This window comes from Microbacterium sp. JZ101 (assembly GCF_053903175.1).
Map to the genome: position 1 here is coordinate 3,297,943 of NZ_CP096400.1, position 55,856 is coordinate 3,353,798.

53 protein-coding genes and 1 tRNA gene (1 of these 54 running past the window's edge) are annotated in these 55,856 nt (G+C 70.5%); 14 read left to right on the top strand and 40 right to left on the bottom strand.

Annotated features, from left to right (window positions below; translation table 11 throughout):
* Positions 1–159 precede the first annotated feature (159 nt).
* From M1D56_RS15190 to M1D56_RS15205, 4 genes are all read left to right on the top strand, one after another.
* A complete protein-coding gene (locus tag M1D56_RS15190) occupies positions 160–1,389 on the top strand; it encodes an Nramp family divalent metal transporter (RefSeq protein ID WP_456284087.1) in 1,230 nt (409 codons plus the stop codon).
* 54 nt (positions 1,390–1,443) lie between these two features.
* A complete protein-coding gene (locus M1D56_RS15195) occupies positions 1,444–2,328 on the top strand; it encodes a DnaJ domain-containing protein (protein WP_456284088.1) in 885 nt (294 codons plus the stop codon).
* Between the two features lie 73 nt (positions 2,329–2,401).
* The gene (locus tag M1D56_RS15200; RefSeq protein WP_271174087.1) at positions 2,402–2,605 is read left to right on the top strand and encodes a hypothetical protein; all 204 of its coding nucleotides are present in this window, start codon (positions 2,402–2,404) and stop codon (positions 2,603–2,605) included.
* A gap of 73 nt (positions 2,606–2,678) precedes the next feature.
* Complete coding sequence (locus tag M1D56_RS15205; protein ID WP_456284089.1) at positions 2,679–2,972, top strand: hypothetical protein; 294 nt, start codon at positions 2,679–2,681, stop codon at positions 2,970–2,972.
* Positions 2,973–2,993: 21 nt separating this feature from the next.
* On the opposite strand, the gene dnaB is transcribed toward M1D56_RS15205, so the two are convergent.
* The 5 genes from dnaB to rpsF form a co-directional block, all read right to left on the bottom strand.
* The gene (gene dnaB, locus M1D56_RS15210) at positions 2,994–4,376 is read right to left on the bottom strand and encodes a replicative DNA helicase (RefSeq protein WP_271174088.1); all 1,383 of its coding nucleotides are present in this window, start codon (positions 4,374–4,376) and stop codon (positions 2,994–2,996) included.
* 414 nt (positions 4,377–4,790) lie between these two features.
* Positions 4,791–5,246 (bottom strand): 50S ribosomal protein L9, encoded by a 456-nt coding sequence (gene rplI / locus M1D56_RS15215; RefSeq protein ID WP_271174089.1) that lies wholly within the window; start codon positions 5,244–5,246, stop codon positions 4,791–4,793.
* 9 nt (positions 5,247–5,255) lie between these two features.
* On the bottom strand, positions 5,256–5,510 hold the full coding sequence (rpsR, locus tag M1D56_RS15220; RefSeq protein WP_029146075.1) for a 30S ribosomal protein S18: 255 nt from the start codon (positions 5,508–5,510) through the stop codon (positions 5,256–5,258).
* Between the two features lie 30 nt (positions 5,511–5,540).
* Positions 5,541–6,101 carry a single-stranded DNA-binding protein gene (locus M1D56_RS15225; protein ID WP_456284090.1) on the bottom strand — a complete coding sequence of 187 codons (561 nt, stop codon included), beginning with the start codon at positions 6,099–6,101 and terminating at the stop codon, positions 5,541–5,543.
* 6 nt (positions 6,102–6,107) lie between these two features.
* A complete protein-coding gene (gene rpsF / locus M1D56_RS15230; RefSeq protein ID WP_271174091.1) occupies positions 6,108–6,470 on the bottom strand; it encodes a 30S ribosomal protein S6 in 363 nt (120 codons plus the stop codon).
* Between the two features lie 341 nt (positions 6,471–6,811).
* Here rpsF and M1D56_RS15235 point away from each other — a divergent pair, with 341 nt between their 5' ends.
* A complete protein-coding gene (locus M1D56_RS15235) occupies positions 6,812–7,606 on the top strand; it encodes a membrane protein (RefSeq protein WP_456284091.1) in 795 nt (264 codons plus the stop codon).
* 181 nt (positions 7,607–7,787) lie between these two features.
* Here the strand turns inward: M1D56_RS15235 and M1D56_RS15240 are convergent, their stop codons facing one another.
* The 10 genes from M1D56_RS15240 to M1D56_RS15285 form a co-directional block, all read right to left on the bottom strand.
* Positions 7,788–8,513, bottom strand: coding sequence for a tyrosine-protein phosphatase (locus M1D56_RS15240; protein ID WP_456284092.1), 726 nt, complete (start codon positions 8,511–8,513; stop codon positions 7,788–7,790).
* Positions 8,510–9,217: a TetR/AcrR family transcriptional regulator gene (locus M1D56_RS15245; protein ID WP_456284093.1), complete on the bottom strand. Its 708-nt coding sequence runs from the start codon at positions 9,215–9,217 to the stop codon at positions 8,510–8,512. Before M1D56_RS15245 ends, M1D56_RS15240 begins: the two co-directional genes overlap by 4 nt.
* Entirely contained in the window at positions 9,214–9,978 is a 765-nt protein-coding gene (locus M1D56_RS15250; protein WP_456284094.1) for a tyrosine-protein phosphatase, read from the bottom strand. The genes M1D56_RS15245 and M1D56_RS15250 overlap by 4 nt, the downstream gene beginning before the upstream one ends.
* Positions 9,975–10,853: a phosphonate ABC transporter, permease protein PhnE gene (gene phnE / locus M1D56_RS15255; RefSeq protein WP_456284095.1), complete on the bottom strand. Its 879-nt coding sequence runs from the start codon at positions 10,851–10,853 to the stop codon at positions 9,975–9,977. The genes M1D56_RS15250 and phnE overlap by 4 nt, the downstream gene beginning before the upstream one ends.
* Positions 10,834–11,658 (bottom strand): phosphonate ABC transporter ATP-binding protein, encoded by an 825-nt coding sequence (phnC, locus tag M1D56_RS15260; RefSeq protein WP_456284096.1) that lies wholly within the window; start codon positions 11,656–11,658, stop codon positions 10,834–10,836. Before phnC ends, phnE begins: the two co-directional genes overlap by 20 nt.
* Complete coding sequence (gene phnD / locus M1D56_RS15265) at positions 11,655–12,569, bottom strand: phosphate/phosphite/phosphonate ABC transporter substrate-binding protein (RefSeq protein WP_456284097.1); 915 nt, start codon at positions 12,567–12,569, stop codon at positions 11,655–11,657. Before phnD ends, phnC begins: the two co-directional genes overlap by 4 nt.
* 138 nt (positions 12,570–12,707) lie before the next feature.
* Positions 12,708–13,517, bottom strand: a complete 810-nt coding sequence (locus tag M1D56_RS15270) for an ABC transporter permease (RefSeq protein WP_456284098.1) — start codon at positions 13,515–13,517, stop codon at positions 12,708–12,710.
* Positions 13,518–13,524: 7 nt separating this feature from the next.
* Entirely contained in the window at positions 13,525–14,352 is an 828-nt protein-coding gene (locus tag M1D56_RS15275; RefSeq protein ID WP_271174100.1) for an ABC transporter permease, read from the bottom strand.
* Between the two features lie 59 nt (positions 14,353–14,411).
* On the bottom strand, positions 14,412–15,602 hold the full coding sequence (locus M1D56_RS15280) for an extracellular solute-binding protein (protein WP_456284099.1): 1,191 nt from the start codon (positions 15,600–15,602) through the stop codon (positions 14,412–14,414).
* Positions 15,603–15,656: 54 nt separating this feature from the next.
* Positions 15,657–16,730 carry an ABC transporter ATP-binding protein gene (locus tag M1D56_RS15285; RefSeq protein ID WP_456284100.1) on the bottom strand — a complete coding sequence of 358 codons (1,074 nt, stop codon included), beginning with the start codon at positions 16,728–16,730 and terminating at the stop codon, positions 15,657–15,659.
* Between the two features lie 120 nt (positions 16,731–16,850).
* Between M1D56_RS15285 and M1D56_RS15290 the strand changes: the two genes are divergently transcribed.
* Genes M1D56_RS15290 through M1D56_RS15300 form a run of 3 tightly spaced genes read left to right on the top strand, consistent with a single transcriptional unit; the run spans position 16,851 to position 19,519 of the window.
* Positions 16,851–17,633, top strand: a complete 783-nt coding sequence (locus M1D56_RS15290; protein WP_324013550.1) for a FadR/GntR family transcriptional regulator — start codon at positions 16,851–16,853, stop codon at positions 17,631–17,633.
* Positions 17,634–17,653: 20 nt separating this feature from the next.
* Positions 17,654–18,355 (top strand): cache domain-containing protein, encoded by a 702-nt coding sequence (locus M1D56_RS15295; RefSeq protein ID WP_421075906.1) that lies wholly within the window; start codon positions 17,654–17,656, stop codon positions 18,353–18,355.
* A gap of 27 nt (positions 18,356–18,382) precedes the next feature.
* Positions 18,383–19,519: a hypothetical protein gene (locus tag M1D56_RS15300; protein WP_456284101.1), complete on the top strand. Its 1,137-nt coding sequence runs from the start codon at positions 18,383–18,385 to the stop codon at positions 19,517–19,519.
* On the opposite strand, the gene M1D56_RS15305 is transcribed toward M1D56_RS15300, so the two are convergent.
* Both M1D56_RS15305 and M1D56_RS15310 read right to left on the bottom strand, forming a co-directional pair.
* Positions 19,464–20,321 carry a cytochrome c oxidase assembly protein gene (locus M1D56_RS15305; protein ID WP_456284102.1) on the bottom strand — a complete coding sequence of 286 codons (858 nt, stop codon included), beginning with the start codon at positions 20,319–20,321 and terminating at the stop codon, positions 19,464–19,466. The two genes, M1D56_RS15300 and M1D56_RS15305, sit on opposite strands and share 56 nt — an antisense overlap.
* Positions 20,318–20,815: a DUF2243 domain-containing protein gene (locus M1D56_RS15310; RefSeq protein WP_282979878.1), complete on the bottom strand. Its 498-nt coding sequence runs from the start codon at positions 20,813–20,815 to the stop codon at positions 20,318–20,320. The genes M1D56_RS15305 and M1D56_RS15310 overlap by 4 nt, the downstream gene beginning before the upstream one ends.
* 153 nt (positions 20,816–20,968) lie before the next feature.
* Between M1D56_RS15310 and M1D56_RS15315 the strand changes: the two genes are divergently transcribed.
* Both M1D56_RS15315 and M1D56_RS15320 read left to right on the top strand, forming a co-directional pair.
* Positions 20,969–22,117 carry a zinc-dependent alcohol dehydrogenase gene (locus M1D56_RS15315; protein ID WP_456284103.1) on the top strand — a complete coding sequence of 383 codons (1,149 nt, stop codon included), beginning with the start codon at positions 20,969–20,971 and terminating at the stop codon, positions 22,115–22,117.
* An 11-nt stretch (positions 22,118–22,128) separates the two neighbouring features.
* Positions 22,129–22,659: a hypothetical protein gene (locus M1D56_RS15320; protein ID WP_456284104.1), complete on the top strand. Its 531-nt coding sequence runs from the start codon at positions 22,129–22,131 to the stop codon at positions 22,657–22,659.
* 144 nt (positions 22,660–22,803) lie between these two features.
* Here M1D56_RS15320 and M1D56_RS15325 read toward each other — a convergent pair whose 3' ends face one another.
* The 4 genes from M1D56_RS15325 to M1D56_RS15340 all read right to left on the bottom strand — a co-directional run bounded on the left by M1D56_RS15325 (position 22,804) and on the right by M1D56_RS15340 (position 27,044).
* Complete coding sequence (locus tag M1D56_RS15325) at positions 22,804–23,196, bottom strand: DUF779 domain-containing protein (RefSeq protein WP_271174110.1); 393 nt, start codon at positions 23,194–23,196, stop codon at positions 22,804–22,806.
* 97 nt (positions 23,197–23,293) lie between these two features.
* Positions 23,294–24,841, bottom strand: a complete 1,548-nt coding sequence (gene exaC / locus M1D56_RS15330) for an acetaldehyde dehydrogenase ExaC (protein WP_456284105.1) — start codon at positions 24,839–24,841, stop codon at positions 23,294–23,296.
* Between the two features lie 100 nt (positions 24,842–24,941).
* Positions 24,942–26,249: a GAF domain-containing protein gene (locus M1D56_RS15335; protein WP_456284106.1), complete on the bottom strand. Its 1,308-nt coding sequence runs from the start codon at positions 26,247–26,249 to the stop codon at positions 24,942–24,944.
* Between the two features lie 72 nt (positions 26,250–26,321).
* Positions 26,322–27,044, bottom strand: a complete 723-nt coding sequence (locus M1D56_RS15340; RefSeq protein WP_456284107.1) for a GNAT family N-acetyltransferase — start codon at positions 27,042–27,044, stop codon at positions 26,322–26,324.
* Between the two features lie 399 nt (positions 27,045–27,443).
* On the opposite strand from M1D56_RS15340, the gene M1D56_RS15345 reads away from it, so the two are divergent.
* Positions 27,444–32,474 (top strand): CshA/CshB family fibrillar adhesin-related protein, encoded by a 5,031-nt coding sequence (locus M1D56_RS15345; protein ID WP_456284108.1) that lies wholly within the window; start codon positions 27,444–27,446, stop codon positions 32,472–32,474.
* 70 nt (positions 32,475–32,544) lie between these two features.
* Here M1D56_RS15345 and M1D56_RS15350 read toward each other — a convergent pair whose 3' ends face one another.
* The 4 genes from M1D56_RS15350 to M1D56_RS15365 form a co-directional block, all read right to left on the bottom strand.
* Entirely contained in the window at positions 32,545–33,843 is a 1,299-nt protein-coding gene (locus M1D56_RS15350) for a glycoside hydrolase family 32 protein (protein ID WP_456284109.1), read from the bottom strand.
* Between the two features lie 66 nt (positions 33,844–33,909).
* Positions 33,910–34,743, bottom strand: coding sequence for a carbohydrate ABC transporter permease (locus M1D56_RS15355; protein WP_282979889.1), 834 nt, complete (start codon positions 34,741–34,743; stop codon positions 33,910–33,912).
* 9 nt (positions 34,744–34,752) lie between these two features.
* Positions 34,753–35,712, bottom strand: coding sequence for a carbohydrate ABC transporter permease (locus M1D56_RS15360; RefSeq protein ID WP_271174117.1), 960 nt, complete (start codon positions 35,710–35,712; stop codon positions 34,753–34,755).
* Positions 35,712–37,094 (bottom strand): ABC transporter substrate-binding protein, encoded by a 1,383-nt coding sequence (locus M1D56_RS15365; RefSeq protein WP_282979890.1) that lies wholly within the window; start codon positions 37,092–37,094, stop codon positions 35,712–35,714. Before M1D56_RS15365 ends, M1D56_RS15360 begins: the two co-directional genes overlap by 1 nt.
* Positions 37,095–37,269: 175 nt before the next feature.
* Between M1D56_RS15365 and M1D56_RS15370 the strand changes: the two genes are divergently transcribed.
* Positions 37,270–38,307 carry a LacI family DNA-binding transcriptional regulator gene (locus M1D56_RS15370; protein WP_324013530.1) on the top strand — a complete coding sequence of 346 codons (1,038 nt, stop codon included), beginning with the start codon at positions 37,270–37,272 and terminating at the stop codon, positions 38,305–38,307.
* A gap of 84 nt (positions 38,308–38,391) precedes the next feature.
* Here the strand turns inward: M1D56_RS15370 and M1D56_RS15375 are convergent, their stop codons facing one another.
* From M1D56_RS15375 to M1D56_RS15400, 6 genes are all read right to left on the bottom strand, one after another.
* The gene (locus tag M1D56_RS15375) at positions 38,392–42,201 is read right to left on the bottom strand and encodes a LamG-like jellyroll fold domain-containing protein (RefSeq protein ID WP_456284110.1); all 3,810 of its coding nucleotides are present in this window, start codon (positions 42,199–42,201) and stop codon (positions 38,392–38,394) included.
* 70 nt (positions 42,202–42,271) lie between these two features.
* The gene (locus M1D56_RS15380) at positions 42,272–44,209 is read right to left on the bottom strand and encodes a glycoside hydrolase family 127 protein (protein WP_456284111.1); all 1,938 of its coding nucleotides are present in this window, start codon (positions 44,207–44,209) and stop codon (positions 42,272–42,274) included.
* 3 nt (positions 44,210–44,212) lie between these two features.
* Positions 44,213–45,031: a carbohydrate ABC transporter permease gene (locus tag M1D56_RS15385; protein WP_324013524.1), complete on the bottom strand. Its 819-nt coding sequence runs from the start codon at positions 45,029–45,031 to the stop codon at positions 44,213–44,215.
* A complete protein-coding gene (locus M1D56_RS15390; protein ID WP_324013522.1) occupies positions 45,028–46,002 on the bottom strand; it encodes a carbohydrate ABC transporter permease in 975 nt (324 codons plus the stop codon). The genes M1D56_RS15385 and M1D56_RS15390 overlap by 4 nt, the downstream gene beginning before the upstream one ends.
* A gap of 57 nt (positions 46,003–46,059) precedes the next feature.
* The gene (locus M1D56_RS15395) at positions 46,060–47,319 is read right to left on the bottom strand and encodes a sugar ABC transporter substrate-binding protein (protein WP_456284112.1); all 1,260 of its coding nucleotides are present in this window, start codon (positions 47,317–47,319) and stop codon (positions 46,060–46,062) included.
* A 47-nt stretch (positions 47,320–47,366) separates the two neighbouring features.
* Positions 47,367–48,383 (bottom strand): LacI family DNA-binding transcriptional regulator, encoded by a 1,017-nt coding sequence (locus M1D56_RS15400; RefSeq protein WP_324013520.1) that lies wholly within the window; start codon positions 48,381–48,383, stop codon positions 47,367–47,369.
* A gap of 138 nt (positions 48,384–48,521) precedes the next feature.
* Between M1D56_RS15400 and M1D56_RS15405 the strand changes: the two genes are divergently transcribed.
* Positions 48,522–49,040 carry an ATP-dependent endonuclease gene (locus M1D56_RS15405; RefSeq protein WP_456284113.1) on the top strand — a complete coding sequence of 173 codons (519 nt, stop codon included), beginning with the start codon at positions 48,522–48,524 and terminating at the stop codon, positions 49,038–49,040.
* Between the two features lies 1 nt (position 49,041).
* Here the strand turns inward: M1D56_RS15405 and M1D56_RS15410 are convergent, their stop codons facing one another.
* Entirely contained in the window at positions 49,042–49,932 is an 891-nt protein-coding gene (locus tag M1D56_RS15410; RefSeq protein WP_456284114.1) for an aldo/keto reductase, read from the bottom strand.
* Positions 49,933–49,982: 50 nt separating this feature from the next.
* On the opposite strand from M1D56_RS15410, the gene M1D56_RS15415 reads away from it, so the two are divergent.
* Positions 49,983–50,345: a MerR family transcriptional regulator gene (locus tag M1D56_RS15415; protein WP_324013517.1), complete on the top strand. Its 363-nt coding sequence runs from the start codon at positions 49,983–49,985 to the stop codon at positions 50,343–50,345.
* Between the two features lie 30 nt (positions 50,346–50,375).
* On the opposite strand, the gene M1D56_RS15420 is transcribed toward M1D56_RS15415, so the two are convergent.
* The 8 genes from M1D56_RS15420 to M1D56_RS15455 form a co-directional block, all read right to left on the bottom strand.
* Positions 50,376–50,963: a 2'-5' RNA ligase family protein gene (locus M1D56_RS15420; RefSeq protein WP_456284115.1), complete on the bottom strand. Its 588-nt coding sequence runs from the start codon at positions 50,961–50,963 to the stop codon at positions 50,376–50,378.
* A gap of 23 nt (positions 50,964–50,986) precedes the next feature.
* Positions 50,987–51,057, bottom strand: a tRNA-Cys gene (locus tag M1D56_RS15425).
* Positions 51,058–51,158: 101 nt separating this feature from the next.
* Positions 51,159–51,608, bottom strand: a complete 450-nt coding sequence (locus tag M1D56_RS15430; RefSeq protein WP_456284116.1) for a hypothetical protein — start codon at positions 51,606–51,608, stop codon at positions 51,159–51,161.
* A 44-nt stretch (positions 51,609–51,652) separates the two neighbouring features.
* Positions 51,653–52,420: an SDR family NAD(P)-dependent oxidoreductase gene (locus tag M1D56_RS15435; protein ID WP_456284117.1), complete on the bottom strand. Its 768-nt coding sequence runs from the start codon at positions 52,418–52,420 to the stop codon at positions 51,653–51,655.
* Positions 52,421–52,422: 2 nt separating this feature from the next.
* Positions 52,423–53,187, bottom strand: coding sequence for an SDR family NAD(P)-dependent oxidoreductase (locus M1D56_RS15440; RefSeq protein WP_456284118.1), 765 nt, complete (start codon positions 53,185–53,187; stop codon positions 52,423–52,425).
* A complete protein-coding gene (locus tag M1D56_RS15445; protein WP_456284119.1) occupies positions 53,184–54,524 on the bottom strand; it encodes an MFS transporter in 1,341 nt (446 codons plus the stop codon). Before M1D56_RS15445 ends, M1D56_RS15440 begins: the two co-directional genes overlap by 4 nt.
* A gap of 21 nt (positions 54,525–54,545) precedes the next feature.
* Entirely contained in the window at positions 54,546–55,427 is an 882-nt protein-coding gene (locus M1D56_RS15450) for a polysaccharide deacetylase family protein (protein ID WP_456284120.1), read from the bottom strand.
* 48 nt (positions 55,428–55,475) lie between these two features.
* Positions 55,476–55,856, bottom strand: partial view of an asparaginase gene (locus tag M1D56_RS15455; RefSeq protein WP_456284121.1) — the final stretch only. Its footprint extends 657 nt past the window's final position; only the last 381 of its 1,038 coding nucleotides appear in the window; its start codon lies beyond the right edge, outside the window; the stop codon is at positions 55,476–55,478.

The window sequence follows — 55,856 nt, forward strand, 5'->3', positions numbered from 1 at the left end:
CGTGCACCCGCGCCGCTCGACGGCGCACCAGTCAACGAAGACTCCGCGGCACGAACCGCACCCTCCGATGAAGGAGAACGACTCATGGCCGATCGCACCAGAGCCCGACACAGCGCACCGACCCCCGGAACCGGGTACGGTCGCATCTCGACAGAGACCATGAAGAGCATCGTCGACGCCCACCGCACCCGCCGCACGTTCTGGCAGCAGCTCGCGCTGATCGGTCCGGCGTTCGTCGCGGGCGCGTGGCAGTTCGGCCCGGGCAATCTGACCACCGCGGTCCAGGCAGGCAGCGGCTATCAGTACGGGCTGATCTGGGTGATCGTCGTCTCGACGATCCTCATGATCTTCCTGACCGACATGAGCGTGCGGCTCGGCATCCGCTCTCCCCTCTCGCTCATCTCCTCGATCAAGGAGCACCTGGGCGCCTGGGTCGGCGTGCTCGCGGGCATCGGGGTCTTCCTCATCACGCTGTGCTTCTCGGTCGGCAACGCCGTCGGCTCAGGGCTCGGGCTGTCGATGCTGTTCGGCGGGAGCCCGGTGATGTGGACGGTCATCTGCACCGTCGCCGTCGCGGCCCTTCTTCTCCTGCGGAACGTCTACCGCGTCATCGAGAAGGTGCTCGTCGCCATCGTCGCACTGATGGCGATCGCCTTCGTCGCGTCCGCCTTCATCTCGAACCCGGACTGGGCAGCGGCGGGCGCCGGACTCCTGCCGGTCGTGCCGGACGGCTCGTGGCTGCTCATCATCGCGCTGGTCGGCACGAACTTCTCGATCAACGCGGCCTTCTACACGTCCTACGGCACGAAGGAGCGCGGCCGCACGGAAGGCGACTACCGCGACGTCACCGTCGTCGACACCATCCCCGGCATCATCGCACCGGGCGTCATGACGGCTCTGGTGATCGTCGTCGCCGCGGCTGTGCTCGGGAGGACGGGCGAGACGGCGCCGACGATCGTCGCACTCGCCGGAGTCTTCGAGCCGCTCGCCGGGCCCGTGGGGTCGACGGTCTTCGCTCTCGGATTCTTCGGAGCGGCGTTCTCCTCGATGATCGCCAACGCGACCGCCGGCGGAACGATGCTCTCTGACGCGATCGGGCGCGGCGCATCCTCGAGCTCACGGGCCGCGAAGATCATCAGTGGGAGCATCCTCGCCTTCGGAGTGCTCGTCGCCGTGATCTTCCCGTCCTCGCCGATCCAGCTCATCGTCATCGCGCAGGCGCTCACGATGTTCGTCGCTCCCGTGCTGGCCGCGCTGATCGTGATCATGGCCAACCGCACGGCCCTCATGGGCGCCCTGCGCAACACGTGGTGGCAGAACGTCTTCGGCGTCCTGGGACTCGTCGCGGTCGCCGCGCTCTCGGTGCGGCTGTTCCTCACCCTGACCTGACGCTCAGACGCGGACGGGCGGGCTGACCGCCGCCCCGGGATAGCCTGGGCGGCGATGTTCAACAGCCCGCTCTCCGCGTCGCCGTACGAGGTGCTCGGCGTTCTCCGCTCGGCGGATGACGAGGAGCTCCGCCGGGCGTATCGCCTGCAGCTGCGGCGCACCCATCCCGATACGGGCGGCGACGCCGCCGCGTTCATCCAGGTGCAGCGCGCGTGGGAGCTCGTCGGCACACCCGAGGCCCGCGCAGCGTACGACCGCGATGACGGCGCGCAGCTGCAGTGGGCGGGGCGACGCACAACGGGCCGACGGGACACGCGACCCCGGACACGCTCGCACGGGGCTGCGGGCGCGTGGCGGCGGAGGCGCTACCTCGCGATGGTGGCCGAGTGGGCCGGAGAGGTCGCCGACCCGTACGCGCCCGCCTTCGTCCGCTCGGCGCCGTGGGAGCTGCGGCGGATGCTCGCCGACGCCCTCGCCGAGGAGGACACCGCGGCGATGATCGATGAGCTCGGCATGGGCTTCACGGCCTGGCACGACGTCGCGACGACGGCGGACGCGGACGACAAGCTCGACCATGTCGTCCTCAGCCCGACCGGCCTCTACGGCCTGACGAGCGAGGACTTCGGCCGCCCGGTCGCGTTCCGCGGCGGCGAGGTCATCGGCGAGGCGACCCCCGTCGCCGACCTGCTCGCGCGCATCCGCTCGGTCTCGCGCGCCGCGCGCGTCCGCTTCGGCGGCGCCGTGTTCGTCCTCCCCGACGACGACCTCGCCGACCCGGTCGTCGTGCTCGGCTCCGTGAAGGGACTGCCTGTCGCCGCCGTCCGCCGCAGCGCGCTGCGTGCGGTGCTCCGCGCCGGCATCCCCGGCGCGCAGATCGTCGGGGGCAACGTGCTGTTCGACGTCCGCACGCGCCTCGAGAGCGCCATCCGGTTCGTCTGACCTCGGACCGCGGCGCCTCGCACGCGCATGCTCGAGCACGGATGGGCCGTCGCGCGCTCAGTAGGATGGCGCTGTGTCCGGCGGATCGCGTTCGCGAAGGCTCCTCATCGAGCTCGACGTCGACCGCGCGCGGGCGCTGGACGCGCTCGCGGAGCTGTACCACGCGACGCCGGAGCGGATGATCGTCTCGTGGGCCGAGTACCACATCGACCGTCTGAGCGCGGGCCAGACGCCCGACAGCATCCCCTCCGGATGGCGGCCGGACGCCGGCACCTGACATGGCCGGCGAGGAGCGGCCGGCCGCTGATTCGCGGGAGGTGCGGCGACGGATCCGGGCGGCGAAGCGGTGGATGGGGATCGACATCACGGTGGATGACGCCGGCCGCGTCCGCATCGCGGACACGGCCGCCGAGCGCGAGGGCGCATTCGAGGACTATGACCGCATGATCGCCATGGAGGCGCGCGGACACGTCCTGTCCGACGGGCGGACGTGGAACCAGCGGTGGCTCAACACGTTCCGCAACATCCGCTCCCGCAGCGAGAACCCCGAGCCGCGCGTGGCGTACATCATCCGCCGCCGCAGAGAGGCGGGCTTGCCCGACCTGACCGAGGACGACGTCAGACCCTCGGCCGAGCCGGGCTGACCTCGGGCCGGGCGCCTCGCCTCAGTCGCCTCCGCCGAACTCGCTCACCGGCGCCATGTCGGCGAAGCGCGAGTAGTGGCCCTGGAACGCGACCTCGATGTTGGCGGTCGGGCCGTTGCGGTGCTTCGCGACGATGATCTCGGCGCCGCCCGGGTTGTCGTTCTTGTCGTACACCGACGGGCGGTGCAGCAGCATGACCATGTCGGCGTCCTGCTCGATCGAACCCGACTCGCGCAGGTCGCTCACCTGAGGCCGCTTGTCCTGGCGCTGCTCGGGCCCTCGGTTCAGCTGCGACAGCGCGATGACCGGCACCTGGATCTCCTTCGCGAGCAGCTTGAGCGCACGCGAGAACTCCGACACCTCCTGCTGACGCGACTCGACCTTCTTGCCGCTCGTCATGAGCTGGAGGTAGTCGATGATGACCATCTTGAGCCCGGCACGCTGCTTGAGCCGCCGGCACTTCGCGCGGATCTCGACGAGCGTCATGTTCGGGCTGTCGTCGATGTACAGAGGCGCGTCGTTGATGCGTCCGCGCGTCGCGGCGACAGTCGTCCAGTCGCGCGAGTCGAGCGTGCCCTTTCGCATCGACTGCAGAGGGATGGCGCCTTCCGCGCTGAGCAGGCGCATCGCGATCTCGCTGCGCCCCATCTCGAGCGAGAAGAAGATCGTCGGCATGTCGTTCTTGATCGCCGCCGCGCGCGCGAAGTCGAGCGCGAGCGTCGACTTTCCCATCGCGGGTCGCGCCGCGATGATGATCATCTGCCCGCCGTGGAGGCCGTTCGTGAGCTGATCGAGCTCGCTGAACCCGGTCGGGATGCCGGTCATCTGGCCGTCGCGACCTCGTGCGGCCTCGATCTCGTCGACGGCCGCGTCGACCGCGACCGTGAGCGGCACGTAGTCCTCGGTCTGCTCGGTGCCCGTGACGTTGTAGATCTCGGCCTGGGCCGCGTTGACGAGCTCGACGGCCTCGCCCTGGCCCTGATAGCCCATCTGCGCGATCTTCGTGCCCGCGTCGACGAGTCGGCGCAGCAGGGCGCGCTCCGACACGATGCCCGCGTAGTAGCCCGCGTTCGCCGCCGTCGGCACGATCGACGTCAGCGAGTGCAGGTAGTCGGCCCCGCCCGCGCGCTGGAGGTCGCCCGTCTTGATGAGCTCGTCGGTCACGGCGACGACATCGGTCGGCTCGCCGTGCGAGTAGAGCGAGAGGATGGCCTCGAAGATCACCTCGTGCTTCGGCACGTAGAAGTCGGGGCCGCGCAGCGTCTCGATGACATCGGCCACCGCGTCCTTCGACAGGAGCATGCCGCCCAGCGTGCTCTGCTCCGCGATGACGTCGTGCGGCGGGGTCCTGTCGCGTTCCCGAGGTCCCCCGAGACGGTCCTCCCCGATTTCAGCGATCGACACGCGCCCTCCTCTTCCGTTCCCCCGCGGGGGTGATCTGCTTCATGACACCAGCGACCACCGACACCGCCCCGACGAGGCTATGGGCAGCCATCGGCACCTTCAACGCGGCCTGTGGATAACTCTGTGGAGGGCCTGCGCAAAACGCCGTGGAGAGTGTGGAATCGTCCTGTGGAGAGAAGAGACTCGCCCGGGAGATCTCTCCACCGAAACGCCGTCTGACCTGGGTATCCCGTTTCACACACCCTGTGGATGGATGTGTGATTAAAGGAGCACTTGAAGGTTTGTGGTAGGTCGTTCGAACTGTGTACAACGACGCCTCCGAGAGTCCGATATGACGGCCAGGAGACCCGCCGCGAACACGACGAAGCGGCGCGGAGCCGATGGCTCCGCGCCGCTTCCGGCGTTCGCGAGAACTTACTTCTTGAGCGCGACGACCTGCAGCGAGATGACCGCGGTCACCTCGTCGTGCAGACGCACGAGCGCCTCGTGGTCGCCGACGGCCTTGATGGGCGACGGGACCGTGATGGTGCGCTTGTCCAGCTGGCCGAGACCGGCCTCCGCCACCGCGTTCGCGATGTCGGCCGGCTTGACCGAGCCGAACAGACGACCCTCGGCGCCGGCCTTGACCGACAGGCGCACGCGGGCGTTCTCGAGGGTGTTCTTCAGGGCGACGGCGTCGTCGTGCGTCGCGATGGCACGAGCCTCGCGGGCCGCGCGGATGTCCGCGACCTGCTTCTCGCCACCGCGGCTCCACGCCACCGCGAAGCCCTGGGGGATGAGGTAGTTACGGGCGTAGCCGTCCTTGACCTCGACCACGTCTCCGGCGCTGCCCAGGCCGTCGACCTCGTTCGTGAGAATCAGCTTCGACATGGGTGCTCCTTAGCGGCCAGCGCCTGCGTAGGGCAGGAGCGCCATCTCGCGCGCGTTCTTGATCGCGCGGGCGATCAGGCGCTGCTCCTGCACCGAGACACCGGTGATACGACGGGCGCGGATCTTGCCGCGCTCCGAGATGAACTTGCGAAGGGTCGCGACGTCCTTGTAGTCAATGACGCCGACCCGGATCGACTTCGCGGGAGCGGCGTTCTTCGCGCCCTTCCGCGGCTTGCGGCGGTCGCCGCTCGACTTTCCAGCCATGTTGGGTCCTTTGAAAGTGTGAGTTCTGAATCAGAACGGGGTGTCGTCCGAGAACGACCCCGGGGTGCTCCATGCATCGGCGCCGGACTGGCCGGGTGTCGCCCAGGGCTCCTCCGAGACCTGCTGCTGCGGGCGCTGCTGCTGGCCGTAGCCGCCGCCAGCGCTGCCGCCGCCGTAGTTCCCGCCGACGGCGTTGTTCCCGCCGCCGTGGTTGCCGCCGCCGCTCGATGCGGCGCGGGTCACCTGTGCCGTCGCGTAGCGCAGCGAGGGGCCGATCTCGTCGACCTCGAGCTCGATGGAGGTGCGGCGTTCGCCCTCCTTCGTCTCGTAGGAGCGCTGACGCAGACGGCCCTGCGCGATGACGCGCATGCCCTTCGTCAGCGATCCGGCGACGTGCTCGGCGAACTCGCGCCACACGCTGGCACGGAGGAACAGGGCTTCGCCGTCCTTCCACTCGCCGGACGCGCGATCGAAGTTGCGCGGCGTCGAGGCGATCGTGAAGTTCGCCACGGGCAGGCCGTTCTGCGTGTAGCGCAGCTCGGGGTCAGCCGTGAGGTTCCCCACGACGGTGATGACGGTTTCGCCAGCCATGGTGCGTTAGGCCTTCGCCGCCGTCTTGCGAGCCGCCTTCTCCTCGGCGCGCTTCGCCTCGGCAGCCACCAGGGCGATGGCCTCCTCGGCGCGCAGCACCTTGGTGCGCATGATCAGCTCGTTGAGCTTGAGCTGGCGGTCGAGCTCGACCGTCGCCTCGCTCGTCGCGGTGAAGTTGACGACGGCGTAGATGCCCTCGTTCTTCTTCTGGATCTCGTATGCCAGACGGCGCTTGCCCCAGATGTCGACGTTCTCGATCGATCCACCGCGCTCGGTGATGACCGACAGGAACTTGTCGAGGTGTGCGGGGACCTGGCGCTCGTCGACCTCAGGCTGGATGATCACCATGAGTTCGTACTGGTGCGTCACTTACCCACCTCCTTCGGACTTGAACGGATGCCGGGCATTTCCCGGCACCAGGAGGGTGTGTTGCACGTTGTGCGGACGTGATCGCAGACAGGGCTGCCGTCGCACAACCTTCATAGCGTACCCGATCCGACGGCGAAGACCCAAGCCCCCTTCCCGCGCCGGCGCGCTCCCCGGGCAGTTCCTCCCGCGAACTCCCGCCTCTTCGCCCCGGGGAAGGAGCTCGATACACCGCTGGATGCCACGGCATCCGTTGACGCCGCGCGCGGCCCGTCGCTAGACCGGAGGCAGAACGCCCGTCCGGGATCGTCTCGCTCGGGCCGACGAAGGGGGAGGTACAGACCATGGACTGGTCCGGAATCACCGCAGGGATCGGCGACATGCTCGCCGGTGTCGGGAGCTTCATCCTGCAGCTCATCGTTTTCCTCGTCATCCTGCTGATCGGATGGCTCATCGCGAAGAGCATCGCCAAGGCGCTCGAGTACCTCTTCAAGAGGATCGGATTCCAGCGGCTGCTCGACAAGGCCGGCATCACGAAGCTGCTCGCGCCGACGGGCATCGATCCGCTGACGCTCGTCGTCAAGCTCGTGTACTACTTCGTGCTCCTCATCGCGCTGCTGCTCGCGCTGGGCGCGTTCGGCCCCGACAACCCCGTGTCCGGGATCGTCACCGAGATCATCAGCTGGCTGCCTCGCGTGCTCGTCGCGGTCGTGATCGTCATCGTCGTCGCCGCGATCGCGAACTTCGTCGGCGACCTCATGCGGCCCGCGCTCGCGAGGTTCCGCTTCGGGTCGATCCTCACGAAGATCGTCGTCATCTCGATCATCGCCATGGGCGTCATCGCCGCGCTCAACCAGATCGGCATCGCCGTCACGGTGACCATGCCCATCCTCGTCGCCGTGCTCGCCGCCATCGTCGGCATCGCGATCGTCGGCATCGGCGGAGGGCTCATCGGACCGATGCGCTCGCGCTGGGAGAAGTGGCTCGGCGCCGTCGAGGGCGAGTTGGGCAAGGCCGACACGACGGCCGCGACGTCGGTGCCCGGACCGCCGAGCACCGCGCCGGCGACCCGTCGCGAGGCGACGACCCTTCCGCCCGAGCCGGGCACGCAGCTGCCGCCGCAGCCGCCCGCCGTCTGAGCGGACCCGCCGGCGCGCTCGGTCGCGTCGGCACGGATGCCGCGGCTCGATCATTGGGGGGACGATCGGGTCGCGGCATCCGCATGCGAGCGAGACACCCGGCGCACGCACCGCGAGCAGCGGCCACTCCCGCGCTCGCACCGCGAGCGCCACGGCGATCCCGGCGGATGACCGCGGGCGGCTACGCGCGGAGGCGGCGGCGCAGCGCGGCGACGGTCTCGGGAGTGCCGCCCGCCGCGAGGAACCACGCCTCGGCGCCGCCTCGCGAGGCGAGGTCGTCGAGGAACCCCTCCATCGCCGCCGCCGGCGCCGACAGGATCTCCTTCGGGATGTCGAGCGCGAGCTGCGCGCCGACGGTCCGCGCCGCGACCGTGCGCCGCGCGCGGGCGTGCACGTGCGGCATGTTCTCGGCCGTGCGGACGTAGTCCGCGACGATCTCGTCGTCCGGCACGCCGACGAGGGCGAGAGCGAGCGCGACGGTGACTCCCGTCCGGTCCTTCCCTGCCGTGCAGTGGACGAGCACGGGGCCATCCGCCCGGGCGATCTCCTCGATCGCGCGCACAAGGAGCACCGCGGCCTCGCCCTCTAGCATCGAGGCGTACATCCCGCCGAGCCCCGCGCGCAGGAACGCCGCGACGTCCTCCTCGTCGGCGTCCATGGTGGCGCGGCCGCCCAGAAGCGGCAGGTCCACGACCCGGCACACGCCGAGCAGCGGATGGTCCTCGCTCTTCTCGGCGTCGTCGCGGAGGTCGACGACGACGGTGGGCGGCCACTCCCCCACCTCGGGGGCGTCGTCGCCCGAGTGCGGGGCATCGCTGCGCAGGAGCACGCCCGGCCGTACGCGCGCGGTCGACGATGCGACGTCGCGGAGGTTCACCAGGCCTCGGGGGATCTCGCGGATGCTCATTCGTCCTCCTCGTGGGCGGCGTCGGCGGCCGGAGGGTCTGCGGCCATCCCCCGCCAGGCTACGCGGACAGCCTTCTCGCAGCGCGCGACGGCGGCGGGATCGTCGAAGTTCACGCCCCGCACGACGAACTGATAGTAGAAGACGCCGTTGATGAGGTCGATGCATGCGTCGATGTCGAGATCGTCGCGCAGCTCGCCCCGGCGGACGCCCTCCGCGAGGAGCGCGGCGACACCGCCGCGCCGTCGCGCGACGTGCGAGCGCCAGTACGCCTGCGCGAGCTTGCGGTCCGTCATCGCGAGCCGCAGGCGCAGCCGGAAGCGCTCCTCCGTGTAGCCCGGCCCCGCCGATCCGGTCGTGTACGCCGCGAGGAGCGCCGCGAGCAGGTCGTCGCCCAGCGGGATGCGCGGCGCCTCGCGCCCGACGTCGAGGGCCGCCGCGAGCAGATCGGTCATGCTCGGCCACCGCCGGTACAGCGCGGCGCGGCTGACGCCGCTCAGCTCGACGACCCTGCTGACGGTCACCTCCTCGCCGCGCTCGAGCAGCTCGACCGCGGCGGCGAGGATCCGCGCGTCGTGTCCCTCGGCACGCGGGCGTCCGGGCCGTCGAGCAGGCGTCGCGCCGCCCTCCGTCGCGATCCCGCTCCGCTCAGCACGACGAGCGGATGGCGCGGCGCCCGTCTGCACGGAGGCTGCGGTCGCGCTCATGCGGCGAGCGCGCGCTCGCGCAGGCGGCCGATGAGCGCGTCGGTGAGGCCGGCAGCGCGGAGCGGAGCGAGCGGATCCCCGTGGCGCGTCGCGAGCGCGCCGAGCAGGTCGCGCATGGGCGCCGGCGAGAACTCGGCGCGAGCGGCCGCGCGGGCCGCGTCATCGAGATCGAGCCCGTATCGCGCCATGAGCGGCTGCATGATCGGCGCGATCCGCCGCATGATCGCCGCGGCGTTCTCGCCCGTGCGGGCGTAGTCCGCGACGATGTCGTCCGGCTCGGCGCCGAGCGTCAGCAGGATGGCCGCCGCGAGCACCCCCGTGCGGTCCTGCCCGGCGGCGCAGTGGAACGCGACCGTTCCGGGGGTGTGCGCGATGATCGCGAGCGCGGTGACGATCTGCGCGGCGGCGCCCTCGAACATCCGCACGTACATGCTCGCGAACGACGACTGGTCGAGCTCGATGTCGTCGATGCCGTCGCCGATCGACGCGAGGAACGGCACGTGGTGGTAGGTCACGTCGGCGAGCGCTCCGAACGGCCCGCGGCCCGTGAGCGCCACCTCGTCGGACGAGCGCAGGTCGACCACCGCCCGCACGCCGGCGGCGACGAGGCGGGCGGCGTCCTCCTCGGTGACGATCGAGAGGTCGTCGGCGCGGATCGCGAAGCCCTCGCGCACCGCTCCCCCCGCGACGGGGATGCCGCCGAGGTCGCGGAGGTTGACGGGCGCGGAGAGCGCGATGGCGGGGGCGTCGACGACGGTCATGTGATCTTCCTTCGGATGACGGCGCTCGCCTGGTCGATGACGGTGACGAGCACGATGATGCAGATGACGATCGCGGAGAGGTGGCCGTAGTCGTACATCTTCATGGCGGTGGTGAGCTCGAGGCCGATGCCGCCCGCCCCGACCATGCCGAGGATCGTGGCGCCGCGGACGTTGCCCTCGAACAGGAGCAGCGTGTAGGACACGAGGAGCGGGGCCGCCTGCGGCAGGACGCCGTACTGCACGACCTGGCGCGGCGAGGCGCCGACCGCCTGCATCGCGGTGACCGGTCCGCGGTCGACCGACTCCATGGCCTCCGCGAACACCTTGCCGATCGACCCGATCGAGCCGATCGTCATCGCGAGGATGCCCGCGAAGGGGCCGAGGCCGACCGCCGAGACGAACATGAGCGCGAACACGAGGTCGGGCAGCGATCGGATGACGTTCATGATCCAGCGCGTGGGGTAGTACAGCCAGCGCGGGGCGATGTTCGATGCGGCGCCGAACGCGACGACGAGCGACAGCACGGCGCCGAGCACGGTCCCGACGATCGCCATCTGCAGGGTCTCCACGAGGAGCTCCGCGATCGTGCCGAACTTGTCCCACGTGGGCGGGAAGAGGCGAGAGAGGAAGGCGCCCATGTTGACGGCGCCCTCGCCGAGCTTGCCGACGTCGAAGCCCGCGCCCGTGAACGACCACACGAGGAGGAGCGCCGCGACGGGCAGCCCGAGCAGGAACCGGGCGCGCGGCACGCGGAAGGCCCGCTCCATCCGCTCCCGGTCCCGCGGGTTCAGCTGCGGGCTCCGCGGGGCGCGGTCGCTGGCGGTCCTCGCGGAGCCCGAGGCCCGCGCCGTGCGCTCAGGCGATGCCGTCGACATCCCGCTCCTCCTCGTCGTGCGCGTAGATCGGCTCGAGCGCGGTCGCGTCGAGCTGGGCGGTCGGCGCCGACACGAGCATCTCGCCGTGCCGGAGTCCGACGATGCGGTCGGAGTGCGCGAGCGCGAGCGGCATGACGTGCAGGCTCACGAGCACGGGGATGCCGTCCTCGCGGGCGATCTCATGCAGCAGTTCGAGCACCTGGTGCGACATGCGCGGGTCGAGGGATGCCACCGGCTCGTCGGCGAGGATGACCTTGGGCGCCTGCATGAGGGCGCGCGCGATCGCGACCCGCTGCTGCTGGCCGCCCGAGAGCGATCGCGCCTCGTCCTGCGCCTTGTGCGCGATGCCGACGCGGTCGAGCAGCTCGAGCGCGCGACGCCGGTGCGCGCTCGAGAAGCCGCCCACGAGGTTGAGCGGCCCGGCGTCGTGGAGCGCGCCGGTCAGCACGTTCGTGAGCACGCTGAGCCGGCCGACGAGGTTGAACTGCTGGAACACCTGGCCGACGGACGCGCGCACCTGCCGCAGCTGTCCGCGACGCAGGTTCGCCATGTCGTACCCGCCGACGCGCACCGCGCCATCCGTGATGGGCGCGAAGCCCGTGAGGCTCTTCATGAGCGTCGACTTCCCCGAGCCCGACGAGCCGAGCAGCGCGACCATCTCGCCGGGGAAGAGGTCGAGGTCGACGCCGTCGAGAACCAGCGGGCCGTCTCCGTAGGCGACCTTCAGCCCGCGCACCGAGACGAGCGGCAGCCGCTGGCGCAGCTCGGCCGTGGTCGGCTCGACGGCCGTGTCCGCGCGGCTCATCCGAGGTCCGAGATGTCGACGTCGGCGATCGCGGCGATGTCCACGAACGGCTCGAAGAGCTCGTCCTCGGGCTCGAGGATCGGCTCGGTGCCCTGCATCGCCTCGAACATCGCGCCGAGGGCCTCGGCGTTCTCCTCGACGAAGACCTTCGGAAGCGCCTCGAGCAGGAGCTCCCGCTTGTCGTCGGCGATGCCCTGGTCGGCGAGCACGGTCACCGCGACGGGCATCGAGTCGCTCTCGCCGATCGAGCGCGTCTCGCCCTCGGCGAACGGGAACATGTCGGTCCCCGTCATCGTGGGGAAGATCGTCGACGTGCACGCCACGTCGACCTGGCCCTCCTTGAGGGCGATGAAGCTCATGTCGTGGCCGCCCGAGAACATCGCCGTGTAGTCGGCGTCCTTCTCGAGGCCGGCGGCGTCGAGCATCGCGACGGGCATGAAGTACCCCGAGCTCGATGCGGGGTCGGCGAACGCGACGACCGTCTCGGGCGTGATGTCCTCGAGCGACTGGAGGGGCGAGTCGTCGAGCACGAGGCACGTCGACACGGGCTCGTCGCTGCCCGGCCACGCGACGAGCGCGTCGACCTCGCCCGTGTTGACCGCGAGCGCCGACGGGAAGCCGCTCATGAACCCGATGTCGACGTGGTGGTTGCGGATCGCCTCGACGACGGCCGTGTAGTCGGGCACGTCGACGATCTCGACCGCGCGGCCGGTCTCCTCCTCGACGAGACCGGCGAACGCCTCGATGGGGTTCTCGGCAGTCGGGTCGTCGCCGAGGGGCGTCGTGGCGAAGGTGATGGGCGCGTCGGACGCGGCGGCCGCGGCATCGTCGGCTGACGAGCTCGAGCAGGCGGAGAGGGCGACGGCTCCGAGGGCGAGGAGGCCGAGGGCGGGGAGGGCGCGGGCGCGCATGTCGGGTGTCCTTTCGGGAGGAGATATCGCGACGGGCGATATCGAAAGGCAACCCGGTCGAGGTGACGCCGAATTACGAGACCGCCGTACCCGGAAGGGAATCCGAGGTGAACATCCCGTGACGGCGCGCCCGCCCCCTCACACCCCGTCGCGCTCGCTCGCGAGCCGCTGCGAGATCCACACGGGGATGAACGACAGCACGATGATGACCGTCGCGACGACGTTGACCACGCTCGCCTCGTTCGGCCGGGCCATCTGGTTCATGATCCACAGGGGCAGGGTGTCGACGCCCGCGGGCGCCGTGAAGATCGTCACGACGACCTCGTCGAAGCTGAGCGCGAAGGCGAGGATGCCGCCCGCGGCGAACGCGCTGCGGAACTGCGGGAACGTGACCATGCGGAACGTCTGCCACGGCGTCGCACCGAGGTCGGCGGAGGCCTCCTCGACGTTGGGGCTCAGCCTCCGCAGCCGCGCGAGCACGTTGTTGAACACCATGACGATGCAGAAGGTGCCGTGCGCGATGATCATGCCGAAGTAGCCGACGTGGATGCCGATCGGCTCGAGCAGCTGGTTGTAGGTGTTGTTGAGCGCGACACCCGTGACGACGCCGGGAAGCGCGATCGGCAGCACGACGAGCAGGTTCACGGCCTGCTTGCCGAAGAAGGCGTGGCGCTGCAGCGCGAAGGCGACGAGGGTCCCCAGCACGAGGGCGATCGCGGTCGCGCCGAGCCCGACCGCGACCGAGTTGCCCACAGCGGCGCGCACCGGCTCGCTCGCGAGCGCGGCTCCCCACCACTGCAGCGAGAAGCCGCGGATGGGCCAGCTCGCGATGCGCGCCTCGTTGAACGAGTTGAGCACGACGAGCAGGAGCGGCACGTACATGAACGCGAGGACGACCGCGACGATGGCGCCGAGCGCGATCCGCGCGCCGAGGGAGAGTCTGAGCATGACGGCCTCACATCCGCTGCAGCGCGCCGGTGCGCTGCACGCTGATCAGGTAGATGACGACGAAGGCGATCGGCACGACCGAGAAGGCCGCCGCGATCGGGGGGTTGAGGTTGATGTTCGAGGCGATGACGCTGCCGATCATCTGCGTGGACCCGCCGACGAACTTGGCCGCGATGTAGTCGCCGAGGCTCAGCGAGAACGTGAAGATCGAGCCGGCGATGATCGCGGGCTTCACGAGCGGGATCACGACCGTGCGGATGGTGCGGCCCGCGCCCGCGCCGAGGTCGGCGGACGCGTCGAAGAGATTCGGAGGCAGCTGGCGGATGGCCGTGTAGACGGGCACGGCCATGTACGGCAGCCACAGGTAGGTGAGCGTGAGCACGACCGTGATCACGCTGAACCCGGGCCCCGTGATCCCGAGCGGCGCCATCACGGCGTTGAAGAAGCCGTCCTCCGTGAACGTGATGCGCATCGCGAGGATCTTCACGAGGTAGCCCGCCCACAGCGGGAGCGTGATCGCGACCGCGAGCACGGCGCGCAGCCACGTCGGCGCGATCTTCGCCATGAAGATGCCCAGCGGCACCGAGATGAGGATGCAGAGCACGGTGACTGCGAGGGCGATCGCGAGGGTGCGCAGCGCGGTCGAGAGGTAGGCGGGATTCGCGACGAGCTGCTCGAAGTTGCGCAGGGTGAACCCGGGCTCGACCTTCGAGGTGAAGGGGTCGGTCACCCAGAACGCCGTCACGAGCAGCATGACGAGCGAGAAGATGTAGATGCCGATGAGCCAGGCCATCGGGAGCGCGAGCAGGCCCGCGAGCTGGAGTCGCCGTTTCATGGTCGTCCTGTCGTGAAGAGGAGACGGCGGGGCGGCTGGGGTCCGCCCCGCCGGGCTGGTCAGCTCTTGACGGAGAGCCAGGCGTCCGTCCACTGCTGGAAGTTGGTGCACGTCACATCCGTGCGGCCGTCGACGCACTGCTCGATCGGCGTGGTCCAGAACCACACCTTGTCGAAGTACTCCTCGTCGGTCGCGTGGTAGTACTCGCAGTGCTCCTTCGCCTCGTCGCTCGTCTCGCAGAAGGCGGCGTTGGCGGGGGCCATGCCGAAGTTCATCGCGATCGCGCCGTTCACCTCGGGCGACGAGGTGTAATCCATCCACGCGTAGGCGCAGCTGGGGTTCTCGGCCTCGGCCGCGAGCATCCAGGCGTCCGACCATCCGGTCGAGCCCTCCTCGGGCAGCACGCTCTTGAACTTCTCGTCCTCGGTGAGCTTGCGCAGCACCTCCCACGACGTGCCGAGCACGGTCGTGCCGCCGACGAAGGAGGTGATCTGCGCGGCCGGATCGGCCCAGTACTCCGACACGATCTCGTTCTGCTGCTGGAGCAGCTCGATCGCGGCGTCCAGCTGGGTCTGGTCGAGCGCGTACGGGTTGGTGATGCCGAGCTCGGGCTCGTGCGCCATGAGGTACACCGCCGCGTCGGCGATGTAGATGGGCGCGTCGTACGCGATCACCTTGCCGGCGTAGGGGCTGTCGGCCTCCCAGGCGACGTCCCAGCTCGTGGGCTCCTCGGTGACGACCTCGCTGTTGTACTGCAGGATGTTCGCACCGCGCCCGATCGGCACGCCGTACGACTTCCCGTTGATGGTGTCGTAGACCTGCCCCTTCATGCCCTCGACGATGTCGTCTCCGAAGTTCGGGATGAGATCGAGGTTGAGGGGCGCCACGTCGCCGCCGGCGATGAGGCGCAGGCTCGCGTCGCCCGACGCCGACACGAGGTCGTAGTCGCCGGTGCGCATGAGCTGGACCATCTCATCGCTCGTACCCGCCACGCGGCGGTTCACGACGCAGCCGGTCTCCTCCGTGAACGCGTCGCTCCATGCGGGCTCGACGAACCCGCTCCACGCGACGATGTTCACCTCGCCCTCGTAGTCGCCGAGCTCCTCCTGCATCGGCACATCGGGGACGTCGATCTGGAGCCCGCCGGCGGCCTCCTCGCCGCCCGCGGCCTCCGACGTGCTGCTGCAGCCGGTCACGGCCAGCAGCGAGACGGCGACGAGCGCCGCTCCGGTCATCATCCTGGATCGCATGTGATCGCTCCTCGTTCGGTTCTTCTGTGATGGGTGGATGGCGGATGGCCGCGGTCAGGGAAGACGCGCGGCGTGGTCGGCGAGCCAGCCGACGCGCACGGCAGCGCCGCGCTCAACGGCCTCGGCCGCGGACGGATGGTGGGCGTTGGGGCGCTCGGCGATGAGCTGCAGGCCGCCGTCGACATCGACGAGGTACCGGGTCGACGGCCCCGTGTAGACGACCTCCGCCACGACGCCCGCGACCGTCACCTCGCCGGGGCGCGCGTGCTCGTCCGGCCCGAGCACCCGCACGCGCTCGGGCCGGATGCTGAGCGCCTCGCGGCGACCGGCGATGCGCTCGGCCGCGTCTGCGGGCAGCAGATTCGAGAGGCCGAGGAACCGCGCGACGAACTCGGTCTGCGGGTACTCGTACACCTCGCGCGGCGTGCCGATCTGCTCGATCCGACCGCCGTTGAAGACCGCCACGCGGTCGCTCAGGGTGAGCGCCTCCTCCTGGTCGTGCGTCACGAAGATGAACGTGATGCCGACCTCGCGCTGGATCTGCTTGAGCTCGATCTGCATCTGCTCGCGCAGCTGCTTGTCGAGCGCGCCGAGCGGCTCGTCGAGCAGGAGCACCTGCGGGCGCAGGATGAGCGCACGGGCGAGGGCGATGCGCTGACGCTGGCCGCCCGACAGCTGGTGCGGGAGGCGCTGCGCGACGTGGGCCAGCCGGACCTGCTCGAGTGCGGAGCCCACCCGCTCGCGGCGCGCGGCCCTCCCCTCGCCCCGCACTCGCAGGCCGTACCCCACGTTCTCCTCGATCGTGAGATGGGGGAACAGGGCGTAGTCCTGGAAGACCGTGTTGACCTGCCGTCGGTGCGGCGGCACCCGGGTCACGTCGACGCCGTACAGCGAGATGGCGCCCGACGTCGCGTCCTCGAAGCCGGCGATCATGCGCAGGACGGTCGTCTTGCCGGAGCCGGACGGCCCGAGCATCGAGAGGAACTCGCCCGGGCGGACGTCGAGGTCGAGATCCTTCACGGCGTCGAACTCGCCGAACGTCTTCGTGACACCGCGGAGCGAGACAGCACCCACGTGCGGGTCGCCGGACTGCGGGCGGGCGGGTGCGGCAGCGGGCGATGGGCTCATCGCTCCTCCTCGGATCATCGTCGAACACGGAAGCTGAGGTTTAACATATGAACCCATAGTTCATATTTCAAGTCTCGAAGGCATAACGTTGGGACGACCGCTCTCGAGGAAGGACCGCTCATGGCCGCACAGGCGCCGCCGCACGCCGTCGCCTCCTCGGGCCCGCGCCGCCTTCAGGGCGCGCTGTTCCAGCCGATCGGCGACGAGGGGCGCGCGGCGCTCGTCGAGCGGCGCCTCGATGAGGCGATCACCGGCGGGCACCTGCGCGCGGGCGAGCGACTGCCGAGCGAGACCGATCTCGCGAAGAGCTTCGGGGTCGCGCCGGTCACCGTCCGCGAAGCGCTCCTCTCGCTGCGCTCGCGCGGCCTCGTCGTGACGCGGCGCGGCCGCGGCGGCGGCAGCTTCGTCGCGGAGGATGCCGACCCGCTCGCCCACGCGCGCGACGCCGTCCGTCGCGCGACGCGGACCGCGCTGCGCGACATGGGCGTCCACTACGCCGCGATCACGGGCGCTGCCGTCCGTCTCGCCGCACGGCGCGCCGACCCCAGCGAGGCGCGCCTCGTCGCGCGCCACCTCGAGCGGCTCGATCCGGCCGACATCGAGGCCTGGCGCCGCATCCTCGACGACGCTCAGCTCGAGCTGGTCGCGCTCAGCCAGTCGGCGCGGCTGACCCGCGTGCAGATGCAGCTGCAGGCCGAGCTCTCCCCGTACCTGCGGCTCATCGACGCCGACGCGTCCGCGCGCGATGCCTACCGCGCCGGCCTCGAGCGCGTCGTCGCGGCGATCGAGGCCGGCGACGACGTCGGCGCCGGCCGCGAGGTCGAGGAGATGACGGCGGCCGTGATCGACACCCTCATCGAGCTGCGCTCGCGACCCGCCGCGAGCGCAGACGACGTCCCGTGAACCTCAAGGAGGAGGTCAGCATGCACCAGGACACCGACACCGCCGTCGACCGTGCCGCGTCGATCGTCGAGAGCTACTTCCGCGCGCCTGTGGACAGCCTCGTCGAGACCGCCGCCGCCGTCTCGCGGGATCTCGACGCCGTGCGCGCGGCAGCGCCGCTCACGGTGTCCGAGCTCGACGCGCTGGTCCAGCCGCACGCGATGACGCTGCTGGCACTGCCCGACCTCGCGGTGTACGGCGCGGGCTACGTCGCGGCGATCGACCTGCTCGACGACGCACGCAGCCACCTCGCCTGGTGGCAGGGCAGCGACCGGTCGCGCCTCGTGCTCGCGGCGCAGTCGCTCGGCAAGGAGCGCATCGACTACAGCGAGATGGAGTGGTTCCGCGTACCGCACGCGACGGGCCGCCCGCACGTCGCCGGCCCCTACGTCGACTACCTCTGCAGCGACGAGTACACGGTCACCATCGCGGCGCCCGTCGCCTCCCGCGGCGCGTTCGCCGGCGTGGCCGCGCTCGACCTCCTCGTCGACTCGATCGAGCGCGACCTCACGCCGCGACTCGAGGAGGTCGGGCTCCCGGTGACCCTCGTGAACGGCGTCGGCCGGGTCGTCGTGTCGACCGACCATCGCTCGGGGGCCGGCGACTCGGTGCGCGGGAGCCGTCTCGCGACGCTGCCTCGCGTCTCCTGCGGCGAGGTCGCGCTCGACGTCATCGTGGGGTGATCCGCGCGCTCTTGTAGCGTGAAGGCCATGTCCGGAACGACGCAGCAGAGCGTGCCGTTCGACGCGCGCCCCCTCACCGAGCCCGTCGACCGCGCTGACGTGAAGCGGTTCTCCGACGAGCTCTCGCGACGCTTCCCGAGCGGCACCGGAGCCGGCGCGGTCGTCGCGGTGATCGTGATCGTCTTCGTCGGCGTCATGATCCTCGGGTTCGGCGGCCTCATCCTGTCGATCCTGCTCATGGTCGCGGACGCCGACGGCGCCTCGGGCGCCGGATTCTGGGTCTCGCTCGGCATCGCGGCCCTCGTCATCGGCGCGGTCGTCTGGGGCGTCCGGGCGTTCCAGGGGCAGCGCCGCGAGCGCCAGTACCGGCTCGACCGCTTCGCGCGCGCGAACGGCATGAGCTACCTCCCGTCACTCGGCGACCCCGCCCTCCCCGGCATGATCTTCGGGCTCGGTCGCGCCCGCCGCTCGAACGACCTCGTGCGCGGTGAGGCGCCGCGGTTCGCGGAGTTCGCGAACTACCAGTACACGACCGGATCGGGGAAGAACCAGACCACGCATCGCTGGGGCTACGTGGCCATCCGACTCGACGCACCGCTGCCCCACATCGTGCTCGATGCCGTGGGCAACAACACGATCTTCGGCTCGAACCTCCCGGTCGGCTTCGACAAGGACCAGCGGCTGTCCCTCGAGGGCGACTTCGACCGGCACTTCGCGCTCTACTGCCCGCAGGGCTACGAGGCCGACGCGCTCTACCTCTTCACGCCCGACATCATGGCGCGCTTCCTCGACCACGCCGGGCAGCTCGACGTCGAGATCGTCGACGACTGGCTGTTCCTCTACACGCGGCGCGAGGTCTCGACGCTCGATCCCGCGACCTGGGCGTGGCTCTTCTCGGTCGTCGCCGCCCTCATCCACAAGCTCGATCAGTGGGGGCGCTGGCGTGACGAGCGGCTCGCAGCGGGCACGGGGGTGCCGCGTCCGATCGCCTCGGGGCACCACGAGGCGCCCGCCTTCTCGGCGGCCGCGCCCCTCACGCCTCCGCCGCGCGGAGTGGCCGAGCCGGGCCGGCGCCTCAAGCGCCGGTTCTCGTGGTTCGGCATCGTCATCATCGCCTTCGTGATCCTGCAGTTCGTGCTGCAGGTGATGGGCGTGCTCGACTGAGCCGATCGGCCGCGCCGATCGCGACGCGGCGCCCGCTCTCGCGATACCAGCGGGCGCAGAGGAGCACGACGAGCCCGAGCTCGACGACCCCGCCCGCGTAGTGCATCGTGAGCGCGCCGAGCCGCTCGTCGGCGACGGAGGTCGCACCCGGGGGATGCGCGTAGAGGAGCTTCGCGAGAACCGCGTGCGATGCCATCGCGAGGACGAGCACGATCGCGCGCGTCGTCCATCGGCTCGGGTGCGGGTTCGGGTCGACGCCGACCAGCGCGGCCGTGAAGAGATAGCCGGCCGCGACGGTGTGCGCGTGCACGACGAGGTGCACGAACGGGCTCGCCTGCATCGCCTCGTGCAGCGGCGTGAGGTGGATGAGCCACAGGCCGCCCGAGGAGAGGAGCGCCGCGGTCACGGGGTGCGCGAGCACGCGCACGGGCGCGCTGCGCAGCAGGCGCGACAGCCGCCGCGCCGGCGTGACGGGGAGCGTGCGGAGAGCGAGGGTGACGGGTGCGGCGAGCACGAGCAGGATCGGCGCCAGCATGCCGCCAACGACATGGCCCCACGCGTGTCCGACGAAGCTGCCGTGAACCGTCGAGGCGAGCGGCTCGACGACCGGCGCGGTCGCGGCCGCGATGCCGACGCACCAGAGGACCATCCGGTGCACGGGCCACGGCCGCCCGCCGCGCCGCGAGGCGATCGCTCCTGCCGCATACGACGCGACCGCGAGCGCAGCCAGTGCGAGGACGACGACGTCGAGCGGGACTCCCGCCCCGTGGGCGTGCGCGTGGCCGCCGGACATCGGCGTCATCGCTCGACGTGGGCCCACGCGGCGGCCGGGCGCGTGCGGACGACGAGGACGAGGCCCGCCGCGAGCAGCAGGACGGCGATCGCGTTCCAGACGATGTCGTAGGGCAGGACATCGTCCACGTACCGGATCTGGTGGAGCCCGAGCACCTTGTGCTGGATCGTGCCGTCGTACAGCTGGAAGGCGCCGGCGCCCAGCAGTGCTCCGCCGACCCAGCGCGGCGTCCAGAGCGCCCCGCGCCGCGCGACATCCGCGAGGAGGAACAGCCCGGCCACGGTGCCGAACCAGCTGAAGGCGTGGAAGAGCCCGTCCGACACGAGACCGGCCGCGGGCGTGCCGCGGTCGTAGAAGTGGTGCCAGTGCAGGATCTGGTGGAACACGGCCTCGTCGACGAAGGCGACAAGGCCCATGCCGAAGAGCGCACCGGCCCACGCGGTGCGCGTCGCGTACGTGCCGCGCGCGGCCCACAGGGTCCGGGGGTCAGGAGATCCGGCCATGGTCCGACGCTCTCGCGTGCGCCGTCGCCATCCAAGCCATGGACATCCGCCGACCCGTCGTGCTACGCGCGGCGTCGCACAGCGCCGAGCCATCCGCAACCCCCTCGCGCCATCCGAGCGCCCTGCGCAGACTCGACGCGACGAGGAGGACACATGAAGGCGCTGACGTACCGAGGTCCGTACAAGCTCCAGGTGACGGAGAAGCCCGACCCCCGCATCGAGCATCCGAACGATGCGATCGTCCGCGTGACGCGGGCCGCGATCTGCGGGTCGGACCTGCATCTGCTGCACGGGATGCTCCCGGACACGCGCATCGGGCACACGTTCGGCCATGAGTTCATCGGCGTCGTCGAGGAGGTCGGCGGCTCGGTGCAGCGCCTCGCGGTCGGCGACAGGGTCATGGTGCCGTTCAACATCTTCTGCGGGTCGTGCGCGTTCTGCCGGCAGGGCCTCTTCTCGAACTGCCACAGCGTGAACGCGAACGCGACCGCGGTGGGCGGCATCTACGGCTACTCGCACACGGCGGGCGGCTACGACGGCGGTCAGGCGGAGCGCGTGCGCGTGCCGTTCGCGGACGTCGGGCCCATGGTCATCCCCGAGTGGCTGAGCGACGAGGACGCGCTCATGCTCACCGACGCGTTCACGACCGGCTACTTCGGCGCCCGGCTCGGGCACATCGAGGAGGGCGACACCGTCGCGGTCTTCGGTGCGGGCCCCGTGGGGCTCGCCGCGGCGCGCTCGGCCTGGCTCATGGGCGCGGGCCGCGTGCTCGTGCTCGACCACCTCGACTACCGGCTGGAGAAGGCGCGCTCGTTCGCGTACGCCGAGACGCACGCCCTGTCGGAGATCGGCGATCCCGTGCTGCACCTCAAGCGCGAGACCGACCACCTCGGGGCCGACGTCGTGATCGACGCCGTGGGCGCCGAGGCCGACGGCGGATGGCTGCAGCACGTGACCGCCTCGAAGCTCAAGCTCCAGGGCGGCTCTCCGGTCGCGCTGAACTGGGCGATCGACGGCGTGCGCAAGGGCGGCAACGTCGCCGTGATCGGAGCGTACGGCCCGCTGCACAGCGCCGTCCGGTTCGGCGACGCGATGAACAAGGGGCTCACGATCCGCGCCAATCAGACGCCCGTGCGCGCGATGTGGCCCGCCCTGCTCGACCACGTGCGCGCCGGGCGACTGGCGCCGCGAGGGCTCGTGACGCACCGGCTGCCGCTCGACGACATCGTCGACGGCTACCACATGGTCTCGGCGAAGCTCGACGACTGCATCAAGACCGTCGTCGAGGTCTCGGACGACTGAGGAGGATGGACATGACGCAGCCCGTCGACGCGCTCCGCCCGCGCATCCCCGGCTGGGGGATCGAGCTCGAGGACGGATGGCGCGAGGAGCACGAGCTCGACCCGCAGGAACTCGCCGCGCCCTGGGCGCTCGAGGATCGGATGTCCGACCCCGCGCGCGAGCACTCGATCGAGCATCCGCAGCTGCCGCCCGTGTTCGGCACCGCGCAGCCGCTGCACGGGCTCTCGGGCAGGATCCGCCGGATCGCCTACGCCCGGTACAGCGAGGGCAAGCTGCGGCACTGGCTGCTGCTCGTGCTCGGCGACCGCGTGGAGTCGATCGGCGCGCACGTGCGCTCGCTCGCGTCGCGCCATCCCGACAACCCGATCACGCAGACGGGCGTGCTGGGAGAGTGGAGCCGGCGCCCCGTCGGGTCGCGCATCGGCCGCGGCCGCGTCGACCTCCGCCACGCGTGGATGGACCCGATCATCGTCGTCGGGCCGTGGGTGCTCGCAGGCGTCCTCGCGGTGCGCGCCCTCAGCTCCCTCACGCGGCGCCGGTAACGGCAGCCCAGATCTGCATGTCTCACTCGCCGTCGGTTCGGCGCTCCGATACCCGCCGTGAGCGAGACATGCATGCAGGGGGCGGGGCGTGCACCGGGACGCGCATGCGGGCGGCGTGAGCGGGGCCGCACTCCCGGCGTGCGGCTACGCCCGCGGCGTCAGGCCGAAGTGCTCCAGCTCGGGCTCCGTGAGCATGCGCGACCGGATGAGGAACCGCATGCCCGTGGGCGACTCGACGCTGAACCCTCCCCCGCGCCCCGGCACGACGTCGATCGTGAGGTGCGTGTACTTCCAGTACTCGAACTGCGACTCCGACATGTAGACCTCGATCGGGTCGTCGAGACCCGCGTCGATCGTCCCGAGCAGCACATCGCCCGTGCCGGTCAGGTACATCCCGACCGGATAGCACATGGGCGACGAGCCGTCGCAGCACCCGCCCGACTGGTGGAACATGAGCGGCCCGTGCTGGGCCGTGAGCGTGCGCAGAAGAGCAGCCGCCGCCTCGGTCACCGCGACCCTGCTGAGCTCCTCGGACATCCCTCCTCCTTCCCTGTGCACCCGCGACGTCGGCGTCGCGGGGATCCGACGCCCGGGCGGGGATTCGGGTCATCCCGCCCGGGCGGATCCGATCGGATCAGAAGAAGCCCATGGGCCCCTCCGCATAGGAGACGAGAAGGTTCTTCGTCTGCTGGTAGTGATCGAGCATACGCAGGTGGTTCTCCCGCCCGATACCCGACTGCTTGTAGCCGCCGAAGGCGGCATGCGCCGGGTACTGGTGGTAGGTGTTCGTCCACACCCGCCCTGCTTCGATCGCGCGACCAGCACGGTAGCAGAGGTCGGCACTCCGGCTCCATACCCCCGCGCCGAGGCCGTAGAGGGTGTCGTTCGCGGTCGCGATGGCGTCGTCGTACGTGTCGAAGCCGGTGACCGAGACGACGGGGCCGAAGATCTCCTCCTGGAAGATCCGCATGCTGTTCTGACCCTCGAACACGGTCGGAGCCACGTAGTACCCGTCCGTGAGGTCGCCGCCGAGATCGACGCGCTCGCCGCCCGCGAGGACCTTCGCGCCCTCGTCCTTGCCGATCTGGATGTACGACAGGATCTTCTCGAGCTGGTCGTTCGACGCCTGCGCGCCGATCATCGTCTCGGGGTCGAGCGGGTTGCCCTGCCGGATCCTCGAGACGCGGTCGAGCCCATCCGACAGGAACGCGTCGTAGATCGACCGCTGGATGAGCGCGCGCGACGGGCACGTGCAGACCTCGCCCTGGTTCAGGGCGAACATCGCGAAGCCCTCCTTCGCCTTCTCGTAGTACGCGTCCTGCGCCGACGCGACGTCCTCGAAGAAGATGTTCGGGCTCTTGCCTCCCAGCTCGAGCGTCACGGGGATGAGGTTCTGCGACGCGTACTGCATGATGAGGCGCCCGGTGGTCGTCTCGCCCGTGAACGCGACCTTGCGGATGCGCTTGTGCGACGCGAGCGGAGCGCCCGCCTCGATGCCGAAGCCGTTGACGATGTTCACGACGCCCGCCGGCAGGAGGTCGCCGATGAGGTCGAAGAGGAACAGGATCGACGCGGGCGTCTGCTCGGCGGGCTTGAGGACGACGCAGTTGCCCGCGGCGAGCGCGGGCGCGAGCTTCCACGTCGCCATGAGGATGGGGAAGTTCCACGGGATGATCTGGCCCACGACGCCGAGCGGCTCGTGGAAGTGGTACGCGACCGTGTTCTCGTCGAGCTGGCTGATCCCGCCCTCCTGCGCGCGGAGCACGCCCGCGAAGTAGCGGAAGTGGTCGACCGCGAGCGGGATGTCGGCCGCGAGCGTCTCGCGCACGGGCTTGCCGTTCTCCCACGTCTCGGCGACGGCGATCGCCTCGAGGTTCTGCTCGATGCGGTCGGCGATCCGATTGAGGATGACGCTGCGCTCGGCGGGGCTCGTGTGCCGCCACGAAGCGAACGCCTTCCACGCCGTCTCGACGGCGCGGTCGATGTCCTCGGCGGTGCCGCGGCCGACTTCGCAGAACGGCTTGCCGTTGACGGGCGAGATGTCCTCGAAGTACTCGCCCTTGACCGGGGCGACGAACTCCCCGCCGATGTAGTGGCCGTAGCGAGCGCGGTACTGGGCGACGGAGCCCTTCTCGCCCGGGGCGGCGTAGACGCTCGAGACGCCCTCTTCCACGATGGTCATTGCTGTCTCCTTCGACTGCGCGACGTCGCGGGGATGCCCCCGCGTGGCTGTGCCGTCACGCTACGTCGCCGGAGGTTGCATCGGATTGCGCGCGGGAGGGCTACTCGAGCGCCGCGAGCCGCGCGACGACGCCGGCGCGCCGCGGCGACCGGGCCGGGAGCATCCGCAGCACCTGCCGCAGCGCCTCGACGTCGTCGGCGCCCGCCGCGGTGTCGGTGTACGCGAGGAGCACGTCGACGCCGGCCTCCGCGAGGAGCGCCTCCCGCAGGGACGAGCGGATGGTCTCGCGCAGCTCCTCGACGCCCGGTGCCGCCGAGTCGGGCAGCACGTCGCCCCGGTAGGCGGCGAGCGCGACGCGGTGGGCGCCGCGATCGAGGAGCGAGAGCACCTGCTGCGCGTCGGTCTCGATCTCGCCCGCCATCCGATACGGGCGGGACTCGGGGACGAGCGCCGGCACCATCCGCTCGAGCAGCTTGCGCAGCCGCACCATCTCGGGCCGCAGCGTGCCGATCGTGGCGGGGTCGCCGTAGACGAGCTCGGCGAGCCTCTCGGCCGTGAGCCCCTGACGGTGGGTCGCGAGCATGAGCACGAGCTCGGCGTGGCGCATGCCGAGCTCGACGACGCGCTCGCCGCCGTCTCCGGCGAGGGTGAGCAGCGCGCGATCGCGGCCGAGCACGCTGAGCGTCGCGCGCTGCGCCGTCTCGACGCGTCGACGCGGCTTCCGCGACGGCTCCTTCTCCGCGCGCAGCCGGGCGACGAGGAGCTCGCCCTCGACCGCGCGCGCCGTGGCGTCGACGAGCAGCTGCGCCTGCGGGGTCGCGGCCTCATCGCCGCCGGTCACGTCGATGACCCCGATGAGGCGGCCGTTCTCAGGGTCTCTGACCGGGGCGGCCGTGCACGACCACGGCTGCACGAAGCGGTTGAAGTGCTCGGCGCCGCGCACCTGCACCGACCGCCCGAGGGCGAGCGCCGTGCCGGGTGCCGCGGTGCCGACCCGGTCCTCGGCCCAGTTCGCGCCCTCGACGAAGCCCATGTCGCCCGTGAGCGCGCGCACGCGGCGGTCGCCCTCGACCCAGAGGAGGCGCCCGGCGGCATCGCCGACCGCGACGACGACGCCCGCCTCGTCGGCCTCGCCGGGGAGGAGGAGTCCGCGGATGAGCGCGAGCGCGCCCGCGAGCGGATGGGCACGCCGGTACTCCTCGAGGGCGGCTCCGGTCAGCTCGAGAGCGGGCAGGGCCTCGGCTCCCACCGCGCTGCCGACGGACCTCCGCCACGACTCCCGCACGAGCGGCCGCACCTGCGCGAGGCGCGGATCCGCGCTGTTGCCGGCGAGGAGCTCATCGTGCGCGCGCTCGACGAGGAGCCGCGAGGCGCGGACGCCCTCGCTGCGCAGCCACGGCGACGACATGGGGCTCCTTCCTCGTCGAGGGAGCGGATGGCCACCAGTGTAGGTCGCCGCGGTGCCGCCGGGGAGGCCCGGTCAGTGCTCGGGCGTCTGCACCGTGAGGAACTCCGACGTGCGGCGCAGCGCGAACCCGAGCTTCTCGTAGGCGCCGATCGCGCCGACGTTGTCGGCCGCCGCATGCAGGAGGGCCCGGTCGCCGCGCTCGCGGATGTGGAAGGCGACATCGAGCACGAGCCGCGACGCGAGGCCCTGGCGGCGGTAGGCCTCGTCGGTCGACACGGCACTGATCTCGGTCCAGCCGGCCGGGTGCAGGCGCTCCCCCGCCATCGCGACGAGGCGGCCATCCCGCCGCACGCCGACATAGCGGCCGAGCTCGTGCGTGCGGGGCAGGAACGGGCCGGGCTGGTTGCGCTCGACGAGCGCGAGCATGTCGGCGACGTCGCCCGCGCCGAGCTCGACGGCCTCGTCGAAGGGCACGGGCGCGAGCCGATCCGTCTCGACGAGCTGGACGCCCGAGCCGCGGCCGAGCTCGGCCCATCCGCTCGGGAGCTCGGGATCGGCGTTCGAGATCGTGACGGGCGCGCCGGGCCCGAACACGTCGATGAGCGCGTCCCACACGTCGGGGTCGCTCCACGAGCGCACACCCACGAACGGCGAGACGTCGGCCGGGTAGTGCTTCACGAGCTCGTTGCCGATCGCGAAGTGCGCGTGCGGGCCGGTGAGCGATGACCAGGCCGGGTTGTCGAGGACCGCGTCGTCGATCGCGGGGTCGGCGGGCAGCGGGATGGCCGAGGTCATGGGAGTCCTCCTGTCGAGCGGATGGCGGCCCAAGCGGCAACGCGCGACGGCCGCAGACGCTTCCCGACACGCCCGCGGACGAGGCGGGGTGAATGCGCGGGCGAAAAAGCGGGGCGAACCTGCAGATCCGCTGAGTGCGGACAATGACCGGGCAGAAGTCCCCATAGGGTCGAAGGCGGGGTTGGGGAATCTCGGCGTGCTCGCACGCCCATGCGATCGTTCGGTCTGGGGCCGACGGTCATCTCGGCTTGGTGCCGTGCGCTCTTGGAGCGCGCCGTGTCTCCTGCCCTCTCGAAAAAGAGGCTGTCTGGGGAGGCACCGGTGAAAACGGAGACACCGACGTTCGGCGTGCGCGGAAGGCGCCGTGACGGACGACGACGCAGGACGCGACGCGGCGCGATGGCGGTCATCACGACGCTCGTCGCAGGGCTGGTCGGAGCGACGGGCGCGCTCGTCGTCGCGGAGCCCGCTGCGGCGACGTATGCGGAGGGCGGATCGGGCCGGCACATCGGCGCGATCGACTGGATCGAATGGGGCGCGAGCGGCGCTCCGATCACGAACGGGACGACCGCGACGAGCACGCGCGACATCGCGGGTCAGGAGCTCACGACGACGTGCACGATCACGGATGTCGTCGGCAGCGTCGCGGCGTACCGCTCGGGCGACTACAGCGGCGACTCGCTCGACGACCTGTACAACATCGGCGGCGCGGGCTCTGCGAACCAGATGGTGTACGGCCTCGTGAACCGCGACAACGGCGCGACGGTGAGCTTCCACTTCTCGTGCGAGACGCGCCTGAACGGCGCCCTCGTGCCGCTCGGCGGCCTCGTCGTCGCCGATGCGGAGTCGAGCAACCGGAGCCAGGGCGAGTACGTCCAGGCCAAGCCCGACGAGGCCGCCACGACCTGGCGCGTGATCGAGCGGGCGCGCAGCTGCGACACGAACGTGCTGGCGACCCTCTCCACCGACAAGACCCTGCGCCTGCACCCGGATGCCGAGCAGTGCTCCTCGCGACAGCGGGGCGGCAGCGGCCCGATGGCGATCGGCTACATGGACGGCGCGACCGGCGCCGCGGTGACGGTCAAGGGCGGCGGCAAGAGCGCCGTCGCGCTCGGCGTCGTCCTCGAGGCCGACTTCGGCGACGCTCCCGAGAGCTACGGCGCTGCCGGCGCCCTCTTCGAGCGCGCCTGGACCGGCGGCGAGGTGCCGGTGGGTGAGACGAACGTCTCCTCGTCGTCGTTCGCGCTGGCCACCCAGAGCCAGCCCCGCACGCGCCTCGGCGCGATCGTCGACTCGGACAACGGCCACCAGTTCAGCGCGGCCGCCGACGCGGACGACCGCACCGCCCAGGCCGATGAGGACGCGGTGGGCGCGATCGGATCGATCGACGTGACGCCCGGGGAGCCCTACGTGCTCGAGGACGTGTCCTGCACGGGGCCCGGGTTCGTCGCGGCCTGGATCGACTGGAACCGCAACGGCGCGTTCGACGACGGCGAGCGCTCGGGGGCGGTCGAGTGCGTCGGCGCGTCCGTCGACCTGGCATGGACCGTGCCGATGGACGCGCAGGACGGCGCGAGCTTCGCGCGCATCCGCATCGCCCAGACGGCGGATGGCGTCGCCTCGCCCGTGGGGATGACGACGACGGGCGAGGTCGAGGACCACGCGCTCTCGATCGCCCTGCCCCACCTCGCGATCGAGAAGATCTCGGACGCGACGGCGGACACGCGCCCCGGCGACACGGTCACCTACACGGTCCGCGCGCGGAACACGGGAGCCACCGCGTACACCGACGCGTATCCGGCCGTCGTCTTCGACGATCTCTCGGGCGTGCTGGACGACGCCGGGTACAACGACGACGCGCGAGCCGACCGCGAGGGCGACCTCGCGTACGCCGAGCCGCTGCTGTCGTGGACCGGGCCCCTCGCCGCGGGCGACGCCCTCGAGATCACGTACACGACCACGGTGAAGGCCGGCGGAGACGGCACCGCGCGCAACGTCGCGTGGGAGCCGAACGACCCCGAGAACCCGGCGACCCCGAGCTGCGACCCCGCCGACGGCGGCGTCGACCCGACGACGGGTGAGCCCTGCGCGGAGGCGGTGCACCTGCTCCCGAAGCTGAAGGTCATGAAGACCGCGGTCACCGAGGAGCTCCCCGCGGTCGGCGAGACCGCGACGTTCCGCATCGAGCTCACGAACGTGGGCCCCGGCGCCTTCACGGCCGAGGAGCCCGCGCGCGTCGAGGACGACCTCGTCGACGTGCTCGACGACGCGGTCTTCGGCACCGTGACGTCCGATGTCGACCCGCAGCCGGTCTTCGACGGCGAGCGCTATCTCACGTGGCAGGGCGCTCTCGCGTCGGGCCAGACGGTGACGATCGAGTACACGGTCGACTTCCGAGGCACGGGCGACAACGTCCTGCGCAACACCGCGTGCGTGCCCGAGGCCGACACCGCGTCCGGCGCACCGAGCTGCGACTTCGCGCAGATCCCGGCGGCGAACCTCACGTGGTGGAAGACCGTCAAGACAGACGACGACCCCGTCGTCGCCGGCTCGACGCTCGAGTACACGCTGTGGTTCGCGAACGACGGCGAGGCCGATGCGACCGTCGACGCGGTCGACCACCTCGTGCACGTGCTCGACGACGCCGACGTGACCGTCGAGCCGTCGTCCGACACACTCACGGTCGTCCGCGACGGCGACCGCATCGCCATCACGGGCACGGTCGCTCCCGGCGCCACGGTGCCCGTGCGGTACACCGTGACCGTGAAGCCGGATGGGCAGCGCGGCGACGACATCGCGGCGAACTTCCTCCTGCCCGCGGGCGAGGAGCCGCCGACCGAGCCCGTCTGCGAGCCCGACGCCGCACGCTTCCCCGACTGCACGACGACGCCCATCGCGGCCGTCGAGTACGCGAAGTCGGTGACCGCGTCGACCGATCCGGTCGCCGAGGGCACGGTGCTCACCTACGAGATCACCGTCACGGGCACGGGCGAGACGACCGCGCCCGTCGCCCGTGAGGACGACCTCTCGGGCGTTCTCGACGACGCCGATCTGACGACCCAGCCGTCGTCCGACACGGAGTCGGTCACGGTGACCGAGGTGCAGGATGGCCGCTTCGCGATCGGCGGCATGATCGGCGCGGGCGAGACCGCGACGATCACCTACACGGTCACGGTCAAGGCCGCAGCCGATCGGGGCGACCACCGGGCCGACAACTTCCTCGTGGCGCCGGGTGAGACCCCGAGCACCTCGTGCGAGAGCGGCGACGACTGCACGTCGACCCCGATGCCCGCGATCTCGGCCGCCAAGTCGGCCGACCCGGCGACGGGCGAGACGGTCGTCGCGGGCCAGCGCGTGACCTACACGCTCGAGTTCCGCAACGACGGCACGGCGGCCGGCGGCGTCGAGTACGTCGACGACCTGTCCGGTGTGCTCGATGACGCGGCCCTCGTCGACGACCCGTCCTCCGCCGTGCTCGACGCGGTGATCGACGGAGACGCTCTGCGCGTGTCGGGCACGCTCGAGCCGGGCCAGGTCACGACCGTCGAGTACACGGTCGAGGTCGGGCAGGATGGCGCGCGCGGCGACAACCGCCTCGCCAACGTCCTCGCGCCGAGCGACCTCGAGGACCCGTCGTGCGACGACGCCCTCGTGTCGTGCACCGAGCACCCTGTTCCCGAGCTCGCCTCGTGGAAGTCGGTCGAGGCATCCGCGACGCCCGTCGCCGCGGGAACCGAGCTGACCTACACGCTGCACTTCGAGAACACGGGCGAGGCGCCCGCGAGCGTCGACGAGGTCGACCACCTCGTCCACGTGCTCGACGACGCCGACGTGACCGTCGAGCCGACCGCGGGAGCCCTCACGGCCATCCGCGACGGCGACACGATCGCGATCACGGGCGAGGTGGCACCGCGCTCGGTCGAGACCGTGATCTACACGGTGACCGTGAAGGCCGACGGCGAGCGCGGCGACGACATCGCCGCGAACTTCCTGCTGCCGGCGGGCGAGGAGCCGCCGACCGAGCCGACGTGCCAGCCGGCCGACGGCGAGCGCCCCGACTGCACGGTGACGCCCATCGGGCGCCTGCTCACCGGCAAGGCCGTCGAGGCGTCGTCCGACCCGATCGTGACGGGCACGGAGCTCATCTACACCCTGACGTTCGACAACCAGGGCGAGGGCCCCGCGACCGTCGCGCACATCGACCGCCTGGCCGACGTGCTCGACGACGCCACGCTCAGCGAGGCCCCGGTGGCCTCCGATGACGCGCTGCAGGTGACCGAGGTGCTGAACGGCGCCTTCGCGATCACCGGCGAGCTCGCGGCAGGCCAGGTCGTGACCGTGCGCTACACGGTCGTCGTCAACGCCGAGGGCGAGCGCGGGAACGACGTCGCGGCGAACTTCCTCGTGCCCTCGGGCGAGGAGCCGCCCGCGACGTGCGACGGGGCCGACTGCACCGTGACGCCGATCGGCCGCATCACGGCCGAGAAGTCGGCCGACCCGGCATCGGGCACGGCCGTCGACACCGGCGACCGCGTGACGTACACGCTGTCGTTCGCGAACGACGGCCAGGCCGCGACCGCGGTGGACTGGACCGACTCGCTCGCCGACGTGCTGGACGACGCCGAGCTCGTCGAGGGCCCGACGGCGGATGGCCTCACGGCCGTCCTCGACGGAGACGTGCTGCACGTCACGGGAACGCTGGACACGGAGGCCACCGCCGCGGTGACCTACACGGTCGAGGTGCGCCCGTATGACGAGCAGGGCGATCACACGCTGGCGAACCACCTCACCCGGACGGGCGAGGAGCCGCCGACCGCGTGCGACCCCGACTCGCGCCTGTGCACGGAGCACCCGACGGTGACGCCGACGCCCGAACCCACGCCCGAGCCCACTCCGACGGACCCGGCACCCGAACCCACGCCCGAGCCGACACCGACGGACCCGGCACCCGAGCCCACGCCGGAGCCCACTCCGACGGACCCGGCACCCGAACCCACGCCCGAGCCGACACCGACGGACCCGGCACCCGAGCCCACGCCCGAGCCGACGCCGACCGACCCGGCACCCGAGCCGACACCGGAGCCGACGCCGACCGACCCGGCACCCGAGCCGACACCGGAGCCGACACCGACGGACCCGGCACCCGAGCCGACCCCGGAGCCGACGCCGACCGACCCGGCACCTCAGCCCAGCGAGCCCGCGGAGCCGGAGCCGAGCGAGCCCGCGGAGCCCGCGCCATCCGAGCCCGCCGACCCCGCGCCGAGTGCGCCGGCGGACCCGACCCCCGCCCCGCAGCTGGAGGACGACGGCTCGCTGTCGCCCACGGGGGTGTCCATCACGGTGGGCGCGCTCCTGGCGGCGCTCGTCGCCGCGGCCGGCGGTGCGGCCCTGATGGTCCTCCGCCGTCGTCGCGAGCGCGACGCGGCCTGACCCGATGAGAGACGGCCGGTCATCCGAGAGGATGGCCGGCCGTCTCTCTGTCTGCCACGGTGGCCCGCCCTCACTTCTGGGGCAGCGCCAGCCGCCACGCGGTCGCCGACACCCCCGGCTCAGCCGACACGGCGTAGTGCTCCCCCTCCGCGGGATACGCACGCAGGGTGACGGATGCGCGTCCCCGCGGGTGCACTTCGACGATCGACGCGTCGATGAGAATGCGCACGTCGTCGCCCTCGAGCTCGCCCCGCCACACGACCTGGTCGCCCAGGCGCAGGTCGGCCGCCCCCTCCCCCGAGAGCCGGACCTCCGCCTGATCCGGGAGCGCTGCGGGGTCGACCTCCTGGGCTCGGAGCGCGTCCAGCTCGCGTGCGGGTGCGAGCTCGACGTCGTCGCCGCGCACGCTCAGCTCGCGCGGGAACGTGAGCAGCCCCGACCATCCCTGCGCGTCGCTGTCCTCCTGGGCGCGCGCACGGGCGCCGTCCTCCGCGACCTCCTGCGCCCATCCCCACAGGAGCACGCGGTCGCCGCGCTCATCCTGCACGGCTTGCGGCGCATAGAACGCCGCCCCCTCGTCGAGGATCCCCGAAGCGCCCCCGCGGAACGCGGGCAGGCCCGAGGCGGGATCGATGTCGAGCGCGCCGATGATGTAGCCGACACCGAGATGCGGCTGGCCGTCGCGCCACAGCGACACGAGCACGACCCAGTCGTCGCCGCTGCGCACGAGCTGGGGGCACTCCCAGCCTTCGCATGCCGGCAGCTGCGCCGCCACCTCGTCGTCCGAGGTGAGCAGGAAGCCATGCTCCTCCCACGCGTCGAGGTCGTCGGCGGCATAGAGCAGCAGCGCGCCGCGATCCCCCGCGACACCCGATCCCTGCAGGGCCCAGCGGCGGCCGCCGAGCTCGAAGAGGAACGGATCCCGCACCATCGTGATCGCGGGGTCGGCCGGCATCCGTGCCGCGACGTGTCCGGTCTGCTCCCACGTCTCGGCGTCGGAGGATCCGCGCGCGATCACGACCTCCGAGCGACCGTCGAAGCCGACGACCCCCGAGTAGATCGCGGTCGGGACGCCGCCGTCGAGCGCGCCGACGCCGCTGAAGCAGCCGGCGGCATCGGGCCCGCCCTCCTGCGGGCGCAGGGCGATCGGATGCTCGTCCCACCGCAGCAGGTCGGGCGAGCTCACGTGGCCCCAGCAGATGCGCTCGTGCCGCGCCGAATCGGGGTTGTACTGGAAGAACAGGTGCCACCGCCCCTCCGTGAAGAGGATGCCGTTGGGGTCGTTCACCCAGCCGCGCGCGGGGCGGGGGTGAAGCCGCGGGAAGCTTCGATCGGGGTGGTCGACGGCCGGGGCGAGGATGTCCGACATGGGGTCCTTTCGTGAGGGGGATGACGCGCGGCTTCCCGCAGGACGCGGGACGACCGTGCGGAGCTGCTACTTGCCCGCGCCGGCCGTGAGGCCCTCGCGAAGCGGCTTCTGGCCGAAGATGAACACGAGCAGCGCGGGGATCATCGAGAGCACGACGCCTGCGAGGACGGTCGCGATCGAGCCGGTGCCGAGGTTGCCCTGGAGAGTGACGAGCCCGAGCGGGAGCGTGAAGTTCTGCTCGCTGATCGTCAGGATGAGCGGGCGGAAGAACTCGTTCCAGTGGTAGTTGAACGCGAGGATCCCGACGATCGCGAGACCCGGTGCCGCGAGCGGCAGGTAGACCCCGAAGAAGACGCGCCACGGCCCGGCGCCGTCGATCTCGGCGGCCTCCGCGAGCTCGGGTGGGAGCCCCATGAAGTACTGCCGCATGAGGAACGTCCCGAACGCGGTCGGCAGCATCGGCACGATCAGCGCGAGGAGCGTGTCGGCCAGGCCCATGCCGCGGATCAGCATGAACACGGGCACGATCGTGACCTGCATCGGCACCATCATCGTGGCGAGGATGAGCGCGAAGAGGAGCCTCTTGCTGCGGAACTCGAATCGTGCGAAGACGTAGCCGGCCATCGCGGCGGTGAGCATCTGCCCGGCCGCGATGAGCAGCGTGACGAGCGCGCTGTTCCAGGTGTAGAGCCAGACGGGGATCTGCGCGAAGACGTCGGCGAAGGCGCCGAGGCCGAACTCGGTCTCGTTCGTCTCCGGGTTCGACGGCGTGAGCGCCGTGATGAGCGTCCAGACGACCGGGGCGAGCGTGAAGAATGCGGCGATGACGAGCACCGCGTACTTTCCGACCTGGGCGAGGGCCTGCCGCGGGGAGCGGGCTTCAACTGCGTGGATGGACATCGTCGTTCCTCATCCGTAGAAGACGTAGCGCTTGCTGAGCTGGAACTGCACGAGCGTCACCAGCATGATCAGGACGGTCAGCACGATGCCGATCGCGGAGGCGAGCCCGAACTCGAGCTGCTGGAAGGCGGATTCGTAGATCACCATGACCGCCGTGCGGGTCTCGTCGCCAGGACCGCCGCGGGTGAGCACGTACGGCTGGTCGAAGATCTGCAGCGCGTTGATGATCGCCATCACCGAGGCGACGAGCATGGTCGGGCTCACGAGCGGAAGCGTGATCTGGCGGAACTGCGTCCACCCGGTCGCGCCGTCGAGCGAGGACGCCTCGTAGACCTCCTTCGGGATGGCCGAGACGCCGCCGAGGAAGAGCAGGAACGTGAACCCGAAGTTCTGCCAGACGTAGACGAGCAGGACGACGATCTTCGCGCCGAACCCCGTCGTGAGCCATCCGATATTCGCGACCCCGAACCATCCGAGCACCTGGTTCACGAGCCCGAACTCCTGGTTGAACAGGTAGGCCATGACGAGCGAGACGGACGCCGCGGAGAGGATGAGCGGGAAGAAGAGGGATGAGCGGAAGAACGTCCGCAGCCAGCTCGGCATCTTCGACTGGACGAGCACCGCGAGGAAGAGGGCGACGGCGAGCTGGAGCAGCACCGCGACGACGACGAAGCCGATCGTGTTGAGGAACGACACGCGCACGGTCGGGTCGGCGGCGAGCTCGACGAAGTTGTCCACGCCGACGAACTCGGGGGCCGTGATCACGTCCCAGCGGAAGAAGGCGAGAAGGAACGACCCGACGATCGGGATGAAGCTGAACAGGCCCAGCCCGATGACGGTGGGCGCGAGGAAGACCCAGATGAGCAGGCGACTGCCCTTCTTGGCCGTGGCCTCGGGGCGAACGCCCTTCACGCCCCGAGGGAGGACGGCCGCGCGCGTGCTCGGCGGCGGAGTGACGACGGTGGACATCAGCGTCCCTTCAGTGCGAGTTCGAGGTCGCGCTGCATCGTCTCGAGCCCGCGGCGCACGCCGCCGGGTCCGTTCGTGATCGTCGAGACGACGTTCTTGATGAGCGCGGATTCCACAGCGGCCTGCTGCGGCGGAGCGGGCATGGGCCCGGTGTCGGGATGGCGATCGAGGGTGTCGTAGAACACCTCCCAGTGCTTCGGTCCGATCTCGCCGCCGTACAGCTCGGCGTTCAGGGTGCGGCGCGGCAGCGAGGAGTCGGGCTTCTGGTGGGCGAGCGCCATGCCCTCGGTCGAGATGCAGTACTTGAGCCACTCCCACGCCTCGTCCTTGCGGGGCGACGTCTGCATGATCGCGTACCCACCCGCGCCGAACTGGTGGCGCTGGCTGCGCATCCGGGGGAAGTACGTGACGTCGTACTCGTCGTTGGCGAAGCCCGCGTCATGCAGACCCTGCACCCAGAACCCGCCGGCCGGCGTCATCCCGACCGAGCCGCGGGCGAAGAGCGAGACGAGCTCGTTGCCGCCGCCCTGCGCGGGGTTCGCCGCGATGCCCTCGCCGACCATCCGCTGCAGCACCTCGAAGCTCTCGATCGTGCGCTCGTTCAGCGCGTCGGCGTTCTGCCACAGATAGCCGCCGCCGCGCGGCGCCTCGCCGGGGTAGAACCGCGACCAGAGCCAGTCGCCGCCCGGCGCCTTCTCCTCGGTGAGGAAGCTCGCGTCGTTGACGTACAGCCACGGCACGACGCCGCCCCACAGGCGGTTGTTCCAGAAGTACGGGAGGAAGCTCCCCTCGGCCGAGTCCTTCATCGTGCGCGCGACGGTGAAGAAGTCGTCGACCGTCCAGTCGTCGCGCGGCCGCTCGAGACCCGCCCGCTCGAACGCAGCCGTGTTGTAGTACACGTTCGCGGCGTTGAAGTTGTCGGGCAGCTGGAAGAGGCTCCCCTTGTACATGAACGACTCGATGAGCGAGGGATGGACGTCGTCGAAGTACTCCTGGAGGTCGGCGGCGTCACGCTGGACGTAGTCATCGATCGGGTGGGCGAGCCGCTCGGCGAAGAGCTGCGTGCCTTCGGTCGCGACCGACACGACGTCGGGCGGGTTGCCCGCGGCGACCATCGTGAGGATCTTCGCGAAGAAGTTGCTCCAGTCCTGGCCCTGGACCGCGACGATGCGGACGGTGATGCCGGGATGGAGACGCTGGAAGCCCTCGACGAGCGACTGGCGTGCGGCCGCGTCCTGGGCGGTCCCGAAGAGGGCGACGGTGAGCGCGTCGTCGCCGCGACCGGGGATGTCGGCACCGGTCAGGCGCGGCCAGGAGATCGCCGTGCCGGCGATCCCGAGGCCGAGCAGGGCGAGCGCAGCCCTGCGACTCAGTTCAACCACGTTGTTGCTCCTGCGGATGGGGCCACGGCGGCTCGCGCGAGCCGACCGTGTGCCGTGAAATGGAGTGCTGAATGCGTTCAGCAGATGCACCGTAGCATGGTCGGGAACCGTGCGCGAGGGATATGCTGAAACAATTCAGCAACGGGGCGTCGGTGAGGACGCAGCGAGGAGTGCCATGCCGAAGCAGAGCCGCCGCGCCACGCTCGCGGACGTCGCCGAGCGCGCGGGCATGTCGAAGGCCGCCGTGAGCATGATCCTCAACGACCGGCCGGGCTCGAGACTCTCCGCCGCCGCGGCGGATCGCGTGCGGGCGGCCGCGGCCGAGCTCGACTACCGGCCGAATCCGGCTGCCCGCGTGCTCCGCCGCGGCAGGACCCAGACGATCGGATTCATCTCGGATCAGGTCACGCTGACGCGTCAGGCCTCGGGGCTCATCGGCGGAGCGCTCGAGGTCGCCAAGGCGCACGAGCACACCGTGCTCATCGCCGAGACCGGCGGTGGCGACGGCGCCCTCGCCGACGCGTTCGAGACGATGATCGACCACCGCGTCGACGGCATCCTCATCGGGCTCATGGGTGCGCGCATGATCGACCTGCCGGAGACCTCGACGAACGTGCCCGTGGCGATCGTGAACGGGCGATCGTCCTCGGATCATCCGAGCGTTCTGCCCGACGAGCGCGCAGCGGGGTACGCCGTGGCGCGTCACCTGCTGGACGCGGGGCACCGGAGGATCGGCCTCGTCGGCGACCTGCCCGATGAGATCGTGTCGGACCTCCGGCGAAGCGCGACCATCGCGCTGCGCTTCGACGGCATCCAGCGCGCATTCGACGAGGCGGGGGTCGTCCCGGCGCGCGTGGACATCGCCGACTGGCAGCCTGCGCTCGGCTACGACGCCGCGGCCGCGCTTCTCTCGCGGGAACCCGACCTCACGGCGATCCTCGCGTCCAACGACGCGGTCGCGCTCGGGGTCTACCAGGTGCTCCTCGAGCGGGGTCGCCGGATCCCCGATGACGTCTCGGTGATCTCGTTCGACGACGAGGTGCTCGCGGGCTACCAGCGACCAGGGCTCACCACCGCGCGGCTCCCCTACCCCGAGATCGGCTCCCTCGGCGCCTCGATGATCCTCGGCGAGCGCGAGCTCGGCCACGAGCTTGTGCCCATGCCGCTCATCGAGCGGGAGTCGGTGGGGCCGCCGCGGCCCTTCTCAGCATGAGAGATCCGGACGGTGCGGCGGCAGGAGCTCTGCCGCCGCACCGTCCGGACCACGGAACTGCGATCGCGTCGCGCCGACCGGGGATCAGCGCGTGATGTGAATCCGGGTGCTCGCCACGACTTCGCCATCGAGCGAGAGGACGATCGTCCACTTGCCGGGCTTCAGGTCACCGGGAAGGGCGACCTCATGGGCGCCCGCTCCGGACACCGACGCGATCTCCTCGGCCCGGGAGCCGTCGCCGCGGCCGATGCCGATGACGGCATCGGCCCCCTCGCGGACACCGTCGAGCGCGACCTGGATCGTCTCGCCGGCCCGAGCGCGCTCGGGGGCGGTCACCGACGGCTCCTCCTCCACGATCTCGGCCGCGAGCGGCGAGACCGTGATCCGGTCGAGGATGGGGGCGTCCTGGGCGCGAAGCGGGATACCCGGCCAGTTGTCCTCCGCGTAGGTCACGCCGTCGAAATTCGGCTGCTCCTCGGCGGCGAACGTGATCGTGTTCTCCCCCGCCTCGAGATCGAGCACGATCGTCCGCTCCCAGAAGCTGTTCCGGTGGAAGGTCGGCACGAAGAGCACTCGCAGCGGGTCACCGCCGTTCACCGAGATGTCGGCGTGGCGTGCCATGGGGTTCGGGTTGTAGTGCGTCGCGGGGATCTGCTCGGGGTTCGAGAACCGCACGACCACGGCGTGGCGCCCGGCCTCCTCCGCCTGGACGGTGAACGACAGCGTGTTGTCGTTCCCCGGCTCGCCGCCGACGCCCGAGACGGCCTTTCCGCCCTCGGCGTTCGCGAGGTCGACGATCTCAGCGACGCCGGACCGCGTCGCGTCCTCCGCCTGGTACTCGGTCGCGGTGAGCATTCCCGCCCCGGACGAGACCCGCAGGCCGTCGATCGTGGCTTCGCCCGTCACGGTGACCTTGTTGATGCCGCCCGCCAGGTGCACAGCCCCGGCGGTCGACCGGGCGAGGTCGAGCACCTCCTCGCCGTTCACGGCGACGCGGCCGTCGCCCGAGCCGATGACCTCGAGCAGCGCTTCACCATCGCGTGCACCGTGCACCCAGAACGTCGCCGTCTGATCCGCCGCAAGCGCGACCGTGCCGTTGCCCGTGTAGGTCGCCGTGCCGTCGTGGTCCGACAGCGTCGCCTCGTACTCGTCGACGCCGCTGTCCTGGCGGGTGAGGACGATGCGGTCCACGAGTGCGTCGCCCTGCGTCGCGCGTGAGCCGTCGAGGCTCTTCGCGGCGAGCGTGATCGTGTGCGTTCCGGCAGCAAGCTCGACGGTGGTGTCGGCGTGATCCCAGACGACCCACTTGTAGCCGAGCGGGAGGAGGATCTCCTGCTCAGCGGCCCCGTCGACCGTCAGGAAGACGTTGGTCGGGCCGTTCTCCGCGACGAGGCTGTATGTGTTGAGGCTGTTCGCGTAGACCGAGAGATCGTAGGAGCCGTCCTCCGGGACCTCCACCGTGAAGGAGAGACGGCCATCCGAGCCCGTGCGCAGGCCGCCGACGTTGTACCCGCCGGAGGTGTAGAACTTGCTGACGTCCGAGGGCGAGCCCTCGGGGCCGTTGAGGCTGTACCCCGAGCCGGCGTAGTCGGCGTCCTCGGCCTCGTAGACGGCTGACCACGGAGCGGTCGGCGCGGACGCCTCCGTGGCCTCGTCCGCCGGGGTCACGACGAGCTCGTACGCCGACGACTCCTCGAGAGCTGGAAGCTCGTCACCGCCGAACTGCAGCGTCGCGACGCGGTCTACGACCTCGAGCACCTGATCGCCGATCACTGCGGGGCCCTTCGAGTCGCCGAGCTGACCCGTCCACTCGATCTCGCGCACCGTGACCTCGACACGATCGCCGAAGACGTCCGCGGGGATGTTGGCGAAGTCGACGGGTGCCGCACCAGACGCGCCCCCGATGAGCGCTCGCGCGACGCGACGCTCCTCATCGAGAGCGGCCACGCCCTGAAGGGAGTAGTTCTCGCCCGGCGAGGGCGGGGTGAGCTCCACGGTGTGCCCGCTCAGCTGCGCGTAGGAGTTGTAGAGCCACCACTGGCCGTTGCCCCGGTTCGACTGCACAGCCGAGTCGGCGAGGTTGCCGTTGATGTTCCAGAAGGCGATCATGGCGTCGACCTTCGCGTCCTCGATCGCGGAGATCCACTGAATCATCTGGCCGGGGACTGACGTGTGGTAGTTGAAGGCGTACTCGTTGATGTTGATGGGCAACTCGGCCCCCTCGCGCGCCGTGCCCTCGAAGGCGGCGGCCTCCCATGCGCGGAATCGCTCGACCGAGTCGCGGATGGCCTGGGGGTGCGACAGCTCGTGCCACGTGATGATGTCGGGCACCGTGTCCTGTTCGACAGTGTGCGCGAGGAAGCCCTTCATCTGATCGAAGAGGACGCTCGTGCCCGGGCCGGCGACGCGGATGTCGGGGAACGCGGCCTTGATCGTCCGATAGGTCTCGTCCCAGGCCGCGAAGTAGGCAGTCGGGTCGTCAAGCCAGCTCGTGCCGTCGAGGCTCCACTGCCCGGTGCCGAACATGTTTCCCTCGGGCTCGTTGAACGGCTCGATGACGAGGTGCGCCCGCTGTTCGTCGGGGATCTCGGCGATCATGTCGAGCTGCTTCCGGAGCACGTCGCGATAGTCCGCGAGCTTCTCCTCCGGAGTGTCGCCGGGCCACTGATAGGGGAACCCTCGATACCAGTCGGTGACGCGAAGGTAGACGTCGCCGCCCGTCGTCTCGGAGAGCGCCGGAAGGATCTCGAGGGCGTCCGAGCCAGGGTGCTGGGAGCCGTCCTGCGCCTTCGTCGCGACACTGCGCACGTTCATGCCCTCGAGGAGGTTGTCCGTCGGCATCCCATCGCCATAGAGGCCGTACAGGACCCCCGACGCGCCCCCGTGAACGGGACCGGTATTGCTTCCGAGGTCGATGCGGACCTCGCCGCGGTGCACGGTCACCTCTGTGGTGACGGGCTGGCCGGCCGCCGTCCCGTCTACGGAGAAGGTGCCGGTCTGTTCGTACTGAGCGGGGTCGACCGGCTCCCATTCCACGGGCACGTCGCGGTCGACGCCGTCCGTGAACGAGGCGCGGATCGACGCGGGCAGGTCCGGCGCGACGCCGACAGCCGTCCGAACCTCGAACGCCGTCTGGGAAAGGGCGTCGAGGCCGGGCAGCTCCCCGCCGACCAGCGCGCCGACCTCCTCGGCGGAGAGAGCGTCGTGGTACACGCGGAAGTCGTCGACCTCTCCGCGGAAAGCGGGATCCGGGTAGAACGAGCCGCCGATAGCGCCCGCGTCTGCCGCCCCTGCCGACAGGAGCTGGCTCGCCGTCGCCGTCGTCGAAGCTCGGGAGAGGGCGACTCCGTCGACATACGCGGTGAGGATGTCGGCCTCGGTGTCGAGCGTCAGCGTCAGCGTGCTCCAACGATCTGCAGGCAGAGCGCCGTAGCCGGTGACCTTCGCCTCGCCGCCGGCCCCCGAAGTCGTCACGGCTGCGCGGATGCGGCCCTCTCCGTTCGACGGCGTCGCGAAGAGGTACCGCGTGGTGTCGGATCCCAGACCGAACACCCACTGCCACGCTCCGCCGGATCCGTCCCAACGGATCCTCGCCGACACCGTCAGGTCGGTTGCGCCCTCGAGCGCAGGCCGTGGGACCCGCACGCTCCCCGAGCGCACGTCGATGGCGCCGCCTTCTGCACCCTCGACAGCCGGGACATCGCCGACGATGACTCCGTCCCACCCGTTGCCGGAGGAGTCGGGGACGTTCCCGTCGGCGACGTCATCCATCGTGTAGACGAGGACGGGCGCGGGGCCGTCCTCAGCTGCGGACGCGGGAGCGGTGAGCCCCGTGCTGATCACTGCGGCCGCCGCGAGGAACACGGCGGGCCCGGATCTGGTGGTGATGCGCATGGTCGAAGACCTCTCTGTCTCGTGTATGTGCGTTGCCCTCCGATGGCGGAGAGCGTGGTGACGCCCGCCGTCAGCTGCGGGCGGTGAGCGCGGGCAGGAAGACCCGCATGGTCGACGGACCGCGTTCGGCCCAACGGTGGTAGGGGATGAGGCGGACCTCTGATCGACGCTCCTGTGGGCTCTCCGCCGGAACCGGGCCATACGCCCATCCGCGCGGATCCCGTTCCGGTGCCATGGCGACGCTCACGACGGCGCCGTCGGCGTCCGGACGCGGCTCGAAGCGGGTATCGACGCGGACGCCGTCGATGCGCGTCTGCGGCGGGAGATCGAGCGACTCCACGCAGAGCACCAGCGGCCCCCTCTCCACAGCCACCGTCCCCCGAACCGCGTCGATGCGGGCGTCGGGCCACGTGAAGCGCGGGCCGACAGGCAGCACGAGCTCGACGACGTCCCCGGGAGAGAAGACGCGCCGCACCTGCGCCCATCCGGCTTCGACGAACGTCGGTGCGGCGTCCGGTGCCGCAAGCGTTGCGTGCTCGGCCCATGACGGGACGCGCAGCCGCAACGTGCGCTCCTCGTCGGGAGCTTCGACGACGTGCACGCGGACGCGATCGTCGAACGGGTAGTCGGTCTCGATCCGCAGCACGAGCCCTCGCCCGGTGAGCTCCCCGGCGGCGTACTGCAGGAGGATGAGCGCGTCGCCTTCCTCGGCGGCGAGGTAGGCCGGCAGAGAGGCGAGCGTCCTTGCGACGTTGGTCGGGCAGCAGGACACATCGAACCACGGCGCCCGGACACCGCCCTCCGCGCGGTGATTGACCCCGTCCGCCGCTTCACCGGCCTCCTCCCGCTGGTGAAGTGGGTTGGCGTAGAAGAAGGCACGGCCGTCCGCGCTCGGTGACGTCGCCACCACGTTGAAGAGGGTGCGCTCGATGAGGTCGGCGTACTTCACATCGCCCGTCGCGAGGAGGAGCCGCCACGCGAACATGACCGAGGCCACGCCGGCACACGTCTCGCAATACGCACGGTCGGCCGGCAGCTCCCAGTCGTCGCCGAAGCCCTCATCCTGATGACGCGACCCCATCCCTCCTGTGAGGTACGTACGCCGCTCCACAGTGCGGGACCACTGACGCTCGAGCGCGGCCAGGAGGTCGCCGTCGTGCGTCTCCACCGCAACGTCGACGGCGCCCGCGGACAGGTACAGCGCGCGCACGGCATGCCCGCGCAGCACGTCGGCCTCACGGATCGGCGCGTCGTCCTGGAAGTAATCGGCCGACAGCAGCGGTCGCACGGGCAGCCGCCCCCTGCCACGTCGCTCGAGAAAGCGACGGGCCTGCTCGACGTAGCGCGGCTCGCCGAGGGCACGTCCGAACTCCGCGAGCGCGACCTCGATCTCAGGGTGCCCGCAGAGGCCGTCCTCGTCATCCCAGAATCGGGTGCAGACGTGGTCGGCGGCACGGCGCGCCACGGCGACGAGATCGTCGGTGCCATAGGTGCGCACCCGCGCGACGGCCGCCTGGAGCAGGTGCCCGATGTTGTAGAGCTCATGCCCCATCGCCAGGTCGGAGTACCGGGGCGGGAGTCCAGGATGGCCGAACGCCGTGGAGAGGTAGCCGTCGTCGTCCTGGGCGGCTGCGACCCGCGCGACGAGACGCGCGTAAGCCCCCGCGAGCTCGTCGTCCGCCCGGCGCGACAGCTCCCAGGCCATCGCCTCGAGAAGCTTGTACACCTCGGAGTCGGAGAACTGCCATCCCGCTCGCTCGCGCGTCACGTCGCCGCGGGCGATCCGGTCGAAGTTCTCGATCCAGCCGAGCCGCTCCATCCACTCGAGGCAGTGCGCGATGGTCGCCGTGCCGTTCACTCGCTGCCGCGAGCCCCAGAAGCCCGCCCCGTCGAGCGCGTATGACGAGACGTCCACGCCGTGAATGCGCGCGTTCGCGGGTGCCACGGGACGACTGCCGACGCGGAGGCCATTCGGGGACGGCTCGGTCGAGGTCGAGAATGAGGTCACGGATCAGTCCTTCACTGCGCCGGCGGTCACACCGGCGGCGACGTAGCGCTGAGCCATCACAAGGAGGACGGCAGCGGGGATGGAAGCGACGACGGCGGTCGCCATGATGGCGTTCCACTGCGTGGTGTTGTTGCCGATGTATGCGAAGATGCCGAGCGTCACGGGCCGCAGGTCGCTGTTGCGCGCGAGGGTCGATGCGAAGACGAAGTCGGACCACGCCCACAGGAAGGCGAAGAGCGACACCGTGAGCACCGAGTTGCGGCTCATCGGCATCACGATCGACACGAAGGTGCGCCACGCTCCCGCGCCGTCCACGCGAGCCGCCTGCAGCAGCTCCCGTGGCAGACCGGTCATGAACGCGCTGAAGAGCAGCACGCCGAACGGCACGGCGACCGTCGAGTCGGCGAGGATGAGGCCCCACACGCTGTTGAGCAGTCCGAGGCGGACGTAGATCGCGTAGAAGCCCATCGCCATGACCACGGCCGGGATCATCTGCGCCACCAGCAGGAGGAAGTTCAGCGTGCGCCCTCCGCGGAGGTTGAGCAGCGCGATCGCGTAGGCCGCCGGTGCTGCGATGACGACCGTCAGCACCACGCAGCCGAGGCCGATGAGCAGGCTCGTGCCGAGGTTCGGGAGCTGCTGGCGGAAGACCGCTTCGAAACCCTCGAACGTCGGGTCGAACGGGAAGACGTGCGGCGGGTTCGCGCGCAGGTCGCTCGTGCGCGTCAGCGAGACGTTGACCATCCAGTAGACGGGGAAGAGCATCAGGGCGGTGAAGATGACGCCCAGCGCGACCTTCCACCAGTTGTGTCGGGCCGTCATGAGTTCACCTCGCGTCGCTGCACGCGCAGATAGAGGAATCCGAAGATGAGGGCGATCACGATGAGGAGGTTGCCGATCGCGGCCGCGGGCGACAGGTCTGGCTGGCCGGTCCCGAACGCCTCGCGGTAGGACCAGATCGCCAGCGTCGTCGAGGAATTCGCGGGCCCGCCGGCCGTCATGATCCAGATGATGTCGACGACTTTGAGGGTGTAGACGAGCCCGAGCAGGAGCGTGATGGCCGAGACCGGACGCAGGAGCGGAAACGTGATGCTCCAGAACTGTCGCCACGGGCCGGCTCCGTCGAGCGACGCCGCCTCGTAGACGTCGCCGGGGATGTTCTGCAGGCCGGCGTAGAGGATGACGAGGTTGAACGGGATGCCGAGCCAGATGTTCGCGATGATCACCGCGGTGAGCGACGTCTCGGGCGACGTCAGCCAGTTGATCTGGGGCCCGCCGAACGCGGCGAGCACCGAGTTGACGATGCCGCTGTCGCTGTTGAGCATCCACGACCAGGTCGAGGCCGACACAATGAGCGGGAGCAGCCACGGCACGAGGAAGAGTCCGCGCAGGATGCCTGACAGCGGAAAGCTCGTCCGGAAGAAGACGGCGAGCGCCAAGCCGATCGCGTACTGGAACAGCAGCGAGACGAAGACGAATGCTGCCGTGTTCGCGAGTGCCGTAGCGAACAGCGGCGACTGCACGATGTCGACGTAGTTGGCGAGGCCTACGAACTCGGCATTGCCCTGGACGAACGCGCGGATCGTGTAATCGTGGACGCTCAGGTCGACGCTGCGGACGAGCGGGAAGACGTAGAAGATCAGCAGGTACGCCAGCAGAGGCAACGCGAAGGCGAACGCGACCCAGCGCGATCCGAGCAGCGGCGAAGGCCGGCGCCTGCGCGGATCGGGGACGACGAACGCGGCCGTGTCGCCCGGTGCGCCGGCGGTGCGTGCGGAGGTTGTGAGGGTCATGATGCTCTCGTTTCGGGCCGGGGCGGAGAAGGCTCCGCCCCGGCGTCTCTCACGGGGTCACTGGCCCCCGGTCTCGGCCGCGGCGGCCTCCTGCGCGGCGTCGAGGGCGTCCTGCGGAGACTCGACTCCCGAGAGCGCGCTCTGGACAGCGGTCCAGAGCTGCTCCGAGATGATCGGATAGTCCGTGCCGAGGTTGTCACTCGTGCGGCCCTTCGCCGACTGAACCGCAGAGACCCACGTCTCGAGCTCCGGGTTCTCCTCCAGCAGCGCCTCCTGTCCCTCGGCCGTGGGCGGGATGTAGTACGCGAACGTCGTCGCGGTCTCGACGAACCCCTCGGACGTCGTCATGCACTCGATGATCTGGCGCGTCACCTCATAGCGCGCGGTGTCCGCCTGGACGGGGGCGATGATGAACTCGCCGCCGGTCGGAGCGGGAGCGGCACCGCCGTCCTTCGCAGGCAGCGTGATCACTCCGGTCTGGAAGGGGGCCTCGGCAGCGCTGTTCACCTGCCACGTGCCGTTCTCGGCGAAGGCGAACTCACCGGTGAGGAACTCCTCCCAGACGGTGTTCTGCGAGTTGGTGATGACCGAGTTGGGGGCGTAGCCCGCATCGAGCCACCCCTTCCAGAGCTCGAGGGCCTCGACTGCCTCCGGCGAGTTCAGCTCCGTGAGCTCTGCCCCTGCGCCCCAGAACCACGGAAGGAACTGGAACGAGCCCTCCTCCGTGTTGAGCGCCGAGAAGGTGATGCCGCGCTTGCCGGTCTCGGATACGGCAGCCAGCGCCTCCTCGAAGCTCGACCAGTCGGTGATCGAGGCGGGGTCGACGCCCGCCTCGGCCAGGATGTCGGCGTTGTAGTAGAGGGCAAGTGTGTTCGCCCCGATCGGGATGCCGTAGGTCTCGCCGTCCAGCTCGCCCGCAGCGAGGAGGTTCTCGTCGACCCCGGAAACGTCCAGGCCGAGCTCATCGACGGTGGACACCATGCCGGTCTCCGCGAGCGTCGAGACGGCGGGGTTGTCGAGCAGGATGATGTCGGGCGAATTGTTCTCCTGAGCGGCCAGGAGCGCCTGGTTGGTGAGGGCCGTCGTGTCGTACGCCGTGCGCTCGATCGTCACGCCCGCTTCGGTGCCGCAGGCCTGCACGCGGTCGGCCCAGTCGGATCCCTCCTCGTGCTGCGGGTACGGATCCCACCAGGTGTAGGTGTCGGATGAGCCCGAGCCGGCTTCGGTGCCGGTCGTGCCCGCGCAGCCGGCGAGCGCGCCGACGGCGATGAGGGCGCTCGCGAGCGCGAGCGGCCTGCGCAGGTTCCTGATGATCATGGGGTTCCTCCTTGAACGGGATGCCCGTCGGGTGCGGGCGGATGCTGTCAGGCGCGAGCGGGGGGTGCGGCGATGGAGCCGCGATCGTGGATGACGGGTGGGATGAGCTCTACGGTGTGGGGCACGTCGGCGCCCTCGATCCGGGCGACGAGCTGCTCGACGGCACGTCGGCCGAGTTCGGCCGCCGCACTGTCGACGGAAGAGAACGGAAGGGAGAACGTGCGCGCGAAGTCATCGGAGTAGCGTCCGATGACGGAGAGGTCCTCGGGAGTCCTGAGACCGCGCTCCCACAGGACGCTGGGCAAGGCCGCCGCCGCCGCCTCGTTGTTCAACAGCAACCCCGTGACGTCCGGATGCGCGTCGAGGAACGACACCAGATCGCGCCCGATGTCGGGCTGGCTCGATGCGCCGAAGTAGCGGTGCAGCGTGATCCCCAGCTCTTCGGCGCGCCCAGCTGCAGCGTCGGCGAGGCGCCATACGTACGCGCCGCCGCGCTCCACGACGTGCTCCGGCTGAGAGACGAGGATCAGGTCGCGATGACCGAGCTCGTGAAGACGGTCGACCATGAGACGGCCGGTCGCGACGAAGTCGAGATCGAACACGTCGACGCCCGATGTGTCGGCGGGCAGTCCGACGAGAGCACCGGGCTGCTGCGCAGCGCGCAGCGGCGCGAGGCGGGTGTCGTTCTCGGCGACGTTGAGGAGGACAAACCCATCGACCATGCGGGAGTCCGAGATGCGCTTGAGAGCCGCGACCCCGTCCTCCTCGGAGATCAGCAGGGTGTCGTAGCCGCGCGCGCGAGCGCAGTCAGAGATTCCGAGGATGTACTGCAGCATGGCGGGCGCGAACTCGTCTGAGAGGAACCGGGCGAGCACCCCCAGCACCTTCGTCTGCGATGTCGCCAGAGCACGGGCTCCGGCGTTCGGGGTGAAGCCAAGTGACCGGACCGCCTCTTCCACGCGCTGGCGGACCTCCGGCGAGATGGCCCGCTTCCCCGACAGCGCATACGAGGCGGTGCTCCGCGAGACGCCTGCGACGCGGGCGACGTCCCCGATGGTGACCATGCTGTCCTCCACTTCGAACCGGTTCGACTTCGAACCGGTTCGAAGCTAGCGGATGCGCCGCGGTCGGCGCAAGAGGGAGGTTCCGACCGCATGTCGTCGCGCCGCGACAGAGCCCTCCGGCCCTGCTACGGTCCCCTCATGTCGCGGACCGTGATCCTCGTCGAGGGCGAGAGCGACCGCGCGGCACTGGAGGCCGCGGCGGTGGCTCTGCGTCGCCCGCTCTCGGCCGAGATCGTCGTCATGTACGGCATCACGAACCTGCTGCGTCACCTTGAGGAGCACGCGGCCGACCGCGTCGTCGTGCTCTACGACGCACCCGAGCACCACCGTGTCGAGCGCGCGCTCGCGCATTCGTCGGCGCAGCCATCCGCTCTCTTCGCGTGCGAGCGCGATCTCGAGGAGGAGCTGATCCGCGCGGCGGGAGCCGACCGCGTGCTCGACGTCATCGAGGCGGAGGGCGACCTGCCCGCGTGGCGCGCGCTGCGCGGTCAGCCCTTCCACCGCGAGCACCCTGTCGAGGAGGTGCTTCACCGCTTCATGGGATCGATCGGCGGGCGCAAGCTCCGCTACGCCTCCGCTCTCGTCGCGATCCTCCGCCCTGACGAGTTACCCCGACCGCTCGTGGAGGTCATCCACGCGGCGGCTGAATCACGGTGATTCAGCCGCCGAGCGCGATCAGGTCGTCATCGCTCAGCTCGACGCTCGAGGCCGCGATGTTCTCCTCCAGATGGCGGATGGATGTGGTCCCGGGGATCGGGACGACATTTGCAGAGCGACGGAGGAGCCAGGCGATCGCCACCTGACCCGGCAGCACGCCGTTCCTGCGCGCGACCTCGTCGAGCATTCCGGACGCGCGCGTGTGGGCGCCGACCGCGAGCGGGAAGAACGGCACGAACGCGATCCCGTGTGCGGCTGTGTAGTCCACCACGGGGTCGTGGTCGCGCGCGCCCACGTTGTAGAGGTTCTGAACAGCGGCGATCGGCGCGACCGCGAGGGCCTCGTCGATCTCGGCGACCGACACCTCGGACAGACCGATGTGCCGGATCTTGCCCTCCGCGCGCAGCTCGGCGAGAGCCCCGACCTGGTCGCTGACGGGGTACGCCGGGTCGAGGCGGTGGAGGCTGACGAGATCGATCCGGTCGAGACGGAGCCGTCGGAGCGAGAGCTCGACCTGCTGACGGAGGTAGACGGGATGCCCCAGCGGGACCCACTCATCCGGCGAGGGCCTGAGGTTGCCGACCTTGGTTCCGATCACGAGATCCTCACCGTAGGGGTGCAGGGCCCGGGCGATCAGCTCCTCGTTCTCGCCCAGGGCATAGGAATCGGCCGTGTCGATGAACTGCACCCCGAGCTCGACGGCCCGGCGAAGCACAGCGATGGCAGCAGCCGGATCAGCGGGTGCCTGCCAGATCCGCGCTCCGGCCTGGGTGCCATCACCGGTCGCGTCCGTGAGCCTCATCGCGCCGAACCCGATCCGGTGGATGGCGAGGTCGCCTCCGAGCGGGAAGGTTTGCGTCAGGGCAGCGGTTGCGTCGTGTGTCGTGGTCATGGGGCGACCGTAGGACCTGACATCAGTGTCAGATGCAAGAGGAGATCGACATGGAGCGTCTCGATGCGATCGGGATCGGCGAGCTGGCGGAGCGCACGCGCTCAAGCGTCCGCTCGATCCGCTACTACGAGCAGCAGGGCCTGATCACCTCGGTTCGCACCGCGGCGGGGCACCGCCGCTTCGATCGCGCCTCCGTCGAGACGGTGCTCCGCATCCGGCGTCTGCTCGACGCCGGCCTGCCGCTCGCGATCGTCGCGAAGATCCTGCCCTGCTTCATCGGCGATGGCGTCAGACTCGACGCGTGCGTCGCCGACTACCTGCGCGAGCATCTCGAGTCCATCGACGAGCGCATCGAGACGCTCGACCATCAGCGGGAGACGGTCGAGGGGCTGCGCCGACTCGTCGCGGTCTGACATCCGCGGGCGGCGCGTGAGTCAGGGCGGTCAGGCCCCGAGCGCGATCGTCTCGGAGTGCTCGGCACCGCCCTTGAACCACACGAACTCGACGCTCGCGACCGTCTCGCTGGGGCCCGAGGGGATGTCGCGGACGGCTCCGCGACGCAGCGCCTCCCATTCCTCCGCGGAGAGCGCTGCGCCGTAGATGAGCGAGAGATGGAAGACCCACTGCTCCAGGGGCAGCTCGCCGATCCGACTGAAGTCCGTGGCGTCGAGGCGATCGGTGAGGCTCGAGTAGGCGTCGACGAGCGACGCGGTCCGGGCGAGCCGCGTGATGACGATCTGAAAGGGCGCAGGGAAGGCGTCGACGGCGTCCACCTGCAGCTCGATGGGAGAGATCCCCGCCGCCCAGGCCCGGATCTCATCGCGGAGCTCTCCGACGCGGCGCGCTTCCGAGAAGCCGCGCAGCGTCACGTGCCCGACGGTCGGGAAGGGCGCCGTCGGCACCGACGCGCGGAGCTCCTCCTGCGTCGAGTCGAAGAACGCCGCCACCGGCCCCGTCGGGCAGAGCACGACGTACTGCTGGCCCTCGAGCGAACGCAGCTGCTCGGGGTCGGTCATGATCGCGCGCTTCACGGGCTTCTCCTTTGACGGGGACGAGGTGCCTGCGGGAGTCGAACCCGCCTGCGCGGCTTTGCAGGCCGCTGCCTCACCGCTCGGCCAAGGCACCGTGACCACCGACGATATCGGCGCGCTGACCGAGCAGGGCCCTGTGTTTCCGGACGGCGGTCAGCCCCCCCTGTGACAGGGGCGTTCGTCACAGATCGACGTTCAGCCGCCCGCATGTGACGACGGGTCCAGGATCCAGCGGCCCTCGTCGTCGGAGAGCAGAAGACGCGGAGCGGCGACGCCCGCGACCTCGAGAAGGCACGCATGGAGCACCGAGGGGATGACCGCCTCGGGGCGCACGGGGCGAGCGCGATCATCCGGTGCGGCTCGGACCATCCCGGCCGGCACGTCCCCGCGGGCGACGGTCACCGGCCGGTGCTCGCCCTCCGTGAGCATCCACTGGAGGAGACCGTCGGCGCCATCCCGTGCGTGCAGAACCTCGACCTCCGGCTGAAGGACATGCGCGAGCTCGCGAGCGGTCCTGCAGACGGCCGGGGCGGATCCGGCGCGCGACACCGTCCATCCGCTCGGCGACGCGCGGACGCTCAGACGATGTCCGAGTGCGGATGCGATCCGCGCGACCACGCCGCGCGCGTGGGCGCGGGACAGCACGGCATCGGCCCACGATGCCTGCGCTGCCCCGCACCCTCCGCACATCAGAGCATCACGTCTCCGCTGTTGGGCCCCAGCGTCTGGCCGACGTAGAGGTCTCCGAACGGCGAGGACGCGAGCATGACGGCCGTGGGCGCGACCTCGTCGACCTGCCCGAAGCGCCCGAGGGGCAGCTCGGCGCGCTTCGCGACCTTCCAGTCATCGCTGATGCCGGCCACGAGCGGCGTCTCGATCGGGCCCGGCGCGATGCAGTTCGCGAGCACGCCGTCGCGCGACACCTCGAGAGCGAGCGACTTCGTGAGAGCGATCACGCCGGCCTTGGCCGCCGCGTAGTGCGCCATGCCCGTTCCGCCCTTCTGCCCGAGCTGCGATGCGACGTTGATGATGCGACCGTGCCCGCGCGCACGCATCCCCGGGAGCACCTCGCGGCACAGCAGGAAGACGCTGGTCAGATCGATCGAGAGGGTCTCGTTCCACTGCGCGAGGCCCATGCTCTCGACCGGCGACTCGGTCAGGATCCCGTGCGAGGTGACCAGCACGTCGATGCGCCCCAGCGCGCGCTCCGCCTCCGCGACGACGGAGACGATACTCGCCTCCTCCGCCGCGTCGAAGGTCAGGCCGACGTGCTCGGCCGACCCGCCGCGCGAGATCTCGGCCGCTGCGTCTGCGACACGAGGGCTGCGGTCGGCGAGCGCGACGCGTGCCCCCGCGGCGGCGACATGGATGGCCGTGGCCAGGCCGATCCCGCTCGCCGCGCCGGTGACCAGCGCGGTGCGGCCGGCGAGCACTCCGCCGTAGTCCGGAAGGGTCATCCTCAGCTCCTCATCGCGACGGTGAGCCCGCCGTCCACCGTGATCGACTGGCCGCTCACGTAGCCCGCATCGTGCGAGAGCAGGAACGCCGCGACGCTCGCGACCTCCTCCACGCGACCGACGCGCCCCCAGGGGATGTAGTCGCCCGCGGCGCGCAGGCCGTCCGGCCCCAGCGAGTTCGCCGCGTCGAGAGACTGCGGCGATTCGATGAGGCCGGGGATGATCGCGTTCGCGCGGATGCCGCGCGGAGCGAACTCGACCGCGATGCTCCGGACGAGTCCGAGGACGCCCGCCTTCGCCGTCGCGTAGTGCGCGTGCTCCTCCCAGCCGTACACGCCGCCCGCGATGGACGAGATGGCGACGATCGAGCTGCCTTCCGAGAGGTGCGGGATGGCCGCGCGCACGAGCCGCATGACGCCGTGCAGGTCGACCTGCAGCATGGCGTCCCAGGCCTCGTCGGTCATGTCCGCGAAGGCGGCCCGACGGAGGATGCCGGCGTTCGCGACGACGTGATCGATCCGCCCGAAGGCCGCGAGCGCCGCCTCGGCGAAGGCGTCGGTCGACGCGGTGCTCGCGACATCCAGGTCCACGACGATCCCCTCGCCGCCCGCGGACTCCACACCGCGCAGGGTCTCGTGAGCGTCGTGCGGGTCGCCCGGGAAGCGCCCGATGACGACGCGGTGCCCGTCGCCCGCGAGACGCACGGCGGTCGCCCGGCCGATGCCGCTGGCGGCGCCCGAGATGATCGTCACCGGTGCGTCCGTCATGCGGGCACCTCCCCCGCGCGAGGCTCGACGGTGCCCGCCCCCTTCTTGACGAAGAGCATGATGAGGCCGGAGAGGAACGTTCCGAGCGCGCCGACGATGAACGCCGCCATCGAGAAGGGCACGGCGGCCGCGACGAGGCCGGTGAGGATGAACCCCGCGATCACGGCTCCGGGCTGGCTCATCGCGCCGATGAACGTCGAGCCCGTGGCGCGGCAGTCTGCGTCGTAGCACTCCGCCTGGAAGAACATGATCGCGGCGTACGGGCCGAGCAGGAAGAACAGGCCGAGCATGTACGTCACGAGTACGAACACCGGATTGCTCGGCCCGAGCAGCATCGCGGCGAACATGATGCCGCCGAGCAGCCATCCGCCGACGATGACGTTGCGTCGGCCGAGCCGATCGCCCAGCCATCCGTGCGTGAGGTAGCCGAGCGCGCCGACGATGTTCGACAGGACGATCATGATGAGCGCGTTCGAGGCGTCGAAGCCCTTGCCGCTCTCGAGCACGGTCGTGCCGAGCACCGAGAAGGTCTGGATGCCGAACCAGTTGAACAGCCACGCGAGCGACAGCACGATCGTGCTCCGCAGGTGACGGCCCTGGAAGATGCGTCGGAACGGGGCGTGCTTCTGCACGTCGAGGCCGACGCTGCGGGCGAACTGCTCGGCGCCCTCGTGGTCGCCGGCCGCGCTGAGCTTCTTGATGTGGCGCATCGCCACGAACTGGGGGCTCTCCTTGAGCGTGAGGCACAGGAGGGCCACGATGATCGCCGGGACGGTCGCCACGAGGAACACGATGCGCCAGTTCTCGGCGCCGACGATCGCCGTCATGATCGCCACGAAGCCCGCGGCGAGCAGGGCGCCCAGCGGCCAGCCGGTCTGCACCATGGAGTAGACGAAGCCCTGGTTGCGCTTGATCTTCTCGTCGTCGGTGACGCTGTAGAGCTCGTTGAGGTAGGTCGCGTTGACCGACTGCTCGGCGAGGCCGAGGCCGCTGATCGCGCGGACGCCGACGAGCGAGACGGCGCCCTGGGTGATCGCGGTCGCGGCAGACGAGGCGGCGGTTCCGCCGACCGAGATCACCATGCCCTTGCGGCGCCCGAGCCGGTCGACGAGCGGACCCACGAGGATCACGACGATGAACGTCCCGATGCTCACGAACGTCGAGACGAGGAGCGCGAAGCTCGGCTCCCAGCCGAATCCCTCCTCGATGCGCGGCAGCAGGGTGCCGAAGAGGATGAAGTCGTAGACCGCGATGGTCCAGGCGAAGAAGGCGATGCCGGTCGCCCGGCGGGTCTCTCTCACGCCGACTCTGCGCAGCGCGGGGGTGATGGTTGACATGTCGTGTCCTTCGGGTGCGCGTCAGTGCTGACGCGGAGAACGGGCGAGGAAGTCGGTCGCGATGCCGTCGAAGGTGCTCCAGCGCACGCCGTCGTGCGAGTTGATGTACTCGATGAGGCGCTCGAGCATGAGGAGCACCTGCGGGCGCCCCGAGACATCCGGGTGGATGGTCATGGTGAAGACCGCGTAGTCGTTCTCGCGGTGGATCCAGTCGAACTGGTCGCGCCACATCTGCTCGATGTCGCGGGGATTCACGAAGCCGTGGCTGTTCGGGCTCGACTTGATGAACATCATGGGAGGCAGGTCGTCGAGGTACCAGCTGGCGGGGATCTCGACGAGATCGGTCTCCTGACCGCGCACGAGCGGCTTCATCCACGTGCTCACGGGCTTGTCGTAGTCGATCTTGTCCCAGGTGTCCCCGACGCGGACGTAGTACGGCTCGAAGTCGCGGTGCATGAGCGAGTGGTCGTAGCGGATGCCCTGCTCGATGAGGAGCTCGTTCGTGACGGGCGAGAACTCCCACCACGGCGCGACGTAGCCCGTGGGCCGCTTGCCCGCGCGCCGCTCGATGAGGTCGATGCAGTAGGTCAGGATCTCCGACTCCTGCTCGCGCGTCATGGCGATGGGGTTCTCATGGCTGTAGCCGTGGACCCCGATCTCGTGGCCCGCGGCGACGACCTGGTCGAACTGCTCGGGGAACGTCTCGATGGAATGCCCGGGCCAGAACCACGTGCTCGGCAGGTCGTACCGCTCGAACAGGCGGTTGAGCCGCGGCACGCCGACCTCGCCGGCGAAGAGGCCGCGCGAGATGTCGCCGGGCGAGTCCTCCCCGCCGTACGAGCCGAGCCATCCGCCGACGGCGTCGACGTCGACTCCGAAAGCCACGAAGATTTCCTTGGCCATGGTGGATCTCCTTTTCTCAGTGAGGACGGATGTCCTTCGTGTGGGTGGTCAGAGGGCAGCGGATGGCGCAGACCGCGCGTCCGCATGCGTGCAGATGCGCGCGAATCGGCTGCGCGCGGTCTCCGCGGCGCCGTCGTCCGCCGCGTCCTGGGCTTCCGCGAGGATCAGGGCGAGGAGGATGCGCGCCTGAGTCGCCGGAACCGCGCCGAGGGATACCGCGCCGGCGTGGACGGCGTCGACCGCGCCGCCCCCCGCGTACAGCGGAACGACGGTGCCTGCCCCCGTCCGCGTTCCGAGCCCGACGACGACGCCCGCCCTCGAGGCGCGCGCGATCCCCTCGGTCAGTCGGATCCCCGGGTTCCCTGCGCCGCCGCCGAGGACGATCACGCCCTGCGCGCCCGCGCGCACCGCGGCGTCCAGCAGCGCTGA

Excerpts from the sequence above, each read along its gene's own strand:
- M1D56_RS15240 (WP_456284092.1), bottom strand. The coding sequence starts at position 8,513 with ATGAGCATCCGCGAGATCCCCCGAGGCCTGGTGAACCTCCGCGACGTC.
- M1D56_RS15360 (WP_271174117.1), bottom strand. The coding sequence starts at position 35,712 with ATGTCCACCGTCGTCACTCCGCCGCCGAGCACGCGCGCGGCCGTCCTC.
- M1D56_RS15395 (WP_456284112.1), bottom strand. The coding sequence starts at position 47,319 with ATGATCATCAGGAACCTGCGCAGGCCGCTCGCGCTCGCGAGCGCCCTC.
- M1D56_RS15300 (WP_456284101.1), top strand. The coding sequence starts at position 18,383 with ATGTCCGGAACGACGCAGCAGAGCGTGCCGTTCGACGCGCGCCCCCTC.
- M1D56_RS15190 (WP_456284087.1), top strand. The coding sequence starts at position 160 with ATGAAGAGCATCGTCGACGCCCACCGCACCCGCCGCACGTTCTGGCAG.
- M1D56_RS15410 (WP_456284114.1), bottom strand. The coding sequence starts at position 49,932 with ATGACCACGACACACGACGCAACCGCTGCCCTGACGCAAACCTTCCCG.
- M1D56_RS15390 (WP_324013522.1), bottom strand. The coding sequence starts at position 46,002 with ATGACCCTCACAACCTCCGCACGCACCGCCGGCGCACCGGGCGACACG.
- rpsR (WP_029146075.1), bottom strand. The coding sequence starts at position 5,510 with ATGGCTGGAAAGTCGAGCGGCGACCGCCGCAAGCCGCGGAAGGGCGCG.
- M1D56_RS15325 (WP_271174110.1), bottom strand. The coding sequence starts at position 23,196 with ATGTCCGAGGAGCTCAGCAGGGTCGCGGTGACCGAGGCGGCGGCTGCT.
- M1D56_RS15400 (WP_324013520.1), bottom strand. The coding sequence starts at position 48,383 with ATGGTCACCATCGGGGACGTCGCCCGCGTCGCAGGCGTCTCGCGGAGC.
- M1D56_RS15245 (WP_456284093.1), bottom strand. The coding sequence starts at position 9,217 with ATGAGCGCGACCGCAGCCTCCGTGCAGACGGGCGCCGCGCCATCCGCT.
- M1D56_RS15450 (WP_456284120.1), bottom strand. The coding sequence starts at position 55,427 with ATGGCCAAGGAAATCTTCGTGGCTTTCGGAGTCGACGTCGACGCCGTC.
- phnE (WP_456284095.1), bottom strand. The coding sequence starts at position 10,853 with ATGTCGACGGCATCGCCTGAGCGCACGGCGCGGGCCTCGGGCTCCGCG.
- M1D56_RS15290 (WP_324013550.1), top strand. The coding sequence starts at position 16,851 with ATGGCCGCACAGGCGCCGCCGCACGCCGTCGCCTCCTCGGGCCCGCGC.
- phnD (WP_456284097.1), bottom strand. The coding sequence starts at position 12,569 with ATGCGCGCCCGCGCCCTCCCCGCCCTCGGCCTCCTCGCCCTCGGAGCC.
- M1D56_RS15250 (WP_456284094.1), bottom strand. The coding sequence starts at position 9,978 with ATGACCGTCGTCGACGCCCCCGCCATCGCGCTCTCCGCGCCCGTCAAC.
- M1D56_RS15440 (WP_456284118.1), bottom strand. The coding sequence starts at position 53,187 with ATGACGGACGCACCGGTGACGATCATCTCGGGCGCCGCCAGCGGCATC.
- M1D56_RS15335 (WP_456284106.1), bottom strand. The coding sequence starts at position 26,249 with ATGTCGTCGCCGTGGCTGCGCAGCGAGGGCGTCCGCGCCTCGCGGCTC.
- M1D56_RS15270 (WP_456284098.1), bottom strand. The coding sequence starts at position 13,517 with ATGCTCAGACTCTCCCTCGGCGCGCGGATCGCGCTCGGCGCCATCGTC.
- M1D56_RS15315 (WP_456284103.1), top strand. The coding sequence starts at position 20,969 with ATGAAGGCGCTGACGTACCGAGGTCCGTACAAGCTCCAGGTGACGGAG.
- M1D56_RS15355 (WP_282979889.1), bottom strand. The coding sequence starts at position 34,743 with ATGTCCATCCACGCAGTTGAAGCCCGCTCCCCGCGGCAGGCCCTCGCC.
- rplI (WP_271174089.1), bottom strand. The coding sequence starts at position 5,246 with ATGTCGAAGCTGATTCTCACGAACGAGGTCGACGGCCTGGGCAGCGCC.
- M1D56_RS15295 (WP_421075906.1), top strand. The coding sequence starts at position 17,654 with ATGCACCAGGACACCGACACCGCCGTCGACCGTGCCGCGTCGATCGTC.
- phnC (WP_456284096.1), bottom strand. The coding sequence starts at position 11,658 with ATGAGCCGCGCGGACACGGCCGTCGAGCCGACCACGGCCGAGCTGCGC.
- exaC (WP_456284105.1), bottom strand. The coding sequence starts at position 24,841 with ATGACCATCGTGGAAGAGGGCGTCTCGAGCGTCTACGCCGCCCCGGGC.
- M1D56_RS15305 (WP_456284102.1), bottom strand. The coding sequence starts at position 20,321 with ATGACGCCGATGTCCGGCGGCCACGCGCACGCCCACGGGGCGGGAGTC.
- M1D56_RS15345 (WP_456284108.1), top strand. The coding sequence starts at position 27,444 with ATGGCGGTCATCACGACGCTCGTCGCAGGGCTGGTCGGAGCGACGGGC.
- M1D56_RS15385 (WP_324013524.1), bottom strand. The coding sequence starts at position 45,031 with ATGACGGCCCGACACAACTGGTGGAAGGTCGCGCTGGGCGTCATCTTC.
- M1D56_RS15310 (WP_282979878.1), bottom strand. The coding sequence starts at position 20,815 with ATGGCCGGATCTCCTGACCCCCGGACCCTGTGGGCCGCGCGCGGCACG.
- M1D56_RS15195 (WP_456284088.1), top strand. The coding sequence starts at position 1,444 with ATGTTCAACAGCCCGCTCTCCGCGTCGCCGTACGAGGTGCTCGGCGTT.
- M1D56_RS15275 (WP_271174100.1), bottom strand. The coding sequence starts at position 14,352 with ATGAAACGGCGACTCCAGCTCGCGGGCCTGCTCGCGCTCCCGATGGCC.
- M1D56_RS15280 (WP_456284099.1), bottom strand. The coding sequence starts at position 15,602 with ATGCGATCCAGGATGATGACCGGAGCGGCGCTCGTCGCCGTCTCGCTG.
- M1D56_RS15370 (WP_324013530.1), top strand. The coding sequence starts at position 37,270 with ATGCCGAAGCAGAGCCGCCGCGCCACGCTCGCGGACGTCGCCGAGCGC.
- M1D56_RS15320 (WP_456284104.1), top strand. The coding sequence starts at position 22,129 with ATGACGCAGCCCGTCGACGCGCTCCGCCCGCGCATCCCCGGCTGGGGG.
- M1D56_RS15445 (WP_456284119.1), bottom strand. The coding sequence starts at position 54,524 with ATGTCAACCATCACCCCCGCGCTGCGCAGAGTCGGCGTGAGAGAGACC.
- M1D56_RS15235 (WP_456284091.1), top strand. The coding sequence starts at position 6,812 with ATGGACTGGTCCGGAATCACCGCAGGGATCGGCGACATGCTCGCCGGT.
- M1D56_RS15435 (WP_456284117.1), bottom strand. The coding sequence starts at position 52,420 with ATGACCCTTCCGGACTACGGCGGAGTGCTCGCCGGCCGCACCGCGCTG.
- M1D56_RS15415 (WP_324013517.1), top strand. The coding sequence starts at position 49,983 with ATGGAGCGTCTCGATGCGATCGGGATCGGCGAGCTGGCGGAGCGCACG.
- M1D56_RS15340 (WP_456284107.1), bottom strand. The coding sequence starts at position 27,044 with ATGACCTCGGCCATCCCGCTGCCCGCCGACCCCGCGATCGACGACGCG.
- M1D56_RS15205 (WP_456284089.1), top strand. The coding sequence starts at position 2,679 with ATGGGGATCGACATCACGGTGGATGACGCCGGCCGCGTCCGCATCGCG.
- M1D56_RS15285 (WP_456284100.1), bottom strand. The coding sequence starts at position 16,730 with ATGAGCCCATCGCCCGCTGCCGCACCCGCCCGCCCGCAGTCCGGCGAC.
- M1D56_RS15405 (WP_456284113.1), top strand. The coding sequence starts at position 48,522 with ATGTCGCGGACCGTGATCCTCGTCGAGGGCGAGAGCGACCGCGCGGCA.
- M1D56_RS15350 (WP_456284109.1), bottom strand. The coding sequence starts at position 33,843 with ATGTCGGACATCCTCGCCCCGGCCGTCGACCACCCCGATCGAAGCTTC.
- M1D56_RS15225 (WP_456284090.1), bottom strand. The coding sequence starts at position 6,101 with ATGGCTGGCGAAACCGTCATCACCGTCGTGGGGAACCTCACGGCTGAC.
- M1D56_RS15375 (WP_456284110.1), bottom strand. The coding sequence starts at position 42,201 with ATGCGCATCACCACCAGATCCGGGCCCGCCGTGTTCCTCGCGGCGGCC.